Source organism: Paenibacillus sp. FSL H8-0315, from assembly GCF_038005365.1.
GTDB classification, from domain to species: Bacteria; Bacillota; Bacilli; order Paenibacillales; family Paenibacillaceae; genus Paenibacillus_AQ; species Paenibacillus_AQ odorifer.
Genome location: NZ_JBBOTA010000001.1, coordinates 3517959 through 3575629 on the forward strand (window position 1 = coordinate 3517959; position 57671 = coordinate 3575629).

General features: G+C 43.8%; 42 protein-coding genes, 1 tRNA gene and 1 other RNA gene (2 of these 44 cut by a window edge). 29 read left to right on the plus strand and 15 right to left on the minus strand.

Annotated features, from left to right (window positions below):
• From gpmI to MHB56_RS15465, 12 genes are all read left to right on the plus strand, one after another.
• Positions 1-1234, plus strand: the 3' portion of a protein-coding gene (gene gpmI, locus MHB56_RS15410; protein ID WP_076305439.1) for a 2,3-bisphosphoglycerate-independent phosphoglycerate mutase. The gene continues 311 nt to the left of window position 1, outside the view; only the last 1234 of its 1545 coding nucleotides appear in the window; the start codon falls outside the window, past its left edge; it ends in the stop codon at positions 1232-1234.
• Between the two features lie 73 nt (positions 1235-1307).
• Complete coding sequence (gene eno / locus MHB56_RS15415) at positions 1308-2594, plus strand: phosphopyruvate hydratase (protein ID WP_036687130.1); 1287 nt, start codon at positions 1308-1310, stop codon at positions 2592-2594.
• Between the two features lie 231 nt (positions 2595-2825).
• The gene (gene secG / locus MHB56_RS15420; protein WP_076126868.1) at positions 2826-3059 is read left to right on the plus strand and encodes a preprotein translocase subunit SecG; all 234 of its coding nucleotides are present in this window, start codon (positions 2826-2828) and stop codon (positions 3057-3059) included.
• A gap of 354 nt (positions 3060-3413) precedes the next feature.
• Complete coding sequence (rnr, locus tag MHB56_RS15425) at positions 3414-6281, plus strand: ribonuclease R (protein WP_341144377.1); 2868 nt, start codon at positions 3414-3416, stop codon at positions 6279-6281.
• Between the two features lie 741 nt (positions 6282-7022).
• Positions 7023-7502: an SsrA-binding protein SmpB gene (gene smpB / locus MHB56_RS15430; RefSeq protein ID WP_036687155.1), complete on the plus strand. Its 480-nt coding sequence runs from the start codon at positions 7023-7025 to the stop codon at positions 7500-7502.
• 201 nt (positions 7503-7703) lie between these two features.
• Positions 7704-8068, plus strand: a transfer-messenger RNA (tmRNA) gene (gene ssrA, locus MHB56_RS15435).
• A gap of 297 nt (positions 8069-8365) precedes the next feature.
• Positions 8366-8728 carry a hypothetical protein gene (locus MHB56_RS15440; protein ID WP_076126889.1) on the plus strand — a complete coding sequence of 121 codons (363 nt, stop codon included), beginning with the start codon at positions 8366-8368 and terminating at the stop codon, positions 8726-8728.
• Between the two features lie 408 nt (positions 8729-9136).
• Positions 9137-9502 (plus strand): hypothetical protein, encoded by a 366-nt coding sequence (locus tag MHB56_RS15445; RefSeq protein ID WP_076126891.1) that lies wholly within the window; start codon positions 9137-9139, stop codon positions 9500-9502.
• 792 nt (positions 9503-10294) lie between these two features.
• Positions 10295-15658 (plus strand): S-layer homology domain-containing protein, encoded by a 5364-nt coding sequence (locus tag MHB56_RS15450; protein WP_341143727.1) that lies wholly within the window; start codon positions 10295-10297, stop codon positions 15656-15658.
• A gap of 373 nt (positions 15659-16031) precedes the next feature.
• Positions 16032-16214 (plus strand): hypothetical protein, encoded by a 183-nt coding sequence (locus tag MHB56_RS15455; protein ID WP_139329976.1) that lies wholly within the window; start codon positions 16032-16034, stop codon positions 16212-16214.
• Between the two features lie 284 nt (positions 16215-16498).
• On the plus strand, positions 16499-17806 hold the full coding sequence (locus tag MHB56_RS15460; RefSeq protein WP_081388342.1) for an aminoacetone oxidase family FAD-binding enzyme: 1308 nt from the start codon (positions 16499-16501) through the stop codon (positions 17804-17806).
• A 31-nt stretch (positions 17807-17837) separates the two neighbouring features.
• On the plus strand, positions 17838-19154 hold the full coding sequence (locus tag MHB56_RS15465) for a BaiN/RdsA family NAD(P)/FAD-dependent oxidoreductase (protein ID WP_076279924.1): 1317 nt from the start codon (positions 17838-17840) through the stop codon (positions 19152-19154).
• Between the two features lie 204 nt (positions 19155-19358).
• Here MHB56_RS15465 and MHB56_RS15470 read toward each other — a convergent pair whose 3' ends face one another.
• Both MHB56_RS15470 and MHB56_RS15475 read right to left on the minus strand, forming a co-directional pair.
• The gene (locus MHB56_RS15470; RefSeq protein ID WP_076279925.1) at positions 19359-19805 is read right to left on the minus strand and encodes a YdeI/OmpD-associated family protein; all 447 of its coding nucleotides are present in this window, start codon (positions 19803-19805) and stop codon (positions 19359-19361) included.
• Positions 19806-19856: 51 nt separating this feature from the next.
• Positions 19857-20327: a DinB family protein gene (locus tag MHB56_RS15475; protein WP_175620008.1), complete on the minus strand. Its 471-nt coding sequence runs from the start codon at positions 20325-20327 to the stop codon at positions 19857-19859.
• 283 nt (positions 20328-20610) lie between these two features.
• Between MHB56_RS15475 and MHB56_RS15480 the strand changes: the two genes are divergently transcribed.
• The gene (locus MHB56_RS15480) at positions 20611-20808 is read left to right on the plus strand and encodes a helix-turn-helix domain-containing protein (protein WP_076303217.1); all 198 of its coding nucleotides are present in this window, start codon (positions 20611-20613) and stop codon (positions 20806-20808) included.
• Between the two features lie 82 nt (positions 20809-20890).
• Here the strand turns inward: MHB56_RS15480 and MHB56_RS15485 are convergent, their stop codons facing one another.
• Complete coding sequence (locus tag MHB56_RS15485; protein ID WP_169744731.1) at positions 20891-21067, minus strand: hypothetical protein; 177 nt, start codon at positions 21065-21067, stop codon at positions 20891-20893.
• 343 nt (positions 21068-21410) lie between these two features.
• On the opposite strand from MHB56_RS15485, the gene MHB56_RS15490 reads away from it, so the two are divergent.
• Positions 21411-23546 carry a pectate lyase family protein gene (locus MHB56_RS15490; RefSeq protein ID WP_076303216.1) on the plus strand — a complete coding sequence of 712 codons (2136 nt, stop codon included), beginning with the start codon at positions 21411-21413 and terminating at the stop codon, positions 23544-23546.
• Positions 23547-23689: 143 nt separating this feature from the next.
• Here MHB56_RS15490 and MHB56_RS15495 read toward each other — a convergent pair whose 3' ends face one another.
• The 3 genes from MHB56_RS15495 to MHB56_RS15505 all read right to left on the minus strand — a co-directional run bounded on the left by MHB56_RS15495 (position 23690) and on the right by MHB56_RS15505 (position 26209).
• The gene (locus tag MHB56_RS15495) at positions 23690-23911 is read right to left on the minus strand and encodes a helix-turn-helix domain-containing protein (protein ID WP_076303215.1); all 222 of its coding nucleotides are present in this window, start codon (positions 23909-23911) and stop codon (positions 23690-23692) included.
• Between the two features lie 200 nt (positions 23912-24111).
• Positions 24112-24909 (minus strand): WYL domain-containing protein, encoded by a 798-nt coding sequence (locus MHB56_RS15500; RefSeq protein ID WP_076303214.1) that lies wholly within the window; start codon positions 24907-24909, stop codon positions 24112-24114.
• A complete protein-coding gene (locus MHB56_RS15505) occupies positions 24896-26209 on the minus strand; it encodes a helix-turn-helix transcriptional regulator (protein WP_076303213.1) in 1314 nt (437 codons plus the stop codon). The genes MHB56_RS15500 and MHB56_RS15505 overlap by 14 nt, the downstream gene beginning before the upstream one ends.
• Before the next feature lie 229 nt (positions 26210-26438).
• Between MHB56_RS15505 and MHB56_RS15510 the strand changes: the two genes are divergently transcribed.
• From MHB56_RS15510 to MHB56_RS15530, 5 genes are all read left to right on the plus strand, one after another.
• Positions 26439-27230, plus strand: coding sequence for a nucleotidyltransferase domain-containing protein (locus MHB56_RS15510; protein ID WP_076126909.1), 792 nt, complete (start codon positions 26439-26441; stop codon positions 27228-27230).
• 25 nt (positions 27231-27255) lie between these two features.
• Positions 27256-28521 (plus strand): class I SAM-dependent methyltransferase, encoded by a 1266-nt coding sequence (locus tag MHB56_RS15515; RefSeq protein ID WP_248549197.1) that lies wholly within the window; start codon positions 27256-27258, stop codon positions 28519-28521.
• Positions 28522-28524: 3 nt separating this feature from the next.
• The gene (locus tag MHB56_RS15520; protein ID WP_248549196.1) at positions 28525-31110 is read left to right on the plus strand and encodes a metallophosphoesterase; all 2586 of its coding nucleotides are present in this window, start codon (positions 28525-28527) and stop codon (positions 31108-31110) included.
• A 208-nt stretch (positions 31111-31318) separates the two neighbouring features.
• A complete protein-coding gene (locus MHB56_RS15525; RefSeq protein WP_248549195.1) occupies positions 31319-31768 on the plus strand; it encodes a LytTR family DNA-binding domain-containing protein in 450 nt (149 codons plus the stop codon).
• Positions 31761-32171 (plus strand): hypothetical protein, encoded by a 411-nt coding sequence (locus tag MHB56_RS15530; protein ID WP_248549194.1) that lies wholly within the window; start codon positions 31761-31763, stop codon positions 32169-32171. The genes MHB56_RS15525 and MHB56_RS15530 overlap by 8 nt, the downstream gene beginning before the upstream one ends.
• A 74-nt stretch (positions 32172-32245) precedes the next feature.
• Here the strand turns inward: MHB56_RS15530 and MHB56_RS15535 are convergent, their stop codons facing one another.
• From MHB56_RS15535 to MHB56_RS15545, 3 genes are all read right to left on the minus strand, one after another.
• On the minus strand, positions 32246-34627 hold the full coding sequence (locus MHB56_RS15535; protein ID WP_248549193.1) for a GH36-type glycosyl hydrolase domain-containing protein: 2382 nt from the start codon (positions 34625-34627) through the stop codon (positions 32246-32248).
• Positions 34628-34842: 215 nt separating this feature from the next.
• Positions 34843-35451 carry a zf-HC2 domain-containing protein gene (locus MHB56_RS15540; protein WP_076126916.1) on the minus strand — a complete coding sequence of 203 codons (609 nt, stop codon included), beginning with the start codon at positions 35449-35451 and terminating at the stop codon, positions 34843-34845.
• Positions 35448-35930 (minus strand): RNA polymerase sigma factor, encoded by a 483-nt coding sequence (locus tag MHB56_RS15545; protein ID WP_076187044.1) that lies wholly within the window; start codon positions 35928-35930, stop codon positions 35448-35450. Before MHB56_RS15545 ends, MHB56_RS15540 begins: the two co-directional genes overlap by 4 nt.
• 205 nt (positions 35931-36135) lie before the next feature.
• On the opposite strand from MHB56_RS15545, the gene MHB56_RS15550 reads away from it, so the two are divergent.
• Positions 36136-36477, plus strand: coding sequence for a nitrous oxide-stimulated promoter family protein (locus MHB56_RS15550; RefSeq protein WP_341143728.1), 342 nt, complete (start codon positions 36136-36138; stop codon positions 36475-36477).
• A gap of 48 nt (positions 36478-36525) precedes the next feature.
• On the opposite strand, the gene MHB56_RS15555 is transcribed toward MHB56_RS15550, so the two are convergent.
• The 5 genes from MHB56_RS15555 to guaD all read right to left on the minus strand — a co-directional run bounded on the left by MHB56_RS15555 (position 36526) and on the right by guaD (position 42525).
• Positions 36526-37677, minus strand: a complete 1152-nt coding sequence (locus tag MHB56_RS15555) for a glycosyltransferase (RefSeq protein WP_248549218.1) — start codon at positions 37675-37677, stop codon at positions 36526-36528.
• Positions 37678-37946: 269 nt separating this feature from the next.
• Positions 37947-39026, minus strand: coding sequence for a saccharopine dehydrogenase (locus tag MHB56_RS15560; protein WP_341143729.1), 1080 nt, complete (start codon positions 39024-39026; stop codon positions 37947-37949).
• 94 nt (positions 39027-39120) lie between these two features.
• Complete coding sequence (locus MHB56_RS15565; RefSeq protein ID WP_076126921.1) at positions 39121-39441, minus strand: ArsR/SmtB family transcription factor; 321 nt, start codon at positions 39439-39441, stop codon at positions 39121-39123.
• Positions 39442-39769: 328 nt separating this feature from the next.
• A complete protein-coding gene (locus tag MHB56_RS15570; protein ID WP_076192601.1) occupies positions 39770-41122 on the minus strand; it encodes a uracil-xanthine permease family protein in 1353 nt (450 codons plus the stop codon).
• Positions 41123-41160: 38 nt separating this feature from the next.
• Positions 41161-42525, minus strand: coding sequence for a guanine deaminase (gene guaD, locus MHB56_RS15575; protein WP_248549191.1), 1365 nt, complete (start codon positions 42523-42525; stop codon positions 41161-41163).
• 311 nt (positions 42526-42836) lie between these two features.
• Between guaD and MHB56_RS15580 the strand changes: the two genes are divergently transcribed.
• The 7 genes from MHB56_RS15580 (at position 42837) to MHB56_RS15610 (ending at position 51755) form a co-directional block, all read left to right on the plus strand.
• Positions 42837-43025: a hypothetical protein gene (locus MHB56_RS15580; protein ID WP_036687195.1), complete on the plus strand. Its 189-nt coding sequence runs from the start codon at positions 42837-42839 to the stop codon at positions 43023-43025.
• Between the two features lie 87 nt (positions 43026-43112).
• The gene (locus MHB56_RS15585) at positions 43113-43835 is read left to right on the plus strand and encodes a GntR family transcriptional regulator (RefSeq protein WP_076206068.1); all 723 of its coding nucleotides are present in this window, start codon (positions 43113-43115) and stop codon (positions 43833-43835) included.
• 294 nt (positions 43836-44129) lie between these two features.
• The gene (locus tag MHB56_RS15590) at positions 44130-46511 is read left to right on the plus strand and encodes a phosphoketolase family protein (protein ID WP_339189124.1); all 2382 of its coding nucleotides are present in this window, start codon (positions 44130-44132) and stop codon (positions 46509-46511) included.
• Positions 46512-46671: 160 nt separating this feature from the next.
• Complete coding sequence (locus tag MHB56_RS15595; RefSeq protein ID WP_339189126.1) at positions 46672-48867, plus strand: ABC transporter ATP-binding protein; 2196 nt, start codon at positions 46672-46674, stop codon at positions 48865-48867.
• Positions 48860-49393, plus strand: a complete 534-nt coding sequence (locus MHB56_RS15600) for a DUF1854 domain-containing protein (RefSeq protein ID WP_051491493.1) — start codon at positions 48860-48862, stop codon at positions 49391-49393. The genes MHB56_RS15595 and MHB56_RS15600 overlap by 8 nt, the downstream gene beginning before the upstream one ends.
• 153 nt (positions 49394-49546) lie before the next feature.
• A complete protein-coding gene (locus MHB56_RS15605) occupies positions 49547-50869 on the plus strand; it encodes an MFS transporter (protein ID WP_341143730.1) in 1323 nt (440 codons plus the stop codon).
• Complete coding sequence (locus MHB56_RS15610; RefSeq protein ID WP_340393204.1) at positions 50841-51755, plus strand: polysaccharide deacetylase family protein; 915 nt, start codon at positions 50841-50843, stop codon at positions 51753-51755. The genes MHB56_RS15605 and MHB56_RS15610 overlap by 29 nt, the downstream gene beginning before the upstream one ends.
• Positions 51756-51791: 36 nt before the next feature.
• Here MHB56_RS15610 and MHB56_RS15615 read toward each other — a convergent pair whose 3' ends face one another.
• Positions 51792-52229: a hypothetical protein gene (locus MHB56_RS15615; protein ID WP_076126935.1), complete on the minus strand. Its 438-nt coding sequence runs from the start codon at positions 52227-52229 to the stop codon at positions 51792-51794.
• Positions 52230-53045: 816 nt separating this feature from the next.
• Here MHB56_RS15615 and MHB56_RS15620 point away from each other — a divergent pair.
• The gene (locus MHB56_RS15620) at positions 53046-57386 is read left to right on the plus strand and encodes a bifunctional 2',3'-cyclic-nucleotide 2'-phosphodiesterase/3'-nucleotidase (RefSeq protein WP_341143731.1); all 4341 of its coding nucleotides are present in this window, start codon (positions 53046-53048) and stop codon (positions 57384-57386) included.
• A gap of 227 nt (positions 57387-57613) precedes the next feature.
• Positions 57614-57671: transfer RNA gene (locus MHB56_RS15625), tRNA-Leu, on the plus strand (it continues 26 nt past the right edge of the window).

The window sequence follows — 57671 nt, forward strand, 5'->3', positions numbered from 1 at the left end:
TGCTAAGAACACTGGCAAAAAGCTTCACCTTTATGCGCTTGTATCCGACGGAGGGGTACATAGCCATATTAACCACCTGTTTGCTATGCTTGACCTGGCTAAAAAAGAAGATATGCATGAAGTGTATATCCATGCTTTTATGGACGGTCGTGACGTAGCTCCTGATAGTGGGAAGAAGTTTGTCCAAGATCTAGTAGCTAAAATCGAAGAGGTTGGCGTGGGTACAATTGCAACGGTGTCCGGACGTTATTACGCAATGGATCGTGATAAACGTTGGGAACGTGTAGAGAAAGCCTACCGTGCTATGGTTTATGGTGAAGGCCCTAAATACACGGATGCTGTGCAAGCCATCACTTCATCTTATGAAAACTCGGTATTTGATGAATTCGTTGAACCTAGTGTAATTGTAAACAGTGAAGGCAAACCTGTAACGGCAGTAGAGAGCGGCGATTCCGTCGTATTCCTCAACTTCCGTCCTGACCGTGCTATTCAATTGTCACAAGTGTTCACGAATCAAGATTTCCGCGGTTTCGATCGTGGTCCTTTGTTCCCGCAAAACCTGCACTTCGTATGCCTAACTACTTTCAGCGAAACGGTACAAGGTTATGTAGCCTATTCACCGAAGAACCTGGATAACACATTGGGTGAAGTGCTTGTTCAACAAAACAAGAAGCAACTGCGCATCGCGGAAACTGAGAAATATCCGCATGTAACCTTCTTCTTCAGCGGTGGACGTGACGAGGAGCTTCCTGGTGAAACTCGGATCTTAATCAACTCTCCTAAAGTGGCAACCTATGATCTTCAACCTGAGATGAGCGCATACGAAGTGGCTGCAGCCTGCGTAGCGGAAATCGAAGCGGAAAGACAGGATGCTATCATTCTTAACTTTGCCAATCCTGATATGGTTGGACACTCCGGCATGCTGGAACCAACAATCAAGGCTGTAGAAGTGACGGATGAGTGTGTAGGTAAAGTAGTGGATGCGGTTGTTGCCAAAGGTGGCGTTGCCATTATTATCGCTGACCATGGTAATGCAGATATGGTATTTGACGAGAACGGTCGCCCGTTCACAGCTCATACAACCAATCCTGTTCCGTTCATCGTGACTACTGAGAATGTTGTATTGCGTGAATCCGGTATTCTTGCAGACGTAGCACCAACAATCCTAGATTTGATGGGACTTCCGCAACCTGCGGAAATGACCGGACAATCCATGATTGCTAGCCGTAAGTAAGGTAAGGTATAACGCCTTTGATTTTAAGCTATACAAGTAAGACCAAAACAATGTTAAAAGGAGATTAACTTACATGACTATTATTTCTGATGTATATGCTCGCGAAGTCCTTGACTCCCGTGGTAACCCTACTGTAGAGGTTGACGTTTATCTGGAATCCGGTGCTAAAGGCCGCGCTATCGTTCCTTCCGGCGCTTCCACTGGTGCTCACGAAGCTGTAGAACTTCGTGATGGCGACAAATCCCGTTACATGGGTAAAGGCGTTCTGAAAGCTGTTGAGAACGTAAATGAAATCATCGCTCCAGAAGTTATCGGTATGGACGCTCTTGACCAAGTGGGCATCGACAAATTGATGATTACTTTGGACGGAACTCCTAACAAAGGTAAATTGGGCGCTAACGCAATCCTAGCTGTATCCATGGCAGTAGCTCGTGCAGCTGCAGCAGCTTTGGATATTCCTTTGTACGTATACCTGGGCGGATTCAACGCTAAAACTCTACCAGTACCAATGATGAACATCATCAATGGTGGTGAGCATGCGGACAACAACATCGACGTTCAAGAGTTCATGGTTCTTCCTGTAGGAGCTCCAAGCTTCAAAGAAGCTCTTCGCACAGGTGCTGAAATCTTCCACAACTTGAAATCCGTACTTCAATCCAAAGGCCTGAACACAGCTGTAGGTGACGAAGGTGGTTTCGCACCGAACCTTGGTTCGAATGAAGAAGCAATCACTACAATCATCGAAGCTATTGAAAAAGCTGGTTACAAACCAGGTGTTGACGTATTCTTGGGTATGGACGTTGCTTCCACTGAGTTCTACAAAGACGGTAAATACACCCTTGCTGGCGAAGGTAAATCTTACACTTCCGCTGAGTATGTTGACCTTCTTGCTTCATGGGTTGAAAAATATCCTATCATCACAATCGAAGACGGTATGTCCGAAGACGACTGGGATGGCTGGAAATTGCTTACTGAAAAATTGGGCGATAAAGTCCAATTGGTTGGTGACGACTTGTTCGTTACTAACACTGAGCGTCTTGCAACAGGTATCGAAAAAGGTATCGGTAACTCCATCTTGGTTAAGGTTAACCAAATTGGTACATTGACTGAAACTTTTGATGCTATCGAAATGGCTAAACGTGCTGGTTACACAGCAGTTATCTCCCACCGTTCCGGTGAATCCGAAGATAGCACAATCGCTGACATCGCTGTTGCGACTAATGCTGGTCAAATCAAAACAGGTGCTCCTTCCCGTACAGACCGTGTTGCTAAATACAACCAATTGCTTCGCATCGAAGATGAGTTGGGTGAATTGGCTCAATACAACGGCCTGAAATCCTTCTACAACCTTAAAAGATAATCTGCTTTTATAGCAGACTTCGAAGACCCGCCGTTATGGCGGGTCTTTTTTATGATTTGAAGAAGATAGACTTTAATAGGTTTATCCTTATCTTGCAAGAAAAGCTACGACTTAACAGTCTAAGCTGTTGTATTACCGACAGCGCTATGATAAAATAAGAATACTGTTTATGTATCGTGATAACCTAAATTACCATAGATAGTGATGCTTAGGCGTAGGAGGTGGAAGTGAATGGATATTTTTTTGAAAGTTGTGCTCCTGATTTTTTCCGTCGGTCTTATTGCGGTCGTTCTTCTGCAAAAGGGGAAAAGCGCGGGTCTTTCCGGTGCCATCTCTGGCGGTGCTGAGCATCTCTTTGGTAAAACAAAAGCTCGTGGTATGGAGCTTGTACTACAACGTGTAACTGTTGGACTTGCTGCTGGTTTCTTCATCATGGCGATTCTAGCTGCTATTCTAATCGACTAAAAGATCTACCGTAAGCCCTCGCTCTGTTCTAAATGGAATAGAGCGGAGGCTTTTTTGTTATATTAAAAGGAGTTAAAAAGCACCTAAGGGTGCTTTTCTTTTCATATTCGCAAAGAAAAAGGCTGGATCGATAGGAAGTAAATCTGAAATTGGCATGGATGTATTTCAGCAGTTAAAGGAAATTTTGTACTGTGTTAACCTTTGGATGACAGTAACAGGGATGCGCAGGATTGATTTCGTGTATACTAGGGTATGAAGTAGTAAAGGTAAAATTTACTTGGCATTACTGCAGGGCAGGACAAGATATACATATTTGCCAGCGGCTTGAAGCCGCGGAGGGCTGGGGTGACGAACATGATAACACAAGAAATATTACTCGATTTCATGCGGGAAACTGCATATAAACCAATGACTTATGAAGAGCTGGTGAGTCATTTTGCTCTAGAGGATAGTGAAGGGTTTAAAAAGTTCGAGGAGCTGCTGATTGAATTAGAGCAGGATGGAAGAATTGTATTGACCCGTACTGCACGCTATGGCGTGCCAGAACGGATGGATTTACTGCGTGGACGTTTACAAGCACATGCGAAGGGTTTTGCTTTTTTAATCCCGGATGATCGTGATCATCCTGACGTATATATCCATGCAAATGATCTTAAGGGAGCTATGAATGGCGATATCGTTCTGATTCGTATTACCTCTAAAAGTCCGTCCGGCGGACGTATGGAAGGCGAAGTAGTACGTATTGTAAAACGTGGCGTGTTGCAGACGGTAGGTGTTTTTCAAAACCTGGAGACCTATGGTTTTGTGCTGCCTGATGACAAGCGGATTAATCGTGATATTTTTATTCCGAAGCAATCCTTTAAAGGTGCTGTAGATGGTCAAAAGGTCGTTGTGCGTATTGTGAGTTATCCGGAAGGCCGAGCAGCGGCAGAGGGTGAAATTATTGAAATTCTCGGACATAAGGATGATCCGGGTGTTGATATTCTTTCCATTATCCGCAAACATCAATTGCCTGAAGCATTTCCAGCTGAAGTGATGGATGAAGCCGATAGTGCTCCTGATTCAATTACAGAAGAGGAGATTGCGGAGCAAGGAAGACGCGACCTGCGCGGGCTGAACATTGTTACGATTGATGGCGAAGATGCTAAGGATTTGGATGATGCGGTAAACGTACAGCGCTTGGAGAATGGACATTACAAGCTGGGCGTCCATATAGCAGACGTAGGTTATTATGTGCGTGAAGGCTCTGAGCTGGATAAAGAAGCCTATGACCGCGGTTGTAGTGTGTATTTGGTAGACCGGGTTATTCCGATGTTGCCGCACCGTCTATCGAACGGGATTTGCAGCTTGAATCCACAGGTAGACCGGTTAACAATGTCCTGTGAAATGGAATTTAACGAGCAAATGAAGGTTGTGAAGCACGATGTCTTTACGAGCGTGATTCGCACCAAAGAGAGAATGACTTACTCCAATGTTCGTAAAATTCTCGAAGATGAAGATCCAGAGCTGCTGGAACGTTATAGTCCACTAATTGATGATTTCCGCCTCATGAAAGAATTGGCGATGAAGCTGCGCGATGCGCGGATGCGCCGGGGTGCGGTTGATTTTGATTTTGAAGAGAGCAAAATCATCGTCGACGAGAACGGCAAGGCTGTAGATATCGTGAAGCGTGAACGTTCTGTAGCGGAGCAGATTATCGAGGAGTTTATGCTGGCGGCAAATGAAACGGTTGCTGAGCATTTCCACTGGTTGAAGGTTCCGTTCCTTTACCGGATTCACGAAGATCCAGATCCAGAGAAGCTGCAGAATTTTATGGCTTTTGCGGCCAATTTCGGATATCACGTCAAGGGCCGTGGCAATTCGGTTCATCCACGTGCTTTGCAGGATCTGTTGGAGCAAATCCAAGGCACAAAGGAACAGACGGTCATCAGTACGATGATGCTGCGTTCCATGAAGCAGGCAAAGTATGATGCGGAGAGCACGGGCCATTTCGGACTGGCTGCGGAATACTATTCTCACTTTACTTCTCCAATTCGCCGGTACCCCGATCTGGTCATTCACCGCGTAATGCGTGAAGTGATTGAGAATGGAGGGGCACTGACCCAGAAACGGCATGATTATTTGTCTAGCCGGATGCCTGACATTGCTCAGCAGTCCTCGGAACGCGAGCGTGTGGCGGTAGAAGCTGAACGCGATACGGAGCAACTGAAGAAAGCAGAATACATGCAGGATAAAGTAGGCGAGGAATTCGAGGCTATGGTCAGCAGTGTGACCAGCTTCGGAATGTTCATCGAGCTGGATAATACCGTCGAAGGTCTTATTCGTCTCAGTGCAATGAGCGACGATTATTATCACTTCGACGAAGGTCATATGGCGCTTATTGGCGAGCGCACATCGCGTGTGTTCCGCATTGGTGACGAGGTGAAGATCCGAGTCGCCAAAGTAAATATGGATGACCACACGATCGATTTCGAGTTGGTCGACATGAAGCCACGCGCGCCAGGCGAGCACCGCGGCGGTGGTTTTGCAGGCGGCCGCGGAGGCAAGGGCGGCCGTTCGGGCGGCGGCTTCATTAAGCCGGCCGGGGCCAAAGGCGCCGCGGGCAAGGGACGCGGCGGTAAAGGCAAGCCCGGCGGCGCTGCTGCAGGCGCGGGCAAGGGCAAGCCGGGCGCAGCTGTGCGCGCCGGTGAAGGGCCGCGCGAAGCGGCCGGTGTTGGCGCAGCGGGCGGCCGCGGTAAGCGGAAGCGCGGGCGCGAGGCCGGCGAGGATGCGCGCCGGGTAGTTGCTGCGCCGGGCGCAGAGCGCGGAGGCGAAGCCGGCGGCAACGCAGGCGCGCCGCGTGAGCGCAGCGGCGGGCGAGGCCGCGGCGGAGACACCGGCGGTGCCGGTGGTGGACGCGGCATCAGCTTCGGCTTTGGCTCCGGCAAAGGCGGATACGGCGCTCCTGCGTCCGACTCCTCCGGCGGCGAAGCGCGGGGCGTGGACGGCAGCACGAAGTTCCGCAGCCGCGAGGATCGCGGGGGGAACTTTGGCGGTGGAGAAGGCCGTAACGGTGCTCCTACAGGCAAAGGCCGCCGCAAAAAGAAAACCAAAGGCGGCGTGTTCATCGGCCAGTCCGTGACACCAGGCAACGTAGAGACTTCTGAGCAAGTCACTTCTAAACGAAGTGACAATAATGGCGGCGCTCCAGAAGGAGCACCACGTAAGCGTAAAAAGAAATAAATGACGGTTATGCGTTGCATAACTCTATAACGATAAAAAGCACCGTCCCTCTTGGGGCGGTGCTTTTTAACTCATAACAGGCTTGGTTAATTGCATTATGTGCAGTTAAATTTGGGTTATGTAGTAAAAGTGGTAGTTAGTTGCATTTTGTACATCTAAATCTGATGAGTTACCTCTAATTGGTCTGATTTCGCTTTTTTAGCTGCAGAAAGTGCAACTAATTAGTTTTTTGGCGGTGATAAGGCTTAAATAGTTGCACGAAATACATTTATATATAGAAAAACGTAGGTGATAGCAAGTGAATAGGTAGAGGATAGGCACAGTATAGGTAAAAGCGGCACTATTTGAATAGGCGTCGAATAGATGTATATCCAAGTAGGGGGAAGCGGATAATTGAGAACAAATATGTAATAAGTAATTAGGGTAGATGGATATAGATATGTGGAAATTAGTGGATAACTATCTGTTAATTAAGGCGCACAAGTAAAAGGGTAACCTCGCTATTTTCCAAAAAAGTCCAGATCAACTCAAATTAATGTTTTTTGTAACAAATGCTAGATATTGGGTAATGTTACTGACAACTATATGACAAATTAGGTGAGGTATATTTGGTTGAAGGTTCCTTGCGCTCACTTGATTCCATTTGTTACAATATAGATCAGACGTTCGATGGCTGTGTCGTTTAAGATTAGACAGACATGGTTACTTTAACTTATGAATATGATTCAAGGAGTGATTCTCATGGGTAAAAAAGCAGACGGGAAAGTACTCGCCCAGAACAAGAAAGCTTCCCATGATTATTTTATCGAGGATACTTATGAAGCTGGCTTGGTGCTGACGGGTACAGAGATCAAGTCGCTGCGTAATGGCCGCGCTAATATTGGAGATGCTTTTGCTACGATCCGCAATGGTGAGATTCAGATTCACAACATGCATATCAGCCCTTTTGAACAAGGTAACCGTGCCAATCCTACCGATCCCACACGCACACGTAAATTGTTAATGCATAAGGAGCAAATTCATAAACTGCTGGGCTTGTCCAAGCGAGATGGATTTACGATTGTGCCACTCAAGATTTATGTGCGGAATGGCTATGCGAAGCTGTTGATTGGTCTTGGTAAAGGTAAAAAGGAGTATGACAAACGTGACTCGGCTGCCAAGCGAGATGCTCAACGTGATATCCAGCGTGTACTGCGTGATAAGCAAAAGATCGCCAGATAATCTGGGAGAACTAGACGATTCAAATGAGTTCCAGTTTCAACCTTCAATTCCTTTAACCCACGTGTTAAAGTGTTGATAAATGTGCTATACTGAGTAAGTAAGTTAGTTATTGCTTCGTTACAGTTTTCTTGAATAAGAAGCTGTAGATTGGATCTCTCTTGCTTGGAAGATCCGCTTGATCCGAAGCGCCCTTTTTAATGAGGGGCCGTTCTTGGATTCGACGGGGATAGTTCGAGCATGAGTAGCGAGTAGTGGGGACGCGTCCGCTTCATCAACGCTAAAGCCTATTAAACGGCAAACAACAAAACAACTACGCTTTCGCAGCCTAAGAAACTGTGCGCGTGCTTCTACTCTGCATCGCCCATGTGACAGGGATAGGGGCTAACAAATAGTGGGATACGCTGTCTCATCTCCGCCTGCGGTGAGCTGAAGAAGACAATCAGGCTGACCCAACGTATAGCCGGTTACGGGGCGATACTCGGGTGACATCAAAACTGTGACTACACTCGTAGAAGCTTATGTGCCGTTATCTTCGGACAGGGGTTCGACTCCCCTCGGCTCCATATGGAGTTTTAGAAAAAGCGACCTTTAGGGGTCGCTTTTTTGTATCCTCATAATTAAAGTTAGGCAATGCTTTTTAATGATTTCAGCCAATTCCTCAAATGTGTACTTGTGGTTTATCATGTCTACTATGAGGTCTCGGAATGTTTGGTATGCATATTTTTAAACTGCAAAAGATTTTTCTACCACCACGAATACCGTCCGCATGAGGATGGTTCCCATACTATTGTTAACGATACCCTTTTGCAAAGTTTCTTTGTTATAATTATTATAATAATCTCTTCATTGGCTGGTGATTATGAATGAGTGAAAAATTTTGGCTAGTAGTACAGTATCCTCTAAAAAGTGAAAAAGGAAGCCAACGTGATAACTGGTTAAGAGATAAAGTAATGGAATACCTGGACATATCTCTAATAGATGCTAACTTAGGTTGTGTTGATGGCTTTGATATGGGCAAATGCATTTCCGACCCAAAAAAATATGCTCTTAATATATTTTGTATCATTACGGAAGAAGAACGTAGTATAGCCTTGGTAAAGAGAGTTTTAAGAGATAGCAGGCTTGATTATACTCGTATAAAAATTGCTACAATGCCCTATGGAAAAGAAGAAACATATAGTCTTAAATTTTCCTATAAAAAGGGTGTTACCGATTTTTCGCTATAGCACAGTTTTGAGTTTAGAATTACAACTACACCGTAAAACAATTTTCTGGCGGGAGTCATGAATTTTGTGACATCAAAGCTCTGACTACACTCGTAGAAGCTTATGTGCCGTTATCTTCGGACAGGGGTTTGACTTCCCTCGGCTCCATAAGAGGAACCCGCTGAGATAGCGGTTTTTTTGCTGTTTAGTGATTGAATTGTAGACCGAATGCAGACAAGGAATTATGGGGAACTAAAAGTATTTATTCTTGTAGACATGTTGTCTACATCTAAAATTAGATCATTCACTTTGAAGTTAATATTTAGTGGCACATTTTCCGAAACTACATCTATAAGAGCTCGAACTGATATAAGATTAGATTATGGCATTAAGCACTCAAAAGCAAAAATATTCGGGGGAATTACTATTATGAGTTTCACTATTGATTATGTTAAAAATAAAAACAGAATTATTGTAACATCGGACGGTATGGAAGTTGAGGATGCCTTTGCGTACGCAGAACAATTTCCGAAGATACTGAAGAAAACTAAGCGAGGGTTTACAGGTATGACTGTAATCACTGGTGGTCTGGTATTTAAGCAAGAGGTGATGGCAATTCTTGCTCCAACTGGTGAAGATGCTGTGAAAGCTGGAATGTCCACAAAACACAAATGGGTGTATGTTGCGCCTACGGCGTTCTACAAAACGCAAATGAATCGTATGTTTAAAGATATTGCAAACTTGTACGAATCGATAGAAGAAGCTGAAGCGTATCTTGATTCCGCAGGGAATTAGCAACTTCTAAAAATTAAAAGGATCCAGCCATCATCTGTAGCGCCAAAGGTACTTTCTGCGTATTGAAGAAGCACTGTGAAAAACCGATATATTCAGGATTAACTTATATAAATGGATCACTATACTAAGGAGTTATTCCTATGACCAGTCTCCTTAATCAGAATGACTTATCAAATATTGGTTAGAATGCTTCTAGGATGACATCAAAACTGTAAGTAGACTCGTAGAAGCTTATGTGTCATTATCTTCGAACAGGGGTTCGACTCCCCTCGGCTCCATTTGAAAGACCCGCTGATTGATATTATCCCCTTCAAGTAGACACTCAAAAAAACCTTCATGTTATCATGTAGGCTTGAGTGCCACTTGGAGGGGATATTTTTTATGGCTAAAAAAGGTCAAACATTTCAGAAGTATACAGAGGAATTCAAATTAAAGGCGGTCAGAGCGTATTAAGAGGGTTCATCGAGCTATAAGGAGGTAGCTGAACGAGAAGGGATACGTAACTGTTCTCAACTGATTGAACACACATGAGGCCAGTTTTTTCGTTCTCTAAAGTATACCTAAATAGGATGAATAATAACTGGTTAAATTTACAAATTTGTCATGTGACAATAGTGATGACAGCAGTAACTATTCTCTCAAATGCTGGAATTATATAATGGATAGATTACATAGACAAGATAGGCTTCGTAAGGCTATTGTCTATAAATTTTTATTTTGTATTATTTATTTATAATGTAATTATATTACATAAAGTATTATATTGATATTTATATGAAATGGGGAGAAACATTGAGAGAAAGAATTCTAACTCTATTCATGACGATTGCTATTCTATTCACGACAATCACACCCGGGTTGGTACCGAGTGCTGAAGCAGCAGGAGGCACAGTTACAAAGACCTATACAGCAACTGCTGATACGATGCAATTAAATGGTCAAGCGGAATATAACGGAATCTATGATAATGACGGAGATGGTTATCTATATGTCGGCATGAGCAATAATGACGGCTTCGTCAATGTGCGCAATAGAATGGCCGCATCTTTCAATTTAGGTGCTCCAGAAGGGACCATTGTATCAGCAGAGCTGGTTGTGACGGTTGCTACTGTATTAAGAGTCCCGAATCACACGCTGTACATGGAGGCAAGGGGCTCTGCTGCGAATAGTTTGGACCATAATTTTAATGGTACCTTCCCCTTCGTAGATGTGAATAGCCCTTTTTCAGATAAATTCACGGCGAAAAGCACTGCGGAAGTGCCGATGGGCACTTATCTTCAGGATCAATCGATTACTTTCAATGTTAAGAGTGCTGTCGATGCCTTTACGGGTGGTTCTGATCGCACAGTAACTTTTACACTTAACGGCAATGAAGCAGATGCAGACAGCGGGAGATTTTTATTGTATTCCTTAGAAGCTTCGAATGCTGCATTTCGCCCGAAGCTAGTCGTTACTTATGAGACCGGACCGACGAATACCCCGCCTACGGGCTCTTTCAAAATTGCGGAGGGAACAGCGACAAGCGCCAGCACAGTCAATCTATCCGTAACAGGTTCAGATCCTGATGCAGGTGATAGTGTTACCCATATGAGATTTGCGAATAGCGTTGCTAATTTATCGGCGGCATCTTGGTTGCCTTTCAGCAATACAGCAACATTCAGTCTAAGTGGAGGGGATGGGGCGAAGAACATCTATATGCAGGTGAGAGATTCCAACAATACGATATCTGCCAGTTCTTCTCAGATCATTCTATTGGATCAGACAGCACCAACAGGTGCACTGATTATTAATGATGGTGCTGCATGGACGAAATCAGAGATGGTCACTTTAAAAGGAACCTATACGGATGGAAGCGGCTCAGGAGTTGAGCAGGTGCGTCTCTCCAATGTTAATGGGACTTGGCAGACCAGCTGGTTCAGTATCGCTGATCTGAACGGGAGGTCATGGGTCCTTCCGGCTGGACAGGGAGTCAAAAACGTATATGTACAATATAAAGATAGAGTTGGTAATTCGAGCAACTCAACTATTAGTAGTACAATTACAGTAGATGCAATAGCTCCTGTTATTACAAATGTAGTGAATAACATAGTATATAATAGCAAAGTTAATCCTCTATTTTATGAAGGCAGCGGATTGCTTAATGGGAGTCCCTATACCAGTGGTACAGACATCACCCAGGATGGAACGTATACACTGATCGTCACCGATCAAGCAGGCAATAGTGCGACGGTGGTTTTCAAGGTTGATACGATAGCACCTACCGTAACGGGAATAGCGAATGGTGTAATATACAACACAATCAAAACGGTTACCTTTAACAAAGGAACCGCGACTTTAAACGGAGCTGCTTTTGTTAGTGGTGCACAGGTTTCACAAGATGGTGTGTATACCCTGATTGTAACGGATACAGCAGGCAATGTAACAACGATTAACTTTGAGATAGACACAACAGCACCTAAAATTAAAGGGGTAAGCGAGGGCGGGGTTTATAAGTCGGTAACTCCCAGTTTTAATGAAGGAACAGCGCAGCTGAATGGAACTGCTTATATGAGCGGTACAAGGATTGATCAGGATGGTGTGTATACGCTGGTTGTAACCGATACAGTAGGTAATGTAACAACGGTTAACTTTGAGATCGAAAATGTGGCGCCAATTGTTACGGGAGTAATGGAGGGCGGAATTTATATATCGGTAGTTCCTAGTTTTAATGAAGGGACAGCGCAATTGAATGGAACTGCTTATACAAGCGGTACAAAGATTGATCAGGATGGTGTGTATACGCTGGTTGTAACCGATGCAGCAGGCAACGTCACGATGGTGAAATTCATCATTGACAGAACCGCTCCAACCGTCACCGGCGTTGTTTACGGGGTGAGCTACAACACCGACAGAACGATCACTTTTAACGAAGGTACGGCAACGTTGAACGGAGATCCATTCGCAAGTGGCGAGACCGTTTCCGCTGAAGGCGACTATACACTCATTGTGACCGATGCGGTGGGCAACGTTACGACAGTCAGCTTTACGATCCACAAAACCGGCCCAACCGTTACTGGGGTTGTTTACGGATCGAGTTATAATACCGACAGAATGATCACGTTTAACACGGGAATCGCAACGTTGAACGGCGATTCCTTTGCTAGCGGATCTGAAGTCAGTGCCGAGGGCGACTACACACTCATCGTAACGGACGCGATGGGCAACGTCACAACCATTGCATTCACGATCGATAAAACAGTCCCGATCATTAGCGGTGTGACCGACGGCTCTATTTATAACACGAATCAATCGATTACGTTCAATGAAGGTACGGCGACCTTGAACGGAGATCCATTTGCAAGTGGTGCAACCATTTTCGCCGAAGGTGACTATACGCTTGTGGTGACGGATGAGGCGGGTAACGTTACGACGGCCAACTTCATCATTGACAGAACCGCTCCAACCGTCACCGGCGTTGTTTACGGGGTGAGCTACAACACCGACAGAACGATCACTTTTAACGAAGGTACGGCAACGTTGAACGGAGATCCATTCGCAAGTGGCGAGACCGTTTCCGCTGAAGGCAACTATACACTCATTGTGACCGATGCGGTGGGCAACGTTACGACAGTCAGCTTTACGATCCACAAAACCGGCCCAACCGTTAATGGGGTTGTTTACGGATCGAGTTATAATACCGACAGAATGATCACGTTTAACACGGGAATCGCAACATTGAACGGAGATCCCTTTGCTAGCGGATCTGAAGTCAGTGCCGAGGGCGACTACACACTCATCGTAACGGACGCGATGGGCAACGTTACAACCATTGCATTCACGATCGATAAAACGGTCCCGATCATTAGCGGTGTGACCGACGGCTCTATCTATAACACGAATCAATCGATTACGTTCAATGAAGGTACGGCGACCTTGAACGGAGATCCATTCGCAAGTGGCGCAACCATTTTCGCCGAAGGTGACTATACGCTTGTGGTGACGGATGAGGCGGGTAACGTTACGACGGCCAACTTCACCATTGACAGAACCGCTCCAACCGTCACCGGCGTTGTTTACGGGGTGAGCTACAACACCGACAGAACGATCACTTTTAACGAAGGTACGGCAACGTTGAACGGAGATCCATTCGCAAGTGGCGAGATCGTTTCCGCCGAAGGCGACTATACACTCATTGTGACCGATGCGGTGGGCAACGTTACGACAGTCAGCTTTACGATCCACAAAACCGGCCCAACCGTTACTGGGGTTGTTTACGGATCGAGTTATAATACCGACAGAATGATCACGTTTAACACGGGAATCGCAACATTGAACGGAGATCCCTTTGCTAGCGGATCTGAAGTCAGTGCCGAGGGCGACTACACACTCATCGTAACGGACGCGATGGGCAACGTTACAACCATTGCATTCACGATCGATAAAACGGTCCCGATCATTAGCGGTGTGACCGACGGCTCTATCTATAACACGAATCAATCGATTACGTTCAATGAAGGTACGGCGACCTTGAACGGAGATCCATTCGCAAGTGGCGCAACGGTTTTTGCCGAAGGTGACTATACGCTTGTGGTGACGGATGAGGCGGGTAACGTCACAATGATTTCTTTCACAATTGATCGAACAAACCCGATTATAACCGGTCTAACTGTAGGAATAAGCAACTACACCAGTCCGTTGACGATTGGATTTAATGAAGGTACCGCTACATTAAACGGTCAACCCTTCACAACCGGAACGAGAGTTATATCTTCTGGCAACTACACGCTAGTCGTCATCGATGAAGCAGGAAATCAGACGATTGCCACGTTTACGCTGAACATCTCGACTCCTGAATCCGGTTCAGGTTCAAGCTCAGACCCAAGTACAAGCTCAAGTACAAGCTCAAGTACAAGCCCAATTCCAAGCTTAGGGCTAGAGATCGAGATCAATGGAGTTAAACAGAAGGATTTAGCCAAAGAAACAACTGCTGTTATGAACGGAAAGAAAGTGACAACGGTAACCATCGACGAGAAGAAATTATCGCGTTACCTCGATTCCTTACCCGATAAGCCAGTCATTAACATACCGGTCCATAATGATTCAGATCGTGTTCTTCTGCTCTTAAACGGTCAGCTTATCACAACACTGAATGACCGAAACGCAGTTATTCTAATTCAAACGGAGCTTGGTTCCTATCTTCTAGCTGCCAACCGGATCGATTGGAGTCTTGTCACGAAGCGTTTCGGTTCGGAGGATGCACTGCGAAACATGGTGATTCAAGTCGAGATTACCAATGTACCAGAAAGCGATATCGTGCAACTTGCTAATAGTATAGGGAAGGCAAGACTCTTGTCGCCGCCGATTGATTTCAACATCACAGCAGCACATGGCGGTAAGACGATTGAGCTCAACAAGTTTCTTAGCTATGTCGAGCGGACGATTGTCATTCCCAATTCAGCAGATGATCACAATAAAAATATAACGGGGATTACGATGACGAAGGATGGAAACATCGTGCCGGTACCTACCCGAATGATGAGGGAGAACGGCAAGACCTTTGCTGTCATTTATAGCCTGACAAATAGCGTCTATGCCGTTATAGAGAATGACAAAACCTTTGCGGATATTCAGAATCATTGGGCGAAGTATGATATCGAACAAGTAGCGTCCAAGCTGATCGTCCAAGGTGTCACTGAATCGAGCTTTCAACCGAACAAGCAAATTACCCGAGCTGAGTTCACGGCGATGTTGGTCCGGGCTCTCGGATTACACACGGTTGATCAGCCTACTAGCTTTACTGACGTCAACAGCGGGCAATGGTATTACGAAACGGTCTCCATTGCGGAAGGCTACGGGTTAGTTACGGCAAGTAACAACAGCCAGTACACTCCCAACGAGAAGCTAAGCCGAGAAGAAGCAATGGTGTTGCTGGGGAAAGCCATGAGGCTTGCTGGGATGGATACAGCGATTTCCGATAGCGAAGCCGCTCAACAGCTTAGCACATTCAAAGACCATCATTTGCTCGACTTGTCTGCAAGAGCGGCAGCTGCACTTAACGTTAAATACGGAATTATCATAGGCAATCAAGGACAGCTTACGCCGAACAATGTCATTACACGTGCCGAAGCTACCGTCATTTTACAACGCTTGCTCGAAGCGGCCAAACTGAGTTCGTAACAGCAAGAACCTTCAACCACAAGCTAAGTGGTTGAAGGTTCTTTTTTGTGTATATTTAGAGGAACTCGTCATGCATTACCTCGTGATCACCCATTACAAACTCCTGCTCAGCCGTTATTTGCCCCTTCTAGATTTGATCGTACTTGCGAAGTTTGTAATTAACCGCTTCGAACGCTTCGTCTAGGTCTTGTTGTCGTTGCAACTCTTTTTTATGCTACTCAAGGATCGCCTTTCTTTATAGGAGAGTTTGTTTTCCTTGAATGGCTAAATCAGTGTAATAAAGATGCTTCCAAAGGCAAAGTTACGGATATGTCTACCGCAAGCTCTTATGCAGTGAATCTAATTAAAGATGAAGCAGAAGCTAGTATTATCAATGGGAAGAAGAATGGCGTATTTGATCCGCTGGGCAATGCCACACGCGCATCGATACGCTGACCAAGGAATGATCTTAAACTATGCTACCTCGCCGAACATCCGAATCATCACACGGCGGCGAATTGTGGATTTGTACAGCCATGGCTCGGCTCCATATGGAGTACTATTGAAGACACCATGAAAGGTGTCTTTTTTCATATTTTCAGAATATGATCTGGACTATGCGTGGCGGTTCAAAAAAATGAGTATCTTGCTAGATCCAGTATCTTTCGTATGTGGAATTAAAGATTGCAGTGAAGAAGGTGTGAAGGAAAATTTAAGGTTCTATATAGGGATAAAAAAGGCAAACCTAGGATAGGAAGAGTTAATAGGGAGATATAAATGAAAACCAGTATACTTATGCTATAATTTAATAAAGTGACTCTGTGTTTTAGAAAAATTGGATAAAGGATGCATTGACCAACCATGTATGAGAATCAGACTTCTATGCACCACAAGCTGTTTATTATCGGCGCAGGTGCTGCCGGACTAATGGCCGCCGTTACTGCGCGTGATATGGGTATCGATACTGCCATTCTGGAGGGTAACGACCGGATTGGAAAGAAGATATTAATGACAGGTGATGGCCGCTGTAACATTACGAATGAATCCACTGCGACGGGTACGGATGAAGCAATTGCTTTATCGCACAAGTATCACAGTAATCAGGCCGGATTTCCACTTGCGGTATTGCAGCAATTTGGCATCCGTCAGACTATAGATTTTTTCTCCTTTCTCGGGCTTCCACTTACAAGATTGAAGGAGGGCTTGATGTATCCAATGTCGCTGCAGGCAGCAGCGGTGCTGGATATTTTCCAGCTTGCGCTGGAGGATCGGAATGTTCCGGTATACCTCAATAACAAAGTGTTGGATGTTACTGTTTCGAAGAATCATCCGCGCTTCAAGATAAAATGCCAAACGGAGACAGAGGAGGAGGTTGTTTATACTAGCGACTATCTACTTCTATCTGCGGGTGGCCTTGCCGGTCCAAATGCGGGAAAAGAACCTCCTGGGTATACACTTGCCGAACGTCTGGGGCACACCCTGATTGAGCCTTTGCCGGCCATTGTGCAATTGAAGCTGCAATATCCGAATATGAGGGCACTGTCCACTATCAAATCTCAGGGACAAGCCCATATCATTGTGAACGGTAAAGTCATCTGCAGTGAACAGGGTGAAATTGCCTTCACGGATTATGGTATTACCGGCCCGCCAATTCTTCAGCTAAGCAGGAAGGCTGCGTATCATCTTGCAAGAGGAGAACAGGTAACATTGTCGGTTGATCTGATGCCGGGCCGCACGGAGGAAGAGTTAGTTGAGTTTTTAGAAAGGCTCTGGGAGACCTTTGGACACCGGACGGTTGCGGATTCTCTCGTTGGCATCTTTAACAAGAAGCTTGTTACGGTCCTACTCAAGGAGACCGGCTTAGATCAGCAACCACAGCTGCTTTGCCAGGCTCTGTCGTTGAAAACTAAGGGGAAATTTTATCAAATCTTGAAGCGTTGGGAATTTAAAGTGACGGATACCAATGGCTTTACGAATGCGCAAGTGACAGCCGGCGGCATTGATACGTCGGAACTCATCGAAGGAACGCTGGAATCCAAGCTGGTGCCTGGGCTGTATTTGGCTGGCGAAGTGATGGATGTCGACGGAGATTTCGGCGGCTATAACCTGCAATGGGCCTGGAGTTCCGGATATGTGGCCGCCATGGCGCTAGCTAAGTCAATTCAATAAATTTATTAGGAAAAGGGATGCATCAATTAACATGTATAAGGATCAGACTTCTAAGCACCACGAGCTGTTCATTATCGGTGGGGGTGCTGCAGGTCTAATGGCTGCAGTTACAGCGAGGGATCAAGGTATTGATACAGCAATTATTGAAAGCAATGACCGGCTTGGGAAGAAAATAATAACGACGGGTAACGGGCGTTGCAACATTACGAACCAATCCACCGCCACCGGTACGGATGAAGCGGCCGCTTTATCACGCAAGTATCACAGTAATCAGGAAGGATTCCCAATACATGTATTGCGGCAATTCGGTGTCCGCCAAACGATCGAATTTTTCTCCTCACTCGGGCTTCCTTTTGTAAGCTTGGAGAATGGCCGGATGTATCCGATGTCGCTGCAGGCGGCTTCGGTGCCGGGTGTATTTAAGCTGGCGCTGGAGGATCGGAATGTTCCCGTATATTATAAACATAAAGTGTTGGATGTTACCGTTTCGGCGGGACATCCGCGGTTCGCGATAACCTGCCAGACGGAGACAGAGGAACAGGTTGTGTATACCAGCGACTATCTTTTTCTATGTGCAGGCGGCCTTACCGCTCCCAAAACGGGAACGGACGGATCCGGTTATACGCTTGTCCAACGCCTGGGGCACACCCTGATCAACCCGGTGCCAGGCATTGTACAATTGAAGCTGGATTATCCGTATTTGAAGGAACTATCGGGCATCAAATTTGAGGGAGAGGCCCATGTTATCGTAAACAATGAAGTCATCCGCACTGAGTCTGGTGAGATTCTTTTTACGGACTATGGTATCTCGGGCCCGCCCATACTTCAGCTCAGCAGAAAGGCTGCGTATAATCTCGGAATAGGAGAATCGGTGACATTGTCGGTTGATTTAATGCCGGAGCGGACGGAGGAAGAGTTAATTGATTTTCTGGAGATCCACTGGGGGATCTTCGGACACCGGACGGTTGCCGATTCTTTTGTGGGCATCGTCAGCAAGAAACTGATTCCAGTTCTGCTGAAGGAGGCTGGAATTGATCAACAGCCGCACTTGCTTTGTATGGATTTATCATGGAAAACCAAGAAAATATTTTATCGAATCTTAAAGCATTGGGAATTTAAAGTGACCGATACCAATAGCTTCACGAATGCACAAACAACAGCCGGTGGCATCGATACGACGGAGCTAACCGAAGGAACGTTAGAATCTAAGTTAGTCCCTGGGCTGTATTTGGCAGGTGAAGTGATGGATGTGGATGGAGATTGCGGCGGCTATAACCTGCAATGGGCTTGGAGCTCCGGCTACGCCGCTGCTATGGCGCTTGCTAATCGACGTGCCAGCACCACGTAAGGGGGCAGAGGGTTGCTGACTCTTAAACGATCATCTATTACTATGGCAGAGGTTTGCTGTAACAAGTCTGGTTTTAGTAATGTGAAAGCGATGAGGATTGTTTCTCATCGCTTTTTTTGTGATTTTTTAAAGTTTTGTGCTCATTTTATTCGTTGCTTAACTCTGATGTCTTTATTTTACCTCAACTTTATTGTCGTCTCTTTATTAATCCTTAAGTTTATCAATTAGAGTTAGTATTCGTCTATTTTTTGTATCTTCCTTTTTAGCAAGCTCAATATAATTAATCTGCTCTCGTTTAATGTAATCAGGCTGGTTTAGAAATGTATTCAGCATGTGGTACTCTTCAAGGTTTGTAGTAATGTAATCAGGCACAATCAGTTTACGATTTTCCTCACATTTCTTAAGTATTATATGTAATGTATCACCGAGCTCTTTTTGTACTGCTCTTCGAATAAATTCGTTATAAACAAAATAATGCCCATTCTTTGACGGCAATAAAGTATGGTCAAATTCGTGCCCGTCAACAGAGATTTGAATAGGTACTTTACCATTAGTATTGAATATCTCCCTTACTGAATAGGGGAAATAGACTACTTTCCATTTCATTTTACCTTCCAGCAGCCTTATCTCACTATCAAATTCATAAACCATACTAAATAACACTCCTCGTGGTAAAGAAGCTGATTTCGGTCACTAATTTTATCATAGCCACTTTGCTGTTTGTAGGTGATTCGAATTCAATATGCTGTTGCAATAACCTATATGATGTTGAACATGCCTTATCTGCATGAGGATAACATCAGTTTTAGTTATTTCTTCGTATAGTACACATGGTTCCAATAATCTGCCGTCAGTAAGTTCAGCAAAAAAATTACGAGCCACACTCAATATCTCCTCTACGTACTCCGTCATTTCTTCCTTAGTAGGGTAGTCAGAGCACTCCTTATCTAAGTCTTCTGTTATATCTTTACCGAAGTCAGGTATCGTGAATTCTTCATCCTTCTGCTGCCTAAACCAAAATTTCATGCTGGTTGTAGCGTGGAATATATGCTTCCAGTATTTATGCTTGGCATTCTTCCAAAAATGATCAGGACATACTTCGATAAGATTCTTCAACATTTCTACGGTTGGATCAAACTGTCTTCTTAAAACAGCCACCATCTTATCACTCATGTTCATCAACTCACTTCTCGAAATTTAGAATCTTAACTTTATTCTTGTCCTAAACAACCAAAACCTTCCATTTTGTGATGGTTCATTTGGAAAATTTGTGAAACATACTCAATCACAAACCCAACTGTTACGGGATTTTCCGTTCTTTGAACATCTTGATGATGAATAATTAGCTGAAATTGCTAAGGTATGTGGCGAGCGTACTTATATAAAAGGAGAGTCCATCTTTTTTGAGGGTGAAGAGGGAGAGGAGCACTATCTGGTTCTATCTGGAGTTGCTCACGTGTTGTTGCGTCTAACAGAACAGCACGGAGTGCCCTCTGATAAAGGTGTTCTAATCGATTTGAAATTAACGCATCAACACCTGGCGGATATGACAGGAACGGCGCGTGAGACCGTGACAAAATCATTGCTTGGATTACAGGATGAGCAGTTGATACGTATTGATCAGAGGAAAATACATTATGATACGGCTCCATAGGTAGTAAAAGAAAAGACACCTTGAAGGGTGTCTTTTTACGTTATTGCAGCTTGAAAAGAAGATGCCAACATTATCCCCGACTTTAATGAAAGTTCCCGGTTTCATTTTCCGTGAATTTTCCGTCGCTGTCATGCTGAGATTGCTTGCGGCGATCATTACGGGCTTGTTGTTGCTGTTGGGCTTCCAGGCTGTTTACGGGCGTGGCTTCCAAATCTTTTACGGTGTTGATCAGATTCTTGTCTGGTTTATTTGCGCTCAATTGAAAATTCCTCCTTGATTACCTAATGGTTGTGAATTTTATTATGTGCTGGCTACTGTGTGGCTATTCGTGTTGTATGATCACAATCCATTCGCTGTCCTATAATCATTAGCTCAGAACACGGTTAGATAGGGGAGATATGAGTAAATGATTGTTTCGGAACCTTTTTTAGTTTTGATATGTTGAACGTGTTCTGGTTCCAGAATTTGTATTATTTTCGAAGGGGGACAGGGGCTAGATGCAGGATCTCTTTCTAAATATTTAGGAGGTGAAAAGAGAAACTTCATTTTTTGCAAGCGGTTACAATGATATCTGCAACAAATTAAAATCGGGAGGAAATAAAATGAAAAAAAGAGTTGCAAAGGTAACCAGTATTGTTGTGTTGTTTTCTCTTGCTCTTTCTTTAATAGTAGGTGGATGGACAAATACGGTGGTGCATGCTGCTGGTCTTGCGGTAACAGGCAGTGGAGGCTGGAATGAAACGGCATATGTGGAATGGTCACCTGTAAGCAATGCGACAGGGTATAACGTTTATGTTAAATTGGCAAGTGCAGCGGATTCTGGGTATCAACAAATTAATAATGAGTTAATCCGCAAATATCCTTCCTACTGGAGAGCGGATGCTGTAGGGCTTGCAGCCGGAAATTATGTGATGAAAGTTGAAGCTACGTTGTCAGGGGGTGGGACGGTAAGTGCGGTTTCAAATCCGCTATCCGTAACGTCATATGACCGTTCTGGGTTTGCTTTTTCGACTAGCTCGCAATATGGTACGGGATCAGGGGCTTATAATGAGAATGGAACCCTCAAGAATGGTGCTCAAGTGCTGTATATAACATCTCAGACTGCGCAAACCGTAACCCTTGGTGTGAAAATCAACAGCTCCGGCGCTGTACAAACAGGGGTTGGCCTGGGCGGTATTCTGGCACTGAGACAAAAAGGCTATGATACAACTCCACTTGCGATTCGAATTATCGGAAAAGTTACAGCTGCTGATCTGAGTGGACAGCTTAACAGCAGTGGGTATCTTGAAGTCAAAGGTAAAAACAATTATTCGGAAATGAATATTACTATTGAAGGTATCGGAAATGATGCTTACGCATACGGTTGGGGAATGCTTCTAAGATATGTAGGTAATGTGGAAGTAAGAAACCTGGGTGTAATGTTATTCCCCGACGATGGCATTTCAATGGATTCTGGCAATATGAATGTCTGGGTGCATAATAATGATATTTTTTATGGAGCTGCTGGAGGCGATGCAGACCAAGCCAAGGGCGACGGTTCCACAGACCTTAAAAATGGATCCAACTATATTACAATCTCTTACAACCATTACTGGGATTCCGGAAAATCTTCGCTAGTTGGTTTGAGTGAGCCGGCTGAATTTTTTGTTACCTTCCACCACAACTGGTTTGACCATTCGGACTCCCGTCATCCGCGGATTAGAGTGGCATCCGTCCATATCTATAACAACTTTTTCGATGGTATCTCCAAATACGGTGTGGGTGTTACTACAGGTGCTTCAGCTTTTGTAGAATCTAATTATTTTAGACATGCTAAGTTTCCAATGATGATCTCCTTACAAGGTACAGATGCTTTAGGGGAGGGCACATTCTCAGGCGAAAATGGAGGTGTGATTAAAGCCTATAACAATCTTATTGTAGAGGCTTCAAGTCTCATCTATGCGAATTCAAACACAGGGACAGCTCCTGCTAATGTTACCTCATTTGATGCTTACTTAGCTTCGTCAAGAAATGAAACCGTCCCAAGCTCATACAAAGCATTAAAAGGCGGAACAGCCTATAACAACTTCGACACGAGCGTAAATACAGGAGTGAACGTATCTAATATTGATAACGTAAGCAATGTTGAACAGATTGTTATGGCAAAAGCCGGACGTCTGAATGGCGGAGACTTCACATGGGAATTTAATGATTCAGTGGATGACGTTTCGTATGCGTTGAATACAGCGCTGATGTCTGCAATCAGAAGCTACACAACGGGACTTGTCTCTGTAGGGGGGAATTCAAACCCAACGAACCCGACTCCGACTCCATCAGTAACACCTACGCCAACAGTAACTCCTGTGCCAACAGCGACCCCAGCTCCAACAGCGACTCCAGCACCGACGACAACGCCAGTGCCGACAGCGGGAGCAACCGTTCACAACTTTACTACGGATGGAACAACAAGCAGCTTCTTCAATATTCAAGGCAATCTCTCAACAAGTAAGGGAACTGTGGCCTATCAGGGTTTAACCCTAACCCAATGTCTAAAAATCGAGAGTGTTACCAGCATTCAATTCACTGCTGCTAAAGCTTCAACGCTAACCCTAGTATTCAACACAGAGGGAACGAAAATCAAAGTGGATGGAACAAGTTATCCTATAACCAATGGCATTGCCACTGTCTCTCTAGCCGCAGGTGCACATACCATTACAAAAGATAGTACGGCGAATCTATACTATATGAAGCTGGAATAGGGGAATGGCTGCCTCTACTTTAATATGGAGTATCAGAAAAGCAGAAAAGCGACCTGTAGGGGGCGCTTTTCTTTGCTTTTTCTTATGATCTTATTACTTGAGTTATTGTCGATTCAAAAACTATTAATTTTGTGTTGATTTGATTAATCTTTATCATCAACCAAATCAATAATCTCACGAATATCCTCAATATTTAAAGCTTCTGCAATTTTGCCTATATGACTAAAGTTAATATTCTCCCTTTTTCCATTAGCTAACTCACTTAATGCGGCATGTCGGACATCGGATATTCTGGACAATTCTCGTAGGGAAATCTTACGTTTTTTGGTCAATTCTGAAATTTTCACTATAACTCTCTTTCCCACTTCTAATCCCCTCACTAACTCTGAGTTTTCATCTTGACTATATGCATAAGACGGATTTTCTTTTCATGAGAATAAACCTCTCAGTTTTTAAGAAAGCTGCTGTAAGTAAAGTAAAAGACATCTTAACCGTGTCTTTTACTTTACTATATAAGCACGTTTCAGCACTTCAGGATAGTTGACCAGCTTATACCAATTCTCGGTTATTCCCCATACCGGTCAATCGCCATAGCTGCGGATTTCAGCATGCGCCGCTTAAGATGCTCACCCTCGACGATTTTTACGCGGAGGCCAAGAAAACGGATTTTGGACAATAGGAATTCGCTATCGTCTCTCATGTAGATGACTTTGATTCGATAGATACCCGAATTTTCATCAAAGGACACGGATTTATCAAAACAGGAAAAGGCGTACAGAATTCGTGATAGCTCAGCATTAAAGGTGGGGATGACTTGAATACATGCACATTCCTTCTGATCCTCTAATAATCGTATTATCCTTGCTTTTAAATCATTAATCCGTTTGGCAGGGAAGGGAGCTACTTCAACAGAAATAATGTTTTTTAGTTTAGTGGACATAAGAGAACGTTGCCGGGTGCTGTACCATTGCAGATACCACTCCCGCTTATACATGTTGTATTCCAGCTTATGAGGGAACCCGGTTTGGTCAGTTCGTTGGCCTCCATGCTTAATATGGAAAGTAATAAGGATCGCTTGATTCTGCATGATTATACGGCGGAGTGTACGAAGCATTGGATGATAGACCTGCCGCTCTTTGCTTTTAGCTTTCTCCATAATAATTCCCTGCACTTCTGTGGACGCTTCTGCCTCCAATATGGCGTTCAATTTACTTAAGGTATCCAGTGTAAAAGCTGCTTCTGAGGCCGGGTGCATTAACATGGTTTTCAGCCAGGAACGTTCCTGGGAGGTCAGCGCTAATGAACCCACTTCGTCGAGGCGTGAAATGATTTGGAAGTTAAATATTTTCTCAAATGGATTCATAATAGCTGTGAATCTCCTTCCACTCCGCGATAAACTGCTTACGCAGCCAAGGGGGTTCTAATACCTCGCAGCTCGAACCAAAGCTTCGTAACCACGGCTTAATTTCATAAATACCATTCACTGTGATCTCATAAAGGAATGTAGAATCGGACTCTTCCGTAATTTCTCCCCACTGTCCCTGCGCTTCAACCCGCTCCCGAATAAAATTAACACCCGAGCGATTGGGGTTATAAAATCTTGCCACCACTTTAATCGCACGGGTGGTATCTATAACCCAGCTGTTTGTCATCTGTTCTTCTAGATTGCTGAGTTTCAGAGCAAACTCTGCTTCTTCCACAGTGTCGCCCTCCTCAATTTGAGTAAGGCCCTCCATTCGGAATTTCATGATGCCCATACGTGAATTATGTCCGATTAAATACCAGCGCCCATATTGATGGTCATAGATGACGCGGAGCGGAAGAACAGTTTCTGTGACGCCCCTTGTTTCCCGCTCAAAGAGAGGATTGGTATTCTGAGAGGCGTAGTTTTTGCCCTTTTTAGGGGATAGATATAGAAACTTAATTTTTTTTCGTTGCTGAATCGCTGCAAATATCGTATATAGGTGTGCCTCATCAAGAATACGTGAATGATAATTATATTTGTATCTATGAGTTTCCGTAGCTTCGAGGTTATAACCCCGCTTCCGCAGAACCTTTTTTAAGGTGTCGCGCAGCAGGTAACCTTGCACAGACGGAGTTTGCGTGTTGGCGATGACATCAACATAGTCGTAAAGATCCAAGAGCTGATCGCCGGATAATTGATCAATCAGATCGTTAGCAGCCTTGTATCGATAAGGGCGGCCTTCGTTTACACGAAGAATAACGCCAACTTCCTCAAGGTATTTCAGATCTCCACGGATGGTCTTCTCATCGGGCATTGGATAATGGGTTGGCATTTGCTCACTGCAGACATCCTGTAGATCTTTAGCTGTTAGCTCCTGAGTCTGAAGCGCAGTTAATAATAGAGTAAGCCGGATGCTCTCCGTTTCCTTAAGCGACTTCGCCCGGAACAAGAACAGGAGCAGCGGGTCGGCAGATTCATAGTAGTTATAGCGGAGCCACTCAGAGAGTTCTGTTCCTTGTTCTGTAGGCAGGTCCTGTTGTAAGACGGTTACCATGCCCTTCAGGTTGCGCAGCGTTTTGTCATAGGTATGTACAGAAATGCCGAGACGATCGGCGAATTGTTGTCTGCTGTAAGCTCCCCCCGCTAAAGAGAGCATGCGAAGAAATTGAATCTCCTTATCAAAACTTTCCCGGGCCATTTGTATCCCTCCAGCCTGTAGCGAATCCATTAAAAATAGTAGTACTCATTATATTAAGCACCAGAGTTGAATAAAATGGAAGTGTTTTTGGCCGCCGCCATACTTCCGCCCTGTTCGTTACAGGGAAGATGAGCGAAGATAGATCCATGAAGCCGAAGCAATTCTGATGAGGCGTTCGAATAGTAACAAGGGTAGAGAATAGGGAAGTAACCGATCTGGAGGGATGAAGATGGATCCTATAAACAAGCTTATCCGTGAGCAGCTGGAACAGATTGAACAGGAGGAGCAAGTTACAATATTGTATGCCTGCGAATCAGGTAGCCGGGCGTGGGGATTCCCATCGCAGGACAGTGATTATGATGTGAGATTTATTTATCTGCATAAACCGGAATGGTATCTATCTATTTTTGATAAGCGGGATGTGATCGAGCGTCCTATTAACAATATGCTTGATATCAATGGCTGGGATTTGCGGAAAGCACTGAATTTATTTCGGAAGTCTAATCCACCGCTGCTGGAGTGGCTGCAATCACCCATTCAATATGCAGAAAAGTACAGTACAGCAGAGAAGCTTAGAAGCATTTCCCCGTACACATTTTCACCGAAGTCTTGTATGTACCATTACTTAAACATGGCAAGAGGGAACTACCGTGATTATTTGCAAGGCGAACAGGTCAAGATCAAAAAGTACTTTTATGTACTTCGTCCCGTTCTAGCCTGTGAATGGACTCACCGATATGGAGAGATGCCGCCGATGGAGTTCGATGTACTGGTAGAGCGGCTTATTCCGCAGGATGAAGAGCTGTGGCAGGTGATTCAGCAATTGCTGGCACGAAAAAAATCCGGTGAGGAACTAGACTACGAGCCGCAGCTAACCGCGATTAACGATTATTTAGAAGAACAGTTCCAAGTGTTGGATAAGGTGGCGGCGTCCTTGAATGCTAAGGAGAACAACAGAGATCATCAGCTGGATGCTCTATTTCGAGAAGCTTTACAGGAAGTATGGGGACGGGCCCTATAGAAAGATTGATAGGAGGAAGATGGTAGTGGCTATTGTACAACTGAAATCTACGAATCCAAAATTCACTTTTTTAATTAAAAAAAATCCAGTGACAGGTATGCAGCTTCGTCCGGTTCGTCAGGGAGTGGCGTATGGATGGTATTCTGATGAGGCAACTTATAACGTATATTTTAAGGACGCAGATAACGATATATCCTACAAGCAGAATGGAAGCGAGAGCTTTGAGTATCTAAATGTCTCCCGGTTTAATACACCTCTATTTCCGCTTAATGCGGTCAATGAGTTTTTCTCTACACCCTTCAAAGCCCAGGATGAACGGGATGAAGAAGGATATGAGCATTCTTTTTTCATCAATATGGTTCAGGTTGAGCGGATACACTATATTGAATTTTTCCAAAAGCATTTAAAGGGATATACCTTCTCCTTGCAGCATCAGGCACATAAGAGCTATTCCCTGACGATTACCACACATAAAAGCTTGTATCACCTCTTACATGTTGTTGGTGTGCTGTCCTTGTTCTTATCCATATTTGGGGATGAGTACATAGATATTTCGGATGCTATTTTGGATAAATATATCCGCAGCCTTAACGTCATTGAGGCACCTTTTTATATAAGAAGTCTATTTGCAAGGAATTTCCTTACCTCTAAGGAACGGTTCAAGCGATATAAAGCCTCCATCGAACAAACAGACCAGTATTCTATTGGGCTGGAGTATGGCGGTACTGCGATGCAGCGGCGTACTTTTATTTCGAGTGTGCTTCCATTCAATAAGCCGATTCTGGACATTGGCTGCGGAGAAGGTTTCTATGCAATTCCGTTTGCCGGAAAAATAGAGAGCACCTATTATGCGGTAGATATAGCCGAGGCGTTGCTGGAGGTTGTGAATCGGAAAGCGAAAGCTAAGGACATTGATAACATTGCAACCTTTGGCTCACTGGACCATTTTCTGGAGTCGTACAATGGGGAGCAGGTTGATGTGATTCTAACAGAAGTTGTAGAGCACATGAGTGAGGGTGAAGCGGCAGAGCTTATTCAGCAAATAATCGGTAATGTGAATTTTCAACAGCTTATTGTGACGACACCAAATGCTGATTTCAATCGTTACTATGAGCTGGAAGGATTCCGGCATGAAGATCACAAGTGGGAAATGGGACAGGAAGCGTTCGTGCAGTGGGTTTTGGATACGGTTCAAGGTTTAGCAGTCGAGGTTGAATATTTGATGGTTGGTGACCGGGTTGGCGAGATCCGTACGACGCAATGCGCTATTGTGCGAAGAAAGGAGGAGTAGACAGTGGAAATTCAAACGCGTGTACATACCATATTTCTGCTTGTAGGAGCAACGGAATGCGGGAAATCAACTTTTGCTAAAGAAGTTCTGATCCCGCAGTTAAAACTAGAGGATGCCTCCAAAGGTTTACGTACGAATGTGCAGTATTTATCCTCGGATAGTATCCGCCAGGAGATATTGGGCTACGACTATGATAAGTATGATCAGGTTATGCTGGAGGCGAGTTCGCATACCTTTCAATTATTGTTTGAGAGATTGAAGTTAGTCACTTCTTTTCCGATTAATGCGGAGTTTGTGGTGATGGATACCATTGGGCTATCCGAAGATTACCGTAGTAAAGTCCGTGAGATCGCCGGGCAAAATAATTATAATCTGGAGGTTATTCTGTTTGATTACCGCAAACGGGAGGATTACTACGTCTCGGAGCGCTCGAAGAAGCTGATCTCCAATCATTTAAACCGGCTGAGAAAAGAAGTCCTGCCTGTTCTGTCACGGGAAGGTTACAACAAGATTCATAAAGTGCGTGCTAAAGATTTTATTCTCGAGGGTGAAGGGATACCTAACCCGGACTACCGGGTGATTATACAGGATTGGGATACTTACGCATCTACGGTACTTCTACAAGCACAAGAGTATATTGTGGTTGGGGATGTTCATGAGTGCGTCGAAGAGCTTCAGGGACTATTACGTAATTACGGCTACAGGGTGCACGAAGGTAAGTTAAGTGCAACAGATAAGCTCAGTAACACACGAGTCATTCTTGCTGGTGACTGGATTGATAAGGGCAAAAAGACACGGGAGACGATTGAGTTCTTATTTGATAACCGCGAGCATTTCCTATTTGTTATGGGCAATCACGAGAACTTTGTATACAAGTACGTAAAGGGTGAGATTCAAGGAACCGATCCGGAACTGCTAAGAACGTACTTTGATTCCACCCAAGTGCTTAAGGAGGATACCGCGCTTTTTAGTAAATTTTCGGCTTTAGTGGAGCAATCTCAGCCCTTTTACCGCTATATAGGTATGCAAGGTCCTTCTTTTTATGTTACTCATGCTCCTTGCCGTAATAAGTACATTGGTAAGCTGGATACGAATTCACTACGCCATCAGCGTAACTTTCGGCTGGATCGTGAGGTTTCCTTTGAGGAACAGCTTGATTTCCTAAAGCAAGAGGCTGTGAGTAATCACCCCTTTCATCTCTTCGGACATATTGCAGCCAAGCAGACTTTTCGGATCAAAAACAAACTCCACCTCGACACAGGGAGTGCGCAGGGTAATGAACTAACTTCTGTTCGCATGTCGTTTAAACCTTTCTATAAAAGTCAAAAATCGCATGTGACTACGGTGCACGAAGAGCTACCTATCCTGTTCCGGGAACAGCAAACCGTATCCTTGTTAGAGCTTGATTACGAGTCTGTGCGCAGACTGCAGTATTCCTCGCAGAACCGGGTCAACTTCATCTCCGGGACGATGTCACCTGCGGATAAGGATATGGCTGCCGGTGAGCTTGAGTCTCTGCGAAAAGGGTTGGATTATTTTGCCGAGCGTCGTATATCTGAAGTCGTCCTGCAGCCTAAATATATGGGATCACGCTGTAGTGTGTACCTTTACCGGGATATAGAGCAGTGTTACGCAATTAGCCGGAACGGCTACAAGGTTAAGGCGGTCGATCTGACGCCTATCTACGAACAACTGCTGCATAGATTCGGAACCTATATGGCTGAGCAGGGGATCCGTGTGCTTTTACTGGATGGCGAGCTGCTGCCTTGGAAAGCGCTGGGGGATGGGTTAATTGAGCGTCAGTTCCGGCCGATTAGCAAGGCGCTGGAGACAGAGCTGGATTTCTTAAGACAATATGGATTTGAGGAGTCACTGGGTAAACTGATACAGGATTTTGAAGCAAGCGGGTTTGAACAAGACCAGCACCATATGTCGAAAGAGGCGCTTAACAACAACTATGGGCCTCATGTTTACCAGACTTTTAAGCATGTCCGTGACATAAGAGAATCGTATGTAGATCTTGACCAGCGTGAGGAAGCTTACAGAGTATACAAGCAGCAACTGGAGTTGTATGCGGGTGATGCAGAATTAGCGTACAAACCTTTTGCAATCCTGAAGGAAGTACTGGAGAATGGTGCTGAACGGGTACCTGACGGTAAAACCTCCGAATTATACAGGTTCTTAAATGATGATGAATCTCTGGTTTTGGACTTGAAAGAGCCTGATGCCTACATCAGAGCAGAGGAGTATTTCGCAAAGATAACGGTAGAGAAACATATGGAGGGAATTGTAATCAAACCGGAGCAAGAACAGCAGGGGGTAGTCCCATACATGAAGGTCCGCAATCCGGGCTACCTGTCGATCATCTACGGGTACGACTACAAGTTTCCACATAAGTATGCCAAGCTGATGAAACAGAAGAATATCGCTCCTAAGCTTCGGACGTCCTTAATCGAACACCGGCTGGGCAGACAAATGCTAGAAGTGAAGCTGGATGAGATCTCGTCTGACAACGAGGACTACAAGCAAATTGCAGCAAACCTGTTATTCGAGGTAACGAAAGAGAAAGAGATCGACCCGAGGTTGTAGAGGATTGTTACAGGCGAAGAAACTTGGTTTGCCAATTATGAGAATGAGTTCAGGCTGTCGGGAAGGTCCCGGCAGTCTTTTTTCGTTCGGGGAGGAAGCGGAAACAGCTATCTTGCAACAAACAGACAAATTAATGCAAGAAAACGTAAGATAGTGGTCATAGGCCTTTTTTGATAATAATATGAAACCTGAGAGGAGGAAGCACAACTTGGAAATCATTTTTGAAGAGGACATAGAAATGGACCGGGGTACTACGAAAGTAACAACCCACCCGGCTGAAAAGGAACATTGGGCAAATATCGAAGTAGCCATTCAAACATCGGAGAAACGGATCATGGTCATCAACGCCAAAAATGATCGCAATGTCTCGATTGTATCCAGCTCAATCGCGGTCATAGAGCCGGAAGGCCGTATGTGCAGTGTACGTGTAATTACGGGAGAAATGTTTCTTCTTAATACACGATTGAAATTTGTTGAGGAAGTTCTGAATTCACCTCAGTTTATAAAAATTAATAATCAGACCATAATCAACACCAGCTACATAAAAGAGTTCTCAGCAACGGATAATGCAAGAATAAGAGTGATTTTGACGAATGGTTCTTGTTATTTTGTCAGCCGCTATTATATTAAAAATTTCAGGAGGAACTATCATGGTTAATCAATTAAAAAATTCATTTTTTCAGGTGTTCACTTTAACTTCTTTATGGATAACGCTACTGTTAACTGTGTTTTTCAAGGATCAACCTATTGATATGCTATATCTATGGCGTATTGCAGGTATCGCCATTATTTCCGCGGGGATATTCGGAGTGATGTACAATGTGTTGTGGAACTATTTCACGTTAAGACCGCTTTGGAATATTCTGATTTCTTCGACCTTCAGTATATTTGGTGGAATGGGAATGGTGTGGTTATTCTCAAAAGAAATGTTCAACTTCATAAGCCCCTGGTTGCCTGGAATGTTGTTGTTATCGGTTATACTGCACACTATAGCTTTCTATTTCTACGCCAGAATTAATAGCAGGAAACAAGCTGAGGAGTTAAATAAAATTTTGAAATAACCTCGTTCTAATTGTAAAAACAGGAGGACGCACCTTATCGGTCCGTCCTCCTATCTATTCCTCATAAATACGCCTTAACCCATAATAACGAGCACGTTGTTTTCTGGCGCCATTTTGGCCACCGGGATCAGGTTGCCTTGAATTTCTTCACCGTTAATAACGATATGGGTAACCCCTTTTTGTACACCCTTCTTGTTCTCCACCTGGATGTTCAGCTTCTTCCCACGGAATTCCCGGACCATGGAAAAGTCTGTCCAGTCGGAAGGAACACACGGGTTGAGGCGAAGGCCATCAAATTGCGGTTGAACCCCCATAATGCCTTCCACCAAGGAGACCATCACGGTTGAAGCGGTGCCGGTCAGCCAGTGGACATGCGCTCGGCCTTGATATGGGCTGTCCTTGGACTCGACAAACTGGCCATGTACATAAGGCTCGAGTTTACGGATTTCAGCCTTATCGTTCATGCTGGCCGGACTGCAATTCAGGAAGTATTCGAACGCGCGCCCACCGTTGCCGATCATGGTTTCCGCCAGAATGAGCCATCCCTGCGGCTGGCTGAAGATGCCGCCGTTTTCCTTAGTTGAGGCGTTGAAAAGAGCCATCAACGCTACTGGCAAACCGTATTCACGGAACGGAGGGTAGAATAACATAGTGCCGTAATCGGTCCGCAGATTCTCATACACTTTGTCCATGGCGAGCTTCGCCTGATCCGGGCGGGCTGCGCCGCTTAATACGGCCCAGCTTTGTGGATTGAGCCAGATCTTGGCTTCATCATTCTCCCAGGAGCCGATGGTATAGTTGTCTTCGGTAAATCCGCGGACGAATTGATCGTTCTCCCAAGCGTGTTTTTGAATGTTATCGTCCAGCTCATCAAGCAGGCCCTGGGCCCATTGAATATCTTCAGGCTTGTTCTTATTTTGTGCAATTTCCATGAACACCTTGAATGCCATATACAGCTGGAATGCGACGAACAACGACTCACCCTTGGCTCCAAGCCGTAGGCAATCGTTCCAGTCGGCATGAAGCCCAACCGGCATGCCGTGTGCGCCCATACGATCCAGACTGAACTGAAGTGCCTGGCGCAAATGCTCGTACACTGTGCCCTCGCCTTTATCCGAATAAGGGATTATTTCATCTGTGAAATCCCAGTTGCCACTTTCATTCAAGTATTTAATGACGGTTGGGAACAGCCATAAAGCGTCATCGGCCCGATAATGGGGGTGACCGGTTTCCCGCACGTATTCTGGATCATCCGGTGTGCCCTCATGTCCAGGGTTGTGGTCAAATTTCACCAACGGAAGTCCACCGCCGTTGGAAACCTGGGCGGATATCATCAGTCTTAGACGTTCAAGGGCCATCTCATGATCCAGATGAATGATGCCTTGAATATCCTGCACGGTATCCCGATATCCGAGTCCATTACGAAGACCGGAGTATTGGAAGGAGGCTGCACGTGACCAGATGAAAGTGATAAAGCATTGATATGCATTCCAAGTGTTGATCATGTTGTTCAGGTTATCGCTTGGTGTCTGGACCTGGAAGCGGTTAAGCTTGCTGTGCCAGAATGCTTTTAACTCTTCGAGTTCTTTATTTACCACGGACAAGTCCTTATAATGGCTGAGAATCTCGGAAGCGCCTTTCTCATCATACTGTCCCAGTAGAAATACGATTTCTTTCTCTTCTCCCGGCTGCAAATCTACGTTAATCTGCAGGGCCCCGCAGGAGTTAGTATTGTAGTTTAATGAATTGGAGCATTGGCCGTTCTCAACAGAGGCCGGATTGCCATAACTGCGGTAATCGCCTAGGAACGTATCCCGGTCACCGTCATAAGCGGTAACTTCTGCACCTGCAGCGCCGAAGAATCTCCAGGTTTGTTCTTCGGGGGTGTTTTCATTGATGACTTGAAGGATCATATTATTTTTATAGTAGGTCCGTGAAATAAACAGAGTGTACTGAAGGTTGACGGTATCCTGCTCATAGTTGTTATTGTTGGTTAATTCAACAAATCCGAAGAGAGCCAGCTTGCGTGCTTTGGAGTCATCATTGCGCACCTTCATGCGCCACACCTCGTAGGTTTTGTTCAGTGGTACATAATATAATGATTCTGTATGGATGTTATCGTAGTCCGAGACGATGTTCGTGTATCCGGTTCCATGATGGCATACCGACTTATATTGCTCCAGATCTTTACCCACTGGCTGCCAAGAGCCGGACCAATAATCCCCGTTCTCCAAATCTCTCACGTAAATATAGCGTCCGGGCTCGTCCTTAGAGTTGAAGTGGTAGCGGATATGCCGCCCATTTGCGCCAGACTTTACAAAGCTATAGCCGCCTGCGTTACCTGAGATGATTGCACCGTATTCCGGCGAGCCGAGGTAATTCGCCCAAGGGGCAGGCGTATTCGGCTTGGTAATGAGGTATTCCTTGTTTTTTCCATCAAAATAACCATATTGCATGACCATTCCTCCTATTAAGTGGTTAATGGGCCGATCTATAAACGCGCGTTCACAAAGAGGTGAAATATCCATGTGTAATTTTATTATAAGATACTTTTAGTAAATCGATAACCCTATATTTTAGCGAAAAAACGAACAAAAATGCTAACTTTTTTAGTAGGGTGTAAAGCGAAAGACACCTTAAAAGGTGTCTTTTTTTATTTTAGCGGCAATGTCTACTCCACTAAAACACCATTAACAAACGTCATAGTTTTATCTTTGAATTCAAGAATAAACTTGTTTGGAAAATCTAGATCGGTATGAATCTCCGTCCCCAACATAACTTTTTTGCCTACATCATCAAAGGGATTATGAAGTAAACCTCTAGGCGTATACCTAGTTTCAGAACCGATTACATTATTATTCTCATCGCGGATAAATTTGGTTTTTCCTGAGAACACGAGGTCCTTGCCATTTTCCAAAGTTAGATGAACTTCCAAACGATCCTTTGTTTTCTGATAATCTATGACTACATCTTTAGAGGATACAGGGAAACCGATAACAAAAAGTCCAATAAGGGCTGTAGCCAGTATGAGTACCGATAAGACGGAAAAAATGAGAGTTTTTATATTCTTTTTTTTCACTTTTTTAAAATAATTGAGTTTGTTAACTTCCTCTTTATCAATAATAGGCACACTTAGATTTGCTGTGGCGGTCATTTCATTATAGGATTGAAGGCAGCTTTCACAGGATTGCAGGTGTTTTTCGATTTCTTCGTTACTATGTACAGAGGTTAGCTTTTCAATATAGGAAGGTAATAAATCCTGAATGATCTCGCATTTCATGAAGATCTTCCTTTCATTAATTTTTGTTTTCCACGGTAAAAGGTAACTCTTGCCCAGGTCTCATCTCTGCCAAGAATTTCGCCAATTTCCCGAAAACTGAATTCTCCGGTCAAACGCAGATATAATACTTCTTTGGTATTTGGATCAAGTAAATGAAGTTGTTTAAATAAATCCATTTTGTCCTGAGCAAAAATGAACTGGGATTCTGTTGAATTTGCGTTAGCCAAAGGAGCGTCTTCTAATTCCTCAGACTTCCGCTTGCGCTGCTTGTCCAGCTCCTGATACCACACATGTTTAGCAATTTGACAAAGCCAAACGTATACTTTGCAGGTCCCATCGTATTTATCTATCGATTTTATAGCTCTATAAAAAGTTTCTTGGGTGATTTCTTCTGCCAGCAAATGATTATGACAAAAGCTAAATACGAATTTATATACTTGGGTTGAATATTCCCTGTATAATTGCTCGTTGTCCTCCATCCATTCACCTCCTCAAGTTATATATCCGTAAAAAGCTATAAACGTTACAAGTTTTTTTAAAAAAATTTGATTTATACAATTATCGCCTTTCAACCCCGGTATGTGAGGGAATTAAGGAGGTTCAGCGTTAAGGCTGGTTTCACAGTTGGTTTACCCTTTATAATTACATGAGATCTTATTGTACAAGTTACAAGGGGGTTCATATATGATAACAAAGGTAAACCGGCAGTTAAATGAGGGTCCTAAAATTCAAAAAGAACAAGAGCTTGTTACCAAAATGATTCGTATATATTGTAAGAAAAAACACCATCATAAAGGCTTTTGTAAGGAATGTCAGGAATTAAATGAGTATGCGCTGAAGAGGTTAGCCTATTGTAAGTTTGGTGAAGAGAAAACAGCTTGTGCCAAATGTCCTGTTCATTGTTACAAACCGGATTATCGCCAAAAAATTAAAGGGGTTATGCGTTTTTCTGGTCCGTGGATGCTGCTCTATCATCCCATTGAGTCGATTAGGCATATTCCGCTACCCAATAAATTGAGAAAATAAGTGAAAACCGGACATCATTTGATGCCCGGTTTAATGTATTTTTAGATATCATTCTCCCAGCTTTTCAGCCTTCACCAAAATCTCTCGCAAAACACTGGCAACCCGGCTTTTTCTTCTCTTTACTTTTACACTTATCCGTCTTAACGACTCTTGGTATACGGCGGTATCAATGGGTTCATAGAGCTGTTTGGCGGCAATCCGTAACGTCCTTCTCATTAATATTGCTGATGAACGTGTTGACTTCGTTCGGTATCCTCTGCGCAAGACCCGTATAGTATGTTTGTATTTCTCCAGGTCTTCGTTTGGAGGAACAAGGGCGAACAGATTTAGGGAAGAGTCATTGAACCCGTAGCTTTTGAACATGATTTTTAGATTCTCAATATTTATGAGATTTCCTCTGAAGTGGGTTGGATGTTCTTGGTGAACGCCGACAACTTCTTTGATGCTGTGAAAAGGGATTTTTAATCGATGCAGTCGATACCCAAGATCCCAATCTTCGAGTCCATAGAGGATAAACTGTTCATTAAAACCTCCAGCCCGAGTTAAATGGCTGCGTCTTATGGACACACAACGTGTGACGAGTAACATCCAAGGGGCTACATCTGTGCTGGCAAATTGCTTTTTAGTATTTGGAGGAACTCTTGAGGCAAAGGTGACTTTTGATAACGTCTCCGTCTGCTGAAGGATATCATTGGGTGTGATTATTGGGGTGATTTCAGTCGCTGATTCGAAGTCAGGATTCCATAAGTTAGAAGGCGAAAGTGTATTGCGGCAATGTTCTTTTTCTTCAGGAGAAAAGTCTGGGTAGTAGTGGGTATAAGCGTCATCCCATGAGTGTGGAATACCTGAAATTATCGACTTAGGATATTTACGGTGATACTGGTTTACGATCCTAATGAATTCAGGGAATACCAGAAAATCAGCATCGCAGAAGATGACGTATTTCCCTTTTGCCTGACTCAGCCCCAGATTTCTTACGGCAGAACGGCCGCGTTGTTCCTGCTGAGCGACATAAATAAGCGGATAAGAAGTTTGAAAGCTTTCGACCATTTCCTTAGTACCATCTGTAGAACCGTCATCTGCGACGATCACCTCGAACCGATCCTTCGGATAGGTCTGTGTCTCGAATGAAGTGAGTGTAAGTAGCAGCTGCTGAAGTCGGTTATAGGTTGGAATTATGATGCTGTAACGGATAGCCAGAATGATCACCCCCACCATTTAATAAAAGCCCTTGAATAGGATAAATAATAACAATATATTCAGGGACTTTAGCCTGGTCTAGTCAAACGCCTTTAAGGGTGGAAATAGGCAGGGGACAGGGTTTAGCACGAATCAAAGATTTTATATTTTTGTGAACTTACCTAGCTCCGTCTCATCTCTATTGTAAAGAACCCGCTATATTAGCGGGTTCTTTACTGTCTGTGCGCTTAATTGTAGTAGACAGAATGCTCGGTATATGTGAAGTGCTATTAGTGAGATATAAGAACCCCATATTGTTTAAAAAAGTTGGTGATTTCAGAGATGTCCATCCGTTCATCAGGTAGATCTTCTGGATAATAAATGCCTGGGACCAATGGTTCTTCCTTTGATATCCGCAATAGCTTTTCTGCTTGGACAGCAGCTCCCAAAGCGGTAAGATGAGTCTGACCAAGCGGGTCAGAAATCGCTATTGTCCGTTTAACCCAGTGCCCATTATGATCCAGACCCTTTAGATGAATAAGGATATGATGTGCACTGCCAGTACCAGGATTGTAGAGCAGTCTTCGTCTAAGCGAACGGAATCGGTCTCCGCTGATCATCTTCCATATTCCGCTGTTAACTAGTCCGACAAGGATGGAGGTGGAGGCTTTGCTGTCGAAGGAGATGCGGAAGCTGGCGGAGTCGATATGCCCAGCTGTTGGCAAGGTGACATGATCTGGGGTGTCAAGCCGATAGCATTTTGCTGTATATCCATCTGGAAATTGGACTTTGATGGGGTCAGTCATTGGAAATACAAGACGTTTTCCCCCCCGTTCTGTAATATGGAATGGAATGGTCATACGATCCATGTACGCCGCGGAGTCGGGTCCTGCTTTGTCACGTAGAGAGTACAACGCGTGAATATCAACGGCGACGTTTTGAAGTGTGGCCGAGTGCAGCATGGCGAACAGCGAAGCAGTTCCCGCCATCCATCCCGAAGAAAGCACGATAGGAGCATAGAGGTCTGCTTTTTCTAACTTTGTGATTGATTGTTGGAATATCTCTGTCCAGCGAGTAAGATCGATCAGTGGGATTTTTCTTCTAACTGCAGACATAAGTAGCCGATCCTGCAGATCGTTGACGGAATTGATGATTAGCGATACATTATCGCCTGCATAAAGCAGTGGATCATCCGCATTATTATCAACTACGACTGTTTGTACCCGTGTGGACTCAAAAGGTGCTGCTTTTTGCGGTGACCTTCCTCCCAATATAATCTCGAGATCGGGATGTCGATCGTGTAATATTTGAGCAATTTGTCTGCCGACGGCACCGTATCCTCCTACAATAAGTACCTTTTTCCTATGCATATCTGCAACCTCCGTTTAAATGTTTATATGTTTAAGTTATTTAACATATCGCTTAAAAAAATAGGAATGACAAGTGCTAGTCAGGTTAATGGCATTAGCACTGGCATTCCTCTTCAACGAAATGGACAAGTTGTTTCATAAGCGCTATCGCTTCGTCAAACTCAAGTCTGTAGAACATTTCCGTGCCCTTCTTCTGAACCTTAAGCAGCCCTGCTTGCCGTAATATTTTCAGATGATGAGAGACTGTAGGCCGGGACATGGGGATATGCTCTGCAATTTGGCTCACATTCATACTCTCTTTGTCGATCAGCAATGCAATGATTTGCTGACGTATAGGATCTCCCAAGCCTTGGAAATAGGGGCTTAAATTCTCAAAAATGTGAATCGCCTTCTGATTACTATTAGATTCGTTCATAACTCCCTCCGTTATAATGTTTAATTGTTTAAACGTATCATAATATATTTCAGGGAATAATTCAATGCGTTGATAATCTCCGTTATTTTGGAGGAATCCTAGTTTATTAAATATAATCAAGGGACATATGGATATTTGTATTAAAATTGTGAGGTCATATGGTAAGGCGGTTTTATGGATGAACTCAAGTAAAAAATAATCATGTCCTTAAACAAAAGACACCTCGATGGGTGTCTTTTGTTTAAGGAATTCCAGAAGGTAGCATACAAAGCTCGGCTTATTCGCGGGGATAAAAAAGGATCAATAAGAGGCTGCTCCTTTTTATGTTCTATTTTCCACTAGGTAATAATTTATTCAATAAGATCGCTGCCAATGATGCAGCTAGGATAGGTGAGCCTAATAAATACTGTACGAATGTAGGCAAAGAGTTCAAGTAGTCACCAGGAATGAGTACCAAAGCCAAGGTGATGATCATTGGTAAGGCAATAATGTACATTTCTTTTTCGCCGATGGTTACATTCTTCATTACTTGCACACCATTAATTGCGATGATGCCGCAGATGATGGCGAAGACGCCGCCGATTACAGCGGATGGAATGGAAGAGATCAAAGCGGCGAGTTTACCGGAACAACCAAAGAGGACAAACCATCCTCCTACAGCGAGAAAAACCCGGCGGCTGGCAACACCTGTAATGGAGATGATCCCTGCATTAGTTGAATAACCTGTAACAGGAGTCGAACCGAGCACAGACGCAATAAGACAGCCAATTCCTTCTCCAATTACGCCGCGGTTAATATTTTTGTCTGTCAAAGGTTTATTGATTACATTGCTGACCGCAAACCAGGTGCCTGTTGTTTCAGCCAGCAGCACGATATAAATAATAACCATGGTGATAATAGCTGAAAAATTGAAGGAAAAGCCGAAATCAACAAAAGCGATTCGCGGCATGCTAAACCACTTGGCACTACTTATCGCTGAGAAATCTAAAACGCCCATAATATTAGCCGAAATACATCCAACTACTAACGCCATCATTACGGAAAGAATTCGGAAGACAGATCCTTTATTACGGAACAAAGTACCGAGAACCACAAAAATAAGCAGTGTAGCACCTGAAATAAGGGCTAATAATACATTTTGATTAATTGAAGCCCCGGAGGCTCCGTAGATATTATCTCTGATCGCAACAGGCAATAAAGATAGACCTACAATGAAAATGATTGTGCCACCTACGATAGGCGGGATAAAGTTTTTAACGATTTTATTAAAAATCCCCGCATAACCCAAAATAATAACCAGGATGGCCCCGATTAAGCTGGCACCTAACACGGAGCTCCAACCGAGCTCTCCGCCACCACTAGCTGCATAAATACTGACGATCGCACCCAGCGGAACATAAGAAGGACCTTGAGCGATAGGCAGCTTCATACAGAAATAGGTTTGCACAATCGTTGCAAGTCCTGCGGCAATAAAGGTGGATTGGATTAACGCGCTGGACTGATTGGGCTGTAAGCCGATTAACATCGCAATAAGGAATGGCACTACATAGACATCCATAGCCAATACATGTTGAAAGCCGAGAATGACGGATTTACTAAATGAAACTTTTTCATCGGGTAGGACAGTTAGTAGCTGTGATTCCAAATGTGCTTGCTCTTGTACGTTTGCTTGTGTTTTCACTCCAATGCCCACCTTAAGTTTTCTAGTTTAATTAATCTTTAACGCGAATGAACTTTTTCACCCTGTACCCAGACTTCACGGATATTTTCAGGTCTAGCCAGATACATTATCTTTTGAAAAATATCTTGCAAATCTTCATTCTCATCAAAGACGGGCAATTTCGCCGAGGGTACTTTCGTATCGATTATTTGAACATCCCATGCATAACCTTCTAGTAACCGGCCGATAGGTAAGCTTAAGCTTTCTCCGCCGCCAGCGGTAGCAAGATAAAAGGATTCATGGATCGTAATTCGTGATCCGGGTACTCCGCGGTTTTGTGCAGAAAGTGAGGGATTCACACCATCCTCCAGCATTCTTGAAGACATTACGGCTTGTCTAATGTTGTCGAAGAGACTAGGTGAAAAACCTCCGGAAATATCAGAGCCTAAACCAATTTCAACGCCTTTGGCATGGAAGTCAGCGATCGGAATGACACTATTGGCAAAATACGCGTTGGATATCGGACAATGAGCAATAGCTGTTCCTGTCTCTGCAAACAAATTCACATCATCTTCATCTAAAAAATTACAATGAGCCATGACAGATTTATCACTGAGCAGACCAAAATCATGCAGGGCAAAAGCATCGTTCTTTTGGAATCGTTCTTGCACATAACCGTGCGCCCAATCACTTTCACTGCAGTGCGATTGCACATACGTATCATATTTAGCGGCTAGTTCTCCCAAGCCTTGTAAAGCCTCATTAGTGCAGCTTGGAATGAACCTTGGTGTCACTACTGGATAAACGCCTTGTTTAGTAGATTTAGCGAGTTCTTGTACAGCTAGTATAAATTCTTCCGTATCCACTAGTGCGGTGTGGGTGTCGGAGTCACGATAATTCTCAGGATTTCCCTGTGGATCGTCCATAACCACTTTTCCAACGAGTCCACGTTGCCCTTTTTCCGCACATATTTTAGCCAATAATAGACTGGCCTCTTTATGCACCGTTGCAAAATAAAGTGCTGTAGTTGTTCCGTTTGCGAGCAAAGTGCCAACCACGTCATCGTAGACTTTTTTTGCAAAAGTCAGATCTGAGAATTTAGACTCCAGTGGGAAGGTATAAGTATTTAGCCAATCATAGAGCGGGATATCTAATGCAGTTCCAGATTGAGCCCATTGTGGCGCGTGGACATGCAGATCGATAAAGCCGGGCAAAAAATACTGGCCTTCAGCTAATACATGAAAATTGTCCTGACCTTGATAAGCATCAAGCAAGGGTTGATAGTCGGGGTGCTCCGGTGCAACGATCATTTCTATCATCCCATCCGAATTGATACAGAAGAGATGATCCTTTAAAATTTGAATTTCTTTTGGGGATAGGCTAGAAAATGAAGTGCCTAGGAATATTTGCATATAATTTCTCATGATTTCCGCCTTAATGTTCGTCTTTTGGTGTGCATTCGTTATTATAATCCGTGAAAAAGGATAAGTCCAGACCAAAAGTCGAATAAAGGCGTAATTGACGGATAGGAGGAGCTGAGGAATTGAAAGCGAATATGACACATAGACGTCACGTTCGCTAGGCTAGAATACAGAAAAAGATAGAGGAAAGTAAAAAATGCTGATCGGCTTCGATTTCTTTACGGTTATAGGAAATGAATGCGGTTACTATCTTGTGATATAATAGATGAAATCGATCAATAGTTTGAGAAAATTGGATTAGGAGTGTTGCCTGGATGAGAAGATACAACATTTGGCGCCCGTTGATGTTAATTATTGTTGCTGTACTTACAAAAAGCTTGGTCACTAACCTATGTATTTTGTTTGGTATGCAGGCTGAATCAGCAAGTAGTATGGGGACGCTGGGCATGGTCATTGCCGGTTTAGTGATGTACAATCGCATGACAAATCGCCGACGTAAATAAGCTGGCCGGATAGATTATAAACGTCTGGTTATTATGTTATAGTAAAGATTGAAATAAAACTTGTATCGACCTGAAAAGGAGTACTTCATGACACAGTTTGTCTACAAACAAATTATTGATGACTTAAAAATGAAAATTTTTGCTGGGCAGTTTCCCGATATGAAATTACCGGATGAACGAACGCTTAGTGAAACTTATCAAGTGAGTCGTAGTTCTATTAAAAGTGCTCTGACTAAAATGGCAAATGCCGGCATTATTTTTAAAAAGCGTGGCTCAGGGACATTTATAAATCCTTTATACATAAAAAATGAATCTATTTTTAACTACGAAGGCTCTAATTTAGGTGTCACCGACAATTTTCAAATGAATGGGAAGAAGCCAAAGATTAAAGTTTTGAAATTCGAGGTCATTCCACCAACGGAAGATCTGCAACGGGATCTGTTTTTAGGCCCACATGATTTTGTATACAAAATCGTTCGCTTGCGTCTTTTTGATGATGAACCCTTTATGATTGAAACAGGTTATATCCCAATCAAAATTGTACAGAATTTAAATCAGACCATTATTGAAGGATCTATCTTTAATTATTTGGAGGATTCACGAAATCTGGCGGTAACCAAATCCTTTTTATCGATATCCGCAGAACCCTCTGAGGCTACGGATCAAGAGCTGCTGCATTTGCAGGCGAATGAGCCAGTAAGCATTATGGAAGGGATTTTCTTTTTAGATAATGGCACGCCATTTGAATTCTCCCATATGCGCTTCCACTATAAATACTTAAAATTTAATACCTTTGTGTCCGTTCATTAAAAGTAAGACTGGGGAATTTTTCTCGGTCTTATTTTTTTTATTTTGCGCAAAATAGATGAAGGGCAAGTAGTAAATATCCCCCGCAAACTCCAGCCCATATTTTTACATATATATTAATATTGACTTATTTTTACTGACAATTGACACCGTTTTTCATACTATGTTCATATTTTCACAAAATTGGACCGTATCATTTGTTGAAAAGGTTGAATTAATTTTTCGCGGCGGTATGATGTACTTGTGGAAGAAATTACGGCAATGTAGACACAGAAAAAATTTTGGGGAGTGGAAGAAATGGTATTATCCATGGATGTTGATTACTCATCAAAAACTTATTTAGAGAAGCTTGATGCATACTGGCGCGCAACTAACTACATCTCTGTAGGTCAACTGTATTTGAAAGATAATCCGTTGTTAAGAGAACCGCTGAAAGAAGCAGACGTAAAGATTAAGCCCATTGGACACTGGGGAACTATTCCTGGCCAGAACTTTATTTATGCCCATTTGAATCGGGTCATTACTAAATATGATTTGAATATGTTCTATATCGAGGGTCCCGGTCATGGCGGTCAGGTCATGGTTTCGAACTCCTATCTCGATGGTAGCTATACTGAAATTTATCCGGAAATCACACAAGATATCCCAGGCCTGAAGAAATTGTTCAAACAATTCTCTTTCCCAGGTGGAGTTGCTTCCCATGCTGCCCCTGAAACACCTGGATCGATCCACGAAGGTGGCGAATTAGGTTATTCTCTATCCCATGGTGTAGGTGCAATTCTGGATAATCCAGATTTGATCTCCGCTGTTGTTATTGGTGATGGAGAGGCTGAAACTGGCCCATTAGCGGCTTCATGGTTCTCCAACCGGTTCATCAATCCAGTTACTGATGGTGCAGTTCTGCCGATCTTGCACTTAAATGGTTTCAAAATCAGTAACCCAACGATTCTGTCTCGTCAATCCAAAGAAGAAATTACTGCATACTTTAAAGGTATGGGTTGGGAACCGTTCTTCGTTGAAGGCGAAAATCCTGATCTAATGCATCCGGAAATGGCTAAGGTGCTTGATACCATCGTTGAAAGAATTGAAGCGATTCAAAAGAATGCACGTGACAACAATGACCTGACGCGTCCGGTTTGGCCAATGTTGGTCTTCCGTTCTCCTAAGGGCTGGACGGGTCCAAAGCAATGGGATGGTGTTCCGAATGAGAACTCGTTCCGTGCCCATCAGGTGCCGATTCCAGTGGATCAAAAAAATATGAAGCATGCTCCGGCGTTATTGGAGTGGATGAACAGCTATAGACCAGAAGAATTATTTGATGACAAAGGTCGTCTGAACGCTGAACTTGCTGAGATTCTGCCAACTGGCGACAGACGTATGGGAATGAACCCAGTTACTAATGCTGGCAACCAAATTAAAGATCTAAACTTACCGAATTTCCGTAAGTTCGCACTTGATAATTCCAAACCAGGTGAAGTAATAGCACAAGATATGGCCGTTCTGGGTAAATACATGAAAGATGTTATCTCTCTGAACGAAGAGAACCGCAATTTCAGAATTTTCGGACCGGATGAAACAATGTCCAATCGACTGGGACCTGTCTTTGAAGTAACGAAACGTCAATGGTTGGATCAAGTGATTGAACCGAATGACGAATTCCTAGCTTCTTATGGCCGTGTTATCGATTCCCAATTGTCTGAACATCAGGCAGAAGGTTTGCTTGAAGGTTACGTATTGACAGGTCGCCATGGTTTCTTTGCAAGCTATGAAGCTTTCTTGCGTGTCGTGGATTCGATGATTACTCAGCATTTCAAATGGCTGCGTAAAGCAACAGATCAAAGCTGGCGTGCTGATATTCCATCATTGAATGTGGTAGCAACTTCAACTGTATTCCAGCAAGACCACAATGGTTACACTCACCAAGATCCAGGTTTGCTAGGTCACTTGGCTGATAAAAAACCAGAATTTATCCGTGAGTATTTGCCGGCTGATGCCAACTCCTTGCTGGCTGTCTTTGACACCGTCTTAAATGACCGTCAAAAAATTAACTTGATTGTTTCTTCCAAACATCCTCGTCCACAATGGTTCAGTGCGGATGAAGCACAAGAGCTGGTGGATAAAGGACTGAAGATTATTGACTGGGCAAGCACCGATCAAGGTGGAGAGCCTGATGTTGTCTTTGCTTCTGCAGGTACAGAACCAACTATCGAAAGCTTGGCTGCCATCTCTATCCTGCATGAAAAACTGCCGAACCTTAAAATTAGATATATCAACGTGGTAGACTTGTTGAAACTGAGAAGTCAAAAATTAGATCCGCGTGGCTTATCTGACGAAGAGTTTGATCAATTTTTCACAAAAGATAAACCAGTTATCTTTGCTTTCCATGGATATGAAGGTCTGATTAAAGACTTGTTCTTTGATCGCCATAACCATAACCTGCACGTACACGGATACCGCGAGAATGGCGATATCACAACACCATTCGATATGCGCGTATTGAATCAAATGGACCGCTTTGACTTGGCGAAGGAAGCTGTTCTGAGCTTGCCTAATGCTAACGACTATAAAGCGATCGCAGATGAAATGGATGCTATCGTTAAGAAACATCACCAATTCATTCGTGAAGAGGGTATTGATTTGCCAGAAGTAGAGAACTGGGTATGGAAAGCTTTGAAATAAGCGTATAGCCAGTACCATAGGAAGTAATACAAAAAGACACCTTTAGAGGTGTCTTTTTATTTGTTTAAATAACCATACAAAACAATTATAATCATTTTTTCATCTTTACCACTGTAAATATATGTGAGTAAATAGGTGGGTAAAGAAAGGGGAGAAATGTATGACATCTATTGATAAACTTCCCAAGTCTATAGAAATACAGCTTACAGAACAACCTTTATTTCACTCTGTATCTGATTTAATGAAAGATGGGCAATTCGGTGAGCAGTGGCTTGTATTGACTGAGAAGGAGATTTCCGTTTGGGGAACGGACGGGAAACTGGTCTCAAAGCTTCTAGTCTCGAATATTACTGATGCCCGGGTAGTAGGCGGGGTAGGCGGCGGATCGTTGCTTGTGGATACCCAAGAGGGGCCTATTATACTTATACGTTATACAGCATCACTTACCTCTATATTTGGTTTTGCTTCTAAATTAATTGGCGCTGTAGCTAAAGGCGAGGAACGGCCAACCGCTTCTGAAAAAGAGTTTCCAAGAAATTGTCCAAAATGCCGCAATCCGCTGCCGGAAGATTCACAAGCTTGTCCGGTGTGCAAGAGTAACGGCAAGGTTCTATTTCGGATGTTGAGTTACGCTAAGCCTTATAAGATCCAAATGATCGCCGCGGCGATTATGTTGATTTTTACTACATTGGTAGAGCTTGTTCCACCATTTTTGACGAAGATGATCGTTGATAATGTGTTGACAGAAAAGGATATGGGCTCAACGCTTCTATGGATTGTGATCGGGCTAGCAGCCACATCCTTAGTAATTACTTTAATGCAGACGCTACGTGGACTTATAGGGGTATGGATTGGTTCCAAAATCATGGGTGATCTTCGTCATGATGTGTATCATTCCTTGATGAAATTATCTTTATCTTTTTTCGACCGAAGACAATCTTCGCAATTTATTGGACGGGTGAATAATGATTCAGAGGCGATGCGGCAATTTATGACTGACGGTGTAATCTGGGTCTCGGGTGAATCGCTGCGGGTAATCGCTATTTTCACTATTATGTTCAGTATGGATTGGAAGCTAACGCTGCTTGCTATGCTGCCTATGCCGCTTATGGTGGTGCTGTCGACCGTGTTATGGCCGATGATTGGCAGACGTTGGTACCAGCAGTGGAGATCTATTTTTAGATTAAACGCTTTGGTTGGCGATTCTTTGCAGGGGATTCGTGTAGTCAAAGCATTCGGTCAGGAAACAACAGAGATGTCACGTTATACAGTCGCCAATAAGGAGCTGGTTCGGCATAATATTCGGATCGAAGGCTTATGGCAGGGGATGTTTCCTGCTTTTGCGTTGGTTGCTGGTGTGGGTACGTTATTAATTTGGTTTTATGGCGGGAAAACGGTGCTACAGGGCCAATTATCCATCGGTACGCTAATCGCTTTGGTGACCTACCTTGGGATGCTTCTCGGACCTTTGCAGTGGGTGAGCCAAATGATCAACTGGGCCAGCCATGCGATTTCAGCAGCAGATCGGGTCTTTGAAATTATGGATACTCCGTCAGATGTGCCTGATACTGTGAATCCAGCAGCCATCGGCCGCGTAAACGGTGAGGTTGAGTTTAAGCGGGTTACTTATGGATACGAAAAACATCATCCTGTGCTCAAGAACGTGGATTTAAAAGTGGGTGCGGGCGAGATGATTGGTCTGGTCGGACATTCAGGTGCCGGTAAGTCGACTTTCATTAATATGATCTGTCGCTTCTATGACACAGATGAGGGAACCATTACCATCGATGGTGTGGACATCCGAAATATCAGCCAGTCAGATCTGCGTAGTCAGATCGGTGTAGTGCTGCAGGAGACGTTTCTATTCGACGGAACGATTGCTGAGAATATTGCCTATTCTAAACCGGACGCTACGGAATTAGAAATCATGCGCGCTGCAAAAATTGCCAACGCCCATGATTTTATCGTTCAATTGCCGGATGGCTATGATACAAGAGTTGGGGAACGTGGGCATAAATTGTCCGGTGGAGAGAAGCAGCGAGTGTCTATTGCCCGAGCAATAATTCACGATCCGCGAATTCTAATCCTAGATGAAGCAACAGCTTCTGTAGATACAGTGACCGAGCGGCAAATTCAAGAAGCGATCTCGCGACTGGTAAAAGGCAGAACGACATTCGCGATTGCCCATCGATTATCCACGCTAAGAAATGCGAACCGTCTTGTAGTGCTTGAACGCGGGAAGATCATTGAAGTGGGTACACATGAGGAATTGCTTGCTGCAGAAGGTGCTTACTTCAAGCTAGTTGAGGCACAGAAGGAAATGTCGCAGATTAAGGGGGTTGAGATGCATGAGTGATCCGAATCTTGTTAACGGGGAATTGAATCCTAAAGATCCCTATGAGATTAACATTCTTGAACCGGGTGCAATCTCTTTTAGCCGCAGTCAAGGTGGCGTGTTTCAAGGAGTGGTGGAGGGTCAGGTATATGAGGAATTAATTCTTTTTCGAATATTTCCTTTTCAATACACCACGGAGTATATTTCCGTCCGTAACTCCAAGAGTGAGGAAATCGGGGTCATTCGTGACATTGATCAGCTCGATGAAGAAAGTCGGGTGGAAGTGGATACAGAGCTCCGGCTGCGGTATTTTCTCCCGGTTGTAACCCGCATTGATTCTATTAAGCAAAAAGCGGATATGTGGATTTGGGAGCTGCAAACGAATCTGGGCCAGACCCGGATCGTTATGCGGAACCTGCACGAGCATATGCAGTATCCAAGTCATAAACGAATCATTCTTACGGATATCAATGGAAAAAGATGCGAAATCCGTGATTATCTAGCCCTGGATGTTCAGAGCCGGAGCAAGCTGAAGGATGTTTTATAGTCTAGTTATGAAAAAGCTCCGCAGCCATTTGTTGATGGTCTGCGGGGCCTCTTTTTTTATCCGTAGTTTCTGCTAAGGAAAAATTTGATGGCGTTCTCTCTTCGGTATGGTAATATATTACAACCGGATCTTTACCATAGGGGAGGTATGTGAGTGAAGCATAAATGGATCAATTCGCCGTACACCTTTGCTTTAGGGATGTTTGCGATGATGGTTCCCAGTCAGGCATTTAGTTCATTTTACAGTTACTTTTATGTTGAAAAATTAGGATTGGGCATTGGACTTGCTACATTAGCCAGAACCATCTTTCTGATCTGGGATGCGGTAAACAATCCGTTATTCGGCTATTGGTCAGATCGCACAGATACTCGTTTGGGTCGACGCAGACCATGGGTGTTTGGCTCAATTCCGTTATTCATGCTGGCATTTGTACTGGTTTTCTCCCCTCCCGGCAGATTATCTGAAAATGGATTGTTCACTTGGTTTCTAGTCACACTTATTTTCTATGAGGCTGTCGCCACTGTGTTATGGGTGAATTATGGAGCGTTACTCCCGGAGCTCTTCCGTGGAGACCGTATTCGGGCAAAAGCCTCCGCGATTCAGCAAGGCTATCAAGTTGTAGCTTTGTTAATCGGTACTGCCTTAACCCCAATTATTTTTGCAGCTATTGGTTTCTCTAATATGGCTATAGTGTATGCCTGTCTCTTTGGAGTGTTTATGTTTTTATGTATGATGAATGTCCAAGAAAAGAAGGAGCTCACAGAGCAGGAACCCTTGAAGTTGATTCCGGCTTTTCGGGAGACCATTCGGAATAAAAAGTTTTGGGTGTTTAATATTTCGAACTCTTTTGCCCAAACGGTGAATGGACTTGTAAGCTCGATGATTCCTTTTTATGCAAAATATGTACTTCATATCTCCGAGGCTCAGGTATCGATTTTACTTGCAGCTGTTTTTGTTTCGGTCATTCCATTAGTATTCGTGTGGTACTGGATGATTCGTAAGATGGACGGGGTTAAGGCGTGGCGGTTATCACTGATCTTATATGCGTTATCGGTAATTCCGTTATGGTTTGGTTATGATCTCTTAAGTGGTGTGGCTGCTGGCGTAGTTGTCGGTTTCGGATTAGCCGGATTTCTAGTGACCCCAGCAATAGTAGGTGGCAAGATTATTGATGAGGATGCGGAAAAAACAGGTCTGAGAAGAGAAGGAATCTACACGGCTGTAAGCGGATTCATTACTCGTTCAAGCGGGTTAATCTCTGCGTTAGCTTTTTTCATTGTAGGTATGATCTTTGGCTATCAAGGCGGCGATGACCCAGGGTCCAATCCTGAAGCGACATTTAGGTATTTAATAAGTGTGGTGCCATTATGTCTGTTGGCCATAGCTGTTGTCATATCCTTCACAATGAAATTTACATTTATGGACTCTTTGAGAGGTGAGGCTGACTATGAACAAAAAATTAATCATCAATTGTGATGATTTTGGGCAAAGTCCCCCCATGAATCAGGCGATTAAACATCTGCTGGAAGAGGAAAAGGTATCCTCAGCAACGATTATGGCGGTGGCCCCTGGGTTTGAGGAGGCAGCTGCATGGTGTATTCGCAGGCAACAACGGAATGTGGGACTTCACTTGACGATGACTAGTGAATTTGAGGCTTTGCGCTGGGCGAGCCTGACGGGAGAGACTTCTCTTCATGACGAGAGCGGACATCAATATAGGACGGTAAAAGAGTTCGAACAGGGGGCGCAGACAAAAGCCGTACTAAAGGAGATAGATGCGCAGTACGAGCGAGTAAAACAGTCGGGAATAGTGATTAGCCATGTAGACAACCACATGGGTAGTTTATACGGAATGGAAACAGGACGCAGCTTGCTACCGCAGACGTTGTGGAAAATTTCGCGCTGGGGATTGCCCTCACGATTCTTCAGATACATCCATGCTGAGGATCCGCTTTTGGCATCGCTGAAAAATATTGAACGACCAGTTGCCCTTGGAGCAGGGCTGGCGGATACGTTTGGGGTGCCGATTCCCGACTACTTGCTATCGCATCCTTTTGGTGTAGAGGAAGGCGAGACGTATGAAAGTTTTAAAAGATCTATTATTGCTAAGCTGTATTCGTTGCCAGATGGCGTTAGTGAGACCTATATTCATCCCGGGATAGACGATCCATGGATGCAAGAAAATATTCCGCACTGGAGTAAGCGAGTTTGGGAGTATAAGTTGCCCTTTGATGATGATTTTACCTATGCCCTCAGTGATGCTAAGGTTGAATTGACGAATTATCGTTATGTACAGGAGCATCTAAAACGTCCACGGTTAAGATCTGCAGGCAGATTGTTAAAGAACCTGATAAGATTATGAGCAAAAATAAAAGACACCTTGAGGGGTGTCTTTTGATTATCCCATTAATCCTTTTAGCCCGTTAAGGAAGGGGGAAATAGATTTAATCATATTGTAGCCCATCTTCATAACCGGCATAGTTTTTTGTACCATTCCAATAAAGTTGCCGATTCCCCCGAACCCGCCAAATCCGCCAAAACCACCGCCTCCAGAACTGGCAGCCCCTGCTCCTGCGGAGCCTAGAGCGCCTCCACCCATTCCGAAAAGTGAGCCGAATAAGGGCATTAATCCTGATACGTTTGCTTTCCGAGAGCGGGAAGAAGAGTGTTTTTTTGATTTTCTGTGTTTGTTTTTACGTGGTTTGGAAAGGGTCAGTCCATTCTTATCGAGGCCGGTTATCCATCCTATATACGTACGTCCATCATGTAACGTAATGCACACGGGTCTACCTTTCAGCTGTTCAGCACGTTTGCGAATCTTCGTTGTATTTGCCATTTGTGGATCACCTCATTGGTCTATTTACTTCTATATTACTCAGATATTTTTGTGTTGCTTGTGCTAGTTCATCATAAAAAAATATTTGGGTGAAAGAGCTGCCACTTGAATTGATGCCCATAATAATTCATTACACTCATATAATTTAATGTGCGATAAATAAATTATGGAGGGGTGAAAACTTGATATCAGCATGGATTGGGAGTATTACTTTTTTGGGAGCAGTGATTCTTTATATACTGCTGTCTCTGGGATTGCCTTATGGGGAATTTGCAATGGGAGGAAGGCATAGAATTATGCCTCCACAAATGAGAGTCGCGTGTGGAGTTTCAGTAGTGATACAGCTAATTGCCATCCTGTACTTATTGCAGGCAGGGAATGTGATCTCTATTGGATTACCTTTTGATAGAAGGGTATGTTATTTTTTTGCCGTCTATTTAATGCTTAATACTATAATGAACTTATTGTCGAGGAGCATGAAAGAAAAACTTGTAATGACACCCTTATCTCTAATAACTGCAATTTGTTTTGGGATTACTGCTATGAATGGGTAAAAAGTAGTGCCAGATATAGATTCGACTTTTCTAGACTTTATATAGGATTGTTTTTAGGACACATCTGGTGAAGATGTGTTCTTTTTGCATCTATTGACTCTTGACCTATAAAAACGGATTCATAAGTCTAGGTCTTTCTTCTTATGTTATTATATTTAACATTGTTTTATATTATTTTTACAATTATATGATAATTGGTTATGTTTGTGTGATATAATATCACAGAAATTATGTGAAAATGATAGGGAGGACTAATATTATTATGGGATGGAAGACACGATGGAATAAGCCGATTGCTTCTGTATTAGCAACTGCAGTGCTTTCTTTGCAGGTGTTTGGAGGTATTGGTTTGGGTGCAGCTTGGGGTACAGATAAAGCTGAAGCAGCATCCGCAGCCACAGCCAAACTCCGGCTGATGAGCACGACGGACGTGCACACCAATGTCTACGGCTGGGACTATTTTAAGAATGCGGCTTCAGTAGCTGTCGGTCTTGACCGCACAGCAAGCTTGGTGAAACAAGCCAAAAGTGAAGAACCCAACACCCTCCTGCTCGACAATGGGGACTTGATTCAAGGAACTCCGCTAGGTACTTATGTGGCGAAGGAATCGGATCTGAAGGATCCTACTAATGTTACTGATATCCATCCGATGATTGCAGCCATGAACGCTATGGGATATGATGCTGCGACTTTTGGTAATCATGAATTCAATTATGGATTACAATTTTTAGATCGTACGATAAACGGTAGCGCTGGTAATGAGATGACTACTGGAGCCAATTTTGATTATGTGAATGCCAATATATATAAAATGGATGGCGTTACAAATGCTTATCAACCTTATGTTATTATTCCTAAGAAAGTAACGGATAGTAACGGCGATGAGCAGACGATTCAAGTTGGTCTAATCGGCCTAGTTACTCCTCAAATCATGGAGTGGGACAAGGTTAATCTGGAAGGCAAAGTTGTCGTTGAAGATATTGCTAAAACGGCAGAAAAATTTGTTCCTGAAATGAAAGCTAAGGGAGCAGATATTATTGTTGCTATGGCCCATACGGGGTTTGATGTTAACGCCGTTGTTGGAGACGGTTCTGAGAATGATATTAACGCTTTGAGTAAGGTTCCTGATATTGATGCGATTACGTTCTCTCATACGCATAAGGTATTCCCAACAGGGAATAACGATACGTTGGACGCGTCGTTCAAAGATCCTGTTACTAAACAACCGTATGCAAACGAAAAGGCTGTGATCGATAATGTGAATGGCCACATTAACGGTACGCCTGCTGTACAAGCTGGTTACGGCGGAGCTTATTTGGGTCTAATCGATCTGAACATTGTATACGATGGTAGTGACTGGACGGTAGACAAGCAAAGTTCAAAAGCTTCTGCTCGTTCTATTTATAAGACAGAGAATAAAGTGAATATACCACTGGTTGAGCCTGATGCGGCTGTAGATGCAGCTGTTGCAGCAGCACATGAGGCTACTATTGCTTATACTGGACAAAAGCTTGGTGTTACAACAGCTCCGATGAACAGCTATTTCGCAATGGTTCAGGATGATCCTACGGTTCAACTTGTTACGTATGCACAAAAGTGGTACGTTCAGAATTATATTGATATCAATGTTCCTCAATATAAGGACCTTGCCATTCTTAGTGTTGGTGCTCCTTTTAAAGCAGGACGCAACGGACCTGATGAGTACACCAGTATTGATAAGGGTGACTTGACTATTCGTAGCGCAAGTGACCTGTATTTATACGATAATACCCTTAAAGCAATCAAAGTTAAGGGTACTGTTGTAAAAGAATGGCTGGAAATGAGTGCGGGCGCATTTAACCGCATCAAACCAGGGATCTCGACTCCGCAGTCTCTGTTGAATACGAAATTTTCAGTTTTTAACTTCGATGTAATCGATGGGGTTCAATATAAAATTGATGTGACGAAAAACGCGAAGTACAATCCGGATGGTACGATTAATGATGCTTCTTCGAGTCGTGTAACGGATGTCACTTACAATGATCAACCTTTAGATCTAGATCAGGATTTCATTGTTGTTACTAATAATTACCGCGCAAGTGGTGGCGGGAACTTCCCGGGTGTTAAAGGTGCAGAGCTGGTTGTAGACTCTCAAGATGAGAATCGTCAGGTTCTGATGGACTACATCAGTGAAGCTGGTACGATTGATCCAACTGCTGATGGTAACTGGTCCTTGGCACCCATCAAAGGCAATGTGAATGTTACATTTACAACAACACCTAAAGCGGCAAATGTACTCCCAGCGAACATTTCCGATACTGGACAGCAAGATAATAAGGGCTTTGGAATTTTCAAGCTAGATCTAAGTGTGAAGACACCTGCACCGACGGAAGATGTGGAGGTTCACCTTCTTGGAATTAATGACTTCCACGGTCAACTCGACACTGTTTCTACAGTGAACAATAAGTCTGTAGGCACAGCAGCCTATCTCGCGACTTATTTGAAAGCAACTCGTGCAAAATATGAGAACTCATTACTCTTCCATAATGGTGACTCCGTTGGAGCATCCGCTCCAGTATCATCCCTTGAGCGCGATGAGCCGACTCATGCTTGGATGAACATGATGAAATTTGATGTGGGTTCTCTTGGTAATCACGAATTTGACCAAGGTGTTGATGCACTGATGACACAGCTTTATGGTGGTATCGACCCTAAGGATAATAAAGTTAACCATGCTGGATCTGATTTTGATTATGTTAATGCGAATGCAGTGGATGCCAAAACTGGCGAGCCAATTATTAATCCTTATGTAATCAAAGAAGTAGGCGGTGTGAAGATCGGCTTTATTGGTCTTGTAACGAAATCCACACCAAGTAAGGTGGCACCTTCCGGTACGGCTGGCGTGCATTTCCTCACGCCTGAAGAGGAAGTGGCGGCTGTTGAGAAATACGCTAAGGAGCTTCAATCTAAAGGTGTTGAGACCATTATCGTGCTTGCACATGATCCTGCAACAACCAAAGATGGTGTGACTACAGGTGAAGCGGCTGATCTAGCCAATGCGCTTCCTGCGGAATCCCCTGTTGATGTTATCGTTGCTGGTGATAACCATGCACTTGCAAATGGAACAGTAAACGGCAAGCTGATTGTACAAGCTTATTCTTACGGTACAGCATTTGAGGATATCAAGTTGATCATTGATCCTAAAACAGGTGACGTGAAGGACAAGTCTGCTGTGGTAACTTCCACCTTCCATGATGGGGTAACACCAGATCCGGAAAGTGTGGCACTGGTTAATGCTTACCTTGAGAAGCATCCTGAGCTCACTCAACCAGTGGGTACAACGGACGGAACTATCACTCGTACCGATGCTTACAATAATGAGGCTGCACTTGGTAATCTGATTGCTGATTCTATGCGTAATGCTGACTTCGGCGATGGTGCAAAAGCTGCCGATTTCGCCTTTATGAATCCAGGCGGTATCCGTGCGGACCTTCCGAAAGGTCCTGTTACCTTCGGCGATCTGGCTAAAATTCAGCCATTCGGCAACACGCTTGTGAAGCTGACACTAACCGGAGCGCAAATCAAAACATTGCTGCAACAGCAATGGAATGTAAAAGCTGATGGAACACCAGATATCAAAACGCTGCAAATTTCCGGACTGAAATATACAGCGAATATGTATCTGCCAGTAGCCGATCGTATTGCGATCCTCACACTAACTGATGGAACACCAATTAATCCTACGCAGAAATATACAGCAGTAGTAAATAACTTTATGGCTGCGGGTGGAGATAACTACAAGGTTCTGACTCAAGCTAGTGATTCATTGGCTGGACCTATTGATTTGGACGTGTTCTACGACTACATTGTAAAAACGTTTAATGGCAAAGAGATTAAAGCAGCCATTGAAGGTCGTATTATTAATAAATTAAAGGCTGATTCGGGATCAGGCAGTGGCAGTGGAGGCGGTTCTACCGGTGTAACTCCAACGCCTACTCCAACCGCGAAACCAACAGCAACACCAGCACCATCAACAGCACCAACGGCAACACCTGCACCAACTACTGCGCCAGCAGCAAACTTCAAGGATCTGGGCAAGGTAGCTTGGGCGCAAGAAGCTATTGAAGCATTGGCTGCTAAGGGCATTCTGAAAGGTCTGGATGCAAATACTTTTGCGCCAACCAAAACAGTGACTAGAGCAGAGTTCGTTACGATGCTGGTACGCGCACTGAATCTTACGGGTTCAGCAACAACTAGTTCGTTCAATGATGTTAAACAAGGAGTTTGGTACACGGATTCTATCGCCCTTGCGGTGAAGGCTGGACTTGTACAAGGCTCTGGAAATGGCAAATTTGAACCGGGTCGTGAAGTGACTCGTGAAGAGATGGCCATTATGGTTGCTAACGCACTGAAAGACAAACTACAGCCGATTGATAAAAATGCAGCATTGGGTAAGTTTGCAGACAAATCCAGTATTGCTCCTTATGCACAAGAGGCTATCGCACAGCTAACTCAATTGGGAATCGTCAACGGTGTTGATGGTGGGAAATTTGCACCTAAGGGTATAGCTAATCGCGCTCAAGCAGCGGTTATCATCTATCGCATGCTTGGACAAGCATCATAATTCTATTGTTCTAACTAAAAGTGTATCGATGATCCTCTTGAGGGCACCGATACACTTTTTTTAAATATAAGAAAGTATAAGTGACACCAATACTCTTATAGTCTTCCCTTAAACGCTTACTGCCCTTACAAGGGCACCGAAGACGCTTTTACTTGTTAAATTTGTTGTTGCTCTTTCTGTGAAATCATGTTAACTTATATTCTGCACTGTATTTTTTTATATCTTGTGCGGTCGTGGCGGAATTGGCAGACGCGCACGGTTCAGGTCCGTGTGGGCTAACCCCCG

Coding starts and splice junctions, on each gene's coding strand:
- eno (WP_036687130.1), top strand. CDS start 1,308: ATGACTATTATTTCTGATGTATATGCTCGCGAAGTCCTTGACTCCCGT.
- secG (WP_076126868.1), top strand. CDS start 2,826: ATGGATATTTTTTTGAAAGTTGTGCTCCTGATTTTTTCCGTCGGTCTT.
- rnr (WP_341144377.1), top strand. CDS start 3,414: ATGATAACACAAGAAATATTACTCGATTTCATGCGGGAAACTGCATAT.
- smpB (WP_036687155.1), top strand. CDS start 7,023: ATGGGTAAAAAAGCAGACGGGAAAGTACTCGCCCAGAACAAGAAAGCT.
- MHB56_RS15440 (WP_076126889.1), top strand. CDS start 8,366: ATGAGTGAAAAATTTTGGCTAGTAGTACAGTATCCTCTAAAAAGTGAA.
- MHB56_RS15445 (WP_076126891.1), top strand. CDS start 9,137: ATGAGTTTCACTATTGATTATGTTAAAAATAAAAACAGAATTATTGTA.
- MHB56_RS15455 (WP_139329976.1), top strand. CDS start 16,032: ATGGGAAGAAGAATGGCGTATTTGATCCGCTGGGCAATGCCACACGCG.
- MHB56_RS15460 (WP_081388342.1), top strand. CDS start 16,499: ATGTATGAGAATCAGACTTCTATGCACCACAAGCTGTTTATTATCGGC.
- MHB56_RS15465 (WP_076279924.1), top strand. CDS start 17,838: ATGTATAAGGATCAGACTTCTAAGCACCACGAGCTGTTCATTATCGGT.
- MHB56_RS15470 (WP_076279925.1), bottom strand. CDS start 19,805: ATGGTTTATGAATTTGATAGTGAGATAAGGCTGCTGGAAGGTAAAATG.
- MHB56_RS15475 (WP_175620008.1), bottom strand. CDS start 20,327: ATGAGTGATAAGATGGTGGCTGTTTTAAGAAGACAGTTTGATCCAACC.
- MHB56_RS15490 (WP_076303216.1), top strand. CDS start 21,411: ATGAAAAAAAGAGTTGCAAAGGTAACCAGTATTGTTGTGTTGTTTTCT.
- MHB56_RS15500 (WP_076303214.1), bottom strand. CDS start 24,909: ATGAATCCATTTGAGAAAATATTTAACTTCCAAATCATTTCACGCCTC.
- MHB56_RS15505 (WP_076303213.1), bottom strand. CDS start 26,209: ATGGCCCGGGAAAGTTTTGATAAGGAGATTCAATTTCTTCGCATGCTC.
- MHB56_RS15510 (WP_076126909.1), top strand. CDS start 26,439: ATGGATCCTATAAACAAGCTTATCCGTGAGCAGCTGGAACAGATTGAA.
- MHB56_RS15530 (WP_248549194.1), top strand. CDS start 31,761: ATGGTTAATCAATTAAAAAATTCATTTTTTCAGGTGTTCACTTTAACT.
- MHB56_RS15535 (WP_248549193.1), bottom strand. CDS start 34,627: ATGCAATATGGTTATTTTGATGGAAAAAACAAGGAATACCTCATTACC.
- MHB56_RS15540 (WP_076126916.1), bottom strand. CDS start 35,451: ATGAAATGCGAGATCATTCAGGATTTATTACCTTCCTATATTGAAAAG.
- MHB56_RS15545 (WP_076187044.1), bottom strand. CDS start 35,930: ATGGAGGACAACGAGCAATTATACAGGGAATATTCAACCCAAGTATAT.
- MHB56_RS15550 (WP_341143728.1), top strand. CDS start 36,136: ATGATAACAAAGGTAAACCGGCAGTTAAATGAGGGTCCTAAAATTCAA.
- MHB56_RS15560 (WP_341143729.1), bottom strand. CDS start 39,026: ATGCATAGGAAAAAGGTACTTATTGTAGGAGGATACGGTGCCGTCGGC.
- MHB56_RS15565 (WP_076126921.1), bottom strand. CDS start 39,441: ATGAACGAATCTAATAGTAATCAGAAGGCGATTCACATTTTTGAGAAT.
- guaD (WP_248549191.1), bottom strand. CDS start 42,525: ATGAGAAATTATATGCAAATATTCCTAGGCACTTCATTTTCTAGCCTA.
- MHB56_RS15580 (WP_036687195.1), top strand. CDS start 42,837: ATGAGAAGATACAACATTTGGCGCCCGTTGATGTTAATTATTGTTGCT.
- MHB56_RS15585 (WP_076206068.1), top strand. CDS start 43,113: ATGACACAGTTTGTCTACAAACAAATTATTGATGACTTAAAAATGAAA.
- MHB56_RS15590 (WP_339189124.1), top strand. CDS start 44,130: ATGGTATTATCCATGGATGTTGATTACTCATCAAAAACTTATTTAGAG.
- MHB56_RS15595 (WP_339189126.1), top strand. CDS start 46,672: ATGACATCTATTGATAAACTTCCCAAGTCTATAGAAATACAGCTTACA.
- MHB56_RS15600 (WP_051491493.1), top strand. CDS start 48,860: ATGAGTGATCCGAATCTTGTTAACGGGGAATTGAATCCTAAAGATCCC.
- MHB56_RS15610 (WP_340393204.1), top strand. CDS start 50,841: ATGAACAAAAAATTAATCATCAATTGTGATGATTTTGGGCAAAGTCCC.
- MHB56_RS15615 (WP_076126935.1), bottom strand. CDS start 52,229: ATGGCAAATACAACGAAGATTCGCAAACGTGCTGAACAGCTGAAAGGT.
- MHB56_RS15620 (WP_341143731.1), top strand. CDS start 53,046: ATGGGATGGAAGACACGATGGAATAAGCCGATTGCTTCTGTATTAGCA.